General features: G+C 72.5%; 52 protein-coding genes (1 of these 52 only partly in view). 14 read left to right on the plus strand and 38 right to left on the minus strand.

Annotated elements, in window-relative coordinates; all coding sequences use genetic code 11:
- Window positions 1-1,463: polyketide synthase (locus STBA_RS04050; protein WP_143659623.1), on the minus strand; the 1,463-nt coding region annotated here is incomplete at its 3' end.
- A 306-nt stretch (window positions 1,464-1,769) separates the two neighbouring features.
- On the opposite strand from STBA_RS04050, the gene STBA_RS04055 reads away from it, so the two are divergent.
- Together STBA_RS04055 and STBA_RS04060 are read left to right on the plus strand one after the other, a co-directional pair.
- Window positions 1,770-3,428, plus strand: a complete 1,659-nt coding sequence (locus STBA_RS04055; protein WP_077057901.1) for an MFS transporter — start codon at window positions 1,770-1,772, stop codon at window positions 3,426-3,428.
- Between the two features lie 5 nt (window positions 3,429-3,433).
- A complete protein-coding gene (locus STBA_RS04060) occupies window positions 3,434-4,060 on the plus strand; it encodes a TetR family transcriptional regulator (protein ID WP_366510729.1) in 627 nt (208 codons plus the stop codon).
- 88 nt (window positions 4,061-4,148) lie between these two features.
- Here STBA_RS04060 and STBA_RS39220 read toward each other — a convergent pair whose 3' ends face one another.
- The 10 genes from STBA_RS39220 to modA form a co-directional block, all read right to left on the minus strand.
- Window positions 4,149-4,271, minus strand: coding sequence for a hypothetical protein (locus tag STBA_RS39220; RefSeq protein ID WP_290443699.1), 123 nt, complete (start codon window positions 4,269-4,271; stop codon window positions 4,149-4,151).
- A 35-nt stretch (window positions 4,272-4,306) separates the two neighbouring features.
- Entirely contained in the window at window positions 4,307-5,860 is a 1,554-nt protein-coding gene (locus STBA_RS04065; protein WP_077057903.1) for a long-chain-fatty-acid--CoA ligase, read from the minus strand.
- Complete coding sequence (locus tag STBA_RS04070) at window positions 5,857-7,269, minus strand: polyketide synthase dehydratase domain-containing protein (RefSeq protein WP_143659419.1); 1,413 nt, start codon at window positions 7,267-7,269, stop codon at window positions 5,857-5,859. Before STBA_RS04070 ends, STBA_RS04065 begins: the two co-directional genes overlap by 4 nt.
- Window positions 7,270-7,360: 91 nt before the next feature.
- The gene (locus STBA_RS04075) at window positions 7,361-7,894 is read right to left on the minus strand and encodes an FcoT family thioesterase (RefSeq protein WP_077057905.1); all 534 of its coding nucleotides are present in this window, start codon (window positions 7,892-7,894) and stop codon (window positions 7,361-7,363) included.
- Between the two features lie 42 nt (window positions 7,895-7,936).
- Window positions 7,937-8,797, minus strand: coding sequence for a TauD/TfdA family dioxygenase (locus tag STBA_RS04080; RefSeq protein WP_077057906.1), 861 nt, complete (start codon window positions 8,795-8,797; stop codon window positions 7,937-7,939).
- A gap of 436 nt (window positions 8,798-9,233) precedes the next feature.
- On the minus strand, window positions 9,234-12,101 hold the full coding sequence (locus tag STBA_RS04085; RefSeq protein ID WP_077057907.1) for a LuxR family transcriptional regulator: 2,868 nt from the start codon (window positions 12,099-12,101) through the stop codon (window positions 9,234-9,236).
- A gap of 719 nt (window positions 12,102-12,820) precedes the next feature.
- On the minus strand, window positions 12,821-13,036 hold the full coding sequence (locus STBA_RS04090) for a DUF5988 family protein (RefSeq protein ID WP_077057908.1): 216 nt from the start codon (window positions 13,034-13,036) through the stop codon (window positions 12,821-12,823).
- Between the two features lie 184 nt (window positions 13,037-13,220).
- Complete coding sequence (locus STBA_RS04095) at window positions 13,221-16,199, minus strand: LuxR family transcriptional regulator (RefSeq protein ID WP_216355909.1); 2,979 nt, start codon at window positions 16,197-16,199, stop codon at window positions 13,221-13,223.
- A 1,268-nt stretch (window positions 16,200-17,467) separates the two neighbouring features.
- Window positions 17,468-18,814: a crotonyl-CoA carboxylase/reductase gene (gene ccrA / locus STBA_RS04100; protein ID WP_077057910.1), complete on the minus strand. Its 1,347-nt coding sequence runs from the start codon at window positions 18,812-18,814 to the stop codon at window positions 17,468-17,470.
- Between the two features lie 117 nt (window positions 18,815-18,931).
- Window positions 18,932-19,726, minus strand: coding sequence for a molybdate ABC transporter substrate-binding protein (modA, locus tag STBA_RS04105; RefSeq protein ID WP_079251705.1), 795 nt, complete (start codon window positions 19,724-19,726; stop codon window positions 18,932-18,934).
- Between the two features lie 189 nt (window positions 19,727-19,915).
- Between modA and STBA_RS04110 the strand changes: the two genes are divergently transcribed.
- The 5 genes from STBA_RS04110 (at window position 19,916) to STBA_RS37030 (ending at window position 23,202) form a co-directional block, all read left to right on the plus strand.
- A complete protein-coding gene (locus STBA_RS04110; protein WP_077057911.1) occupies window positions 19,916-20,437 on the plus strand; it encodes a winged helix-turn-helix domain-containing protein in 522 nt (173 codons plus the stop codon).
- A gap of 27 nt (window positions 20,438-20,464) precedes the next feature.
- Window positions 20,465-21,286, plus strand: coding sequence for a M23 family metallopeptidase (locus STBA_RS04115; protein WP_077057912.1), 822 nt, complete (start codon window positions 20,465-20,467; stop codon window positions 21,284-21,286).
- A gap of 96 nt (window positions 21,287-21,382) precedes the next feature.
- A complete protein-coding gene (locus STBA_RS04120; protein ID WP_077057913.1) occupies window positions 21,383-21,937 on the plus strand; it encodes a SigE family RNA polymerase sigma factor in 555 nt (184 codons plus the stop codon).
- Window positions 21,930-22,523, plus strand: coding sequence for a hypothetical protein (locus tag STBA_RS04125; RefSeq protein ID WP_077057914.1), 594 nt, complete (start codon window positions 21,930-21,932; stop codon window positions 22,521-22,523). Before STBA_RS04120 ends, STBA_RS04125 begins: the two co-directional genes overlap by 8 nt.
- A 103-nt stretch (window positions 22,524-22,626) precedes the next feature.
- Window positions 22,627-23,202, plus strand: a complete 576-nt coding sequence (locus tag STBA_RS37030) for a hypothetical protein (RefSeq protein ID WP_077057915.1) — start codon at window positions 22,627-22,629, stop codon at window positions 23,200-23,202.
- Between the two features lie 36 nt (window positions 23,203-23,238).
- On the opposite strand, the gene STBA_RS04135 is transcribed toward STBA_RS37030, so the two are convergent.
- The 3 genes from STBA_RS04135 to STBA_RS04145 are packed head-to-tail and all read right to left on the minus strand — an operon-like array spanning window position 23,239 to window position 27,979.
- On the minus strand, window positions 23,239-24,465 hold the full coding sequence (locus tag STBA_RS04135; RefSeq protein ID WP_077057916.1) for an FAD-dependent oxidoreductase: 1,227 nt from the start codon (window positions 24,463-24,465) through the stop codon (window positions 23,239-23,241).
- A complete protein-coding gene (locus STBA_RS04140; protein WP_077057917.1) occupies window positions 24,462-25,859 on the minus strand; it encodes an FAD-dependent oxidoreductase in 1,398 nt (465 codons plus the stop codon). Before STBA_RS04140 ends, STBA_RS04135 begins: the two co-directional genes overlap by 4 nt.
- Window positions 25,856-27,979 (minus strand): molybdopterin oxidoreductase family protein, encoded by a 2,124-nt coding sequence (locus tag STBA_RS04145; RefSeq protein ID WP_077057918.1) that lies wholly within the window; start codon window positions 27,977-27,979, stop codon window positions 25,856-25,858. Before STBA_RS04145 ends, STBA_RS04140 begins: the two co-directional genes overlap by 4 nt.
- Before the next feature lie 361 nt (window positions 27,980-28,340).
- Here STBA_RS04145 and STBA_RS04150 point away from each other — a divergent pair, with 361 nt between their 5' ends.
- Window positions 28,341-29,723 (plus strand): FAD-dependent oxidoreductase, encoded by a 1,383-nt coding sequence (locus STBA_RS04150; RefSeq protein WP_079251706.1) that lies wholly within the window; start codon window positions 28,341-28,343, stop codon window positions 29,721-29,723.
- 72 nt (window positions 29,724-29,795) lie between these two features.
- Here the strand turns inward: STBA_RS04150 and STBA_RS04155 are convergent, their stop codons facing one another.
- From STBA_RS04155 to STBA_RS04240, 18 genes are all read right to left on the minus strand, one after another.
- Window positions 29,796-30,365 (minus strand): PPOX class F420-dependent oxidoreductase, encoded by a 570-nt coding sequence (locus tag STBA_RS04155; RefSeq protein ID WP_077057919.1) that lies wholly within the window; start codon window positions 30,363-30,365, stop codon window positions 29,796-29,798.
- 61 nt (window positions 30,366-30,426) lie between these two features.
- Entirely contained in the window at window positions 30,427-31,377 is a 951-nt protein-coding gene (locus STBA_RS04160) for a prenyltransferase (protein ID WP_077057920.1), read from the minus strand.
- Window positions 31,378-31,390: 13 nt separating this feature from the next.
- Window positions 31,391-32,920 (minus strand): class I adenylate-forming enzyme family protein, encoded by a 1,530-nt coding sequence (locus tag STBA_RS04165; RefSeq protein WP_077057921.1) that lies wholly within the window; start codon window positions 32,918-32,920, stop codon window positions 31,391-31,393.
- Window positions 32,917-33,642 (minus strand): methyltransferase domain-containing protein, encoded by a 726-nt coding sequence (locus STBA_RS04170; protein WP_077057922.1) that lies wholly within the window; start codon window positions 33,640-33,642, stop codon window positions 32,917-32,919. The genes STBA_RS04165 and STBA_RS04170 overlap by 4 nt, the downstream gene beginning before the upstream one ends.
- Window positions 33,643-35,145 carry an NAD(P)/FAD-dependent oxidoreductase gene (locus STBA_RS04175; RefSeq protein ID WP_077057923.1) on the minus strand — a complete coding sequence of 501 codons (1,503 nt, stop codon included), beginning with the start codon at window positions 35,143-35,145 and terminating at the stop codon, window positions 33,643-33,645. It lies immediately after the preceding gene.
- Window positions 35,146-35,172: 27 nt separating this feature from the next.
- Window positions 35,173-35,631, minus strand: coding sequence for an SRPBCC family protein (locus STBA_RS04180; protein WP_143659421.1), 459 nt, complete (start codon window positions 35,629-35,631; stop codon window positions 35,173-35,175).
- 46 nt (window positions 35,632-35,677) lie between these two features.
- Complete coding sequence (locus STBA_RS04185) at window positions 35,678-36,463, minus strand: maleylpyruvate isomerase family mycothiol-dependent enzyme (protein WP_079251707.1); 786 nt, start codon at window positions 36,461-36,463, stop codon at window positions 35,678-35,680.
- Entirely contained in the window at window positions 36,460-37,533 is a 1,074-nt protein-coding gene (locus STBA_RS04190) for a PEP-utilizing enzyme (RefSeq protein WP_171987635.1), read from the minus strand. The genes STBA_RS04185 and STBA_RS04190 overlap by 4 nt, the downstream gene beginning before the upstream one ends.
- Complete coding sequence (locus tag STBA_RS04195; RefSeq protein WP_079251709.1) at window positions 37,530-38,156, minus strand: hypothetical protein; 627 nt, start codon at window positions 38,154-38,156, stop codon at window positions 37,530-37,532. Before STBA_RS04195 ends, STBA_RS04190 begins: the two co-directional genes overlap by 4 nt.
- A 14-nt stretch (window positions 38,157-38,170) precedes the next feature.
- Window positions 38,171-38,446, minus strand: a complete 276-nt coding sequence (locus STBA_RS04200; protein WP_077057925.1) for a phosphopantetheine-binding protein — start codon at window positions 38,444-38,446, stop codon at window positions 38,171-38,173.
- On the minus strand, window positions 38,433-39,941 hold the full coding sequence (locus STBA_RS04205) for a PEP-utilizing enzyme (protein WP_077057926.1): 1,509 nt from the start codon (window positions 39,939-39,941) through the stop codon (window positions 38,433-38,435). Before STBA_RS04205 ends, STBA_RS04200 begins: the two co-directional genes overlap by 14 nt.
- The gene (locus STBA_RS04210) at window positions 39,938-40,924 is read right to left on the minus strand and encodes an SDR family oxidoreductase (protein WP_107484972.1); all 987 of its coding nucleotides are present in this window, start codon (window positions 40,922-40,924) and stop codon (window positions 39,938-39,940) included. Before STBA_RS04210 ends, STBA_RS04205 begins: the two co-directional genes overlap by 4 nt.
- Entirely contained in the window at window positions 40,921-42,039 is a 1,119-nt protein-coding gene (locus STBA_RS04215; RefSeq protein ID WP_077057928.1) for an SDR family oxidoreductase, read from the minus strand. The genes STBA_RS04210 and STBA_RS04215 overlap by 4 nt, the downstream gene beginning before the upstream one ends.
- Window positions 42,036-43,244: an acyl-CoA dehydrogenase family protein gene (locus STBA_RS04220; protein WP_253194517.1), complete on the minus strand. Its 1,209-nt coding sequence runs from the start codon at window positions 43,242-43,244 to the stop codon at window positions 42,036-42,038. Before STBA_RS04220 ends, STBA_RS04215 begins: the two co-directional genes overlap by 4 nt.
- A 5-nt stretch (window positions 43,245-43,249) precedes the next feature.
- The gene (locus STBA_RS04225; RefSeq protein WP_171987636.1) at window positions 43,250-44,896 is read right to left on the minus strand and encodes an AMP-binding protein; all 1,647 of its coding nucleotides are present in this window, start codon (window positions 44,894-44,896) and stop codon (window positions 43,250-43,252) included.
- A gap of 114 nt (window positions 44,897-45,010) precedes the next feature.
- Complete coding sequence (locus tag STBA_RS04230) at window positions 45,011-45,541, minus strand: SRPBCC family protein (RefSeq protein WP_077057930.1); 531 nt, start codon at window positions 45,539-45,541, stop codon at window positions 45,011-45,013.
- A 123-nt stretch (window positions 45,542-45,664) separates the two neighbouring features.
- Window positions 45,665-46,645, minus strand: a complete 981-nt coding sequence (locus STBA_RS04235) for a ParB N-terminal domain-containing protein (protein ID WP_077057931.1) — start codon at window positions 46,643-46,645, stop codon at window positions 45,665-45,667.
- Between the two features lie 474 nt (window positions 46,646-47,119).
- Window positions 47,120-47,533, minus strand: a complete 414-nt coding sequence (locus STBA_RS04240) for a cold shock domain-containing protein (RefSeq protein WP_171987637.1) — start codon at window positions 47,531-47,533, stop codon at window positions 47,120-47,122.
- A gap of 211 nt (window positions 47,534-47,744) precedes the next feature.
- Here STBA_RS04240 and STBA_RS04245 point away from each other — a divergent pair, with 211 nt between their 5' ends.
- Window positions 47,745-48,134, plus strand: a complete 390-nt coding sequence (locus tag STBA_RS04245) for a VOC family protein (protein WP_077063102.1) — start codon at window positions 47,745-47,747, stop codon at window positions 48,132-48,134.
- Between the two features lie 20 nt (window positions 48,135-48,154).
- Here the strand turns inward: STBA_RS04245 and STBA_RS04250 are convergent, their stop codons facing one another.
- The 5 genes from STBA_RS04250 to hppD all read right to left on the minus strand — a co-directional run bounded on the left by STBA_RS04250 (window position 48,155) and on the right by hppD (window position 53,082).
- Entirely contained in the window at window positions 48,155-48,967 is an 813-nt protein-coding gene (locus tag STBA_RS04250) for an alpha/beta hydrolase (RefSeq protein WP_077057932.1), read from the minus strand.
- Between the two features lie 101 nt (window positions 48,968-49,068).
- Window positions 49,069-49,935, minus strand: coding sequence for an EamA family transporter (locus STBA_RS04255; protein ID WP_077057933.1), 867 nt, complete (start codon window positions 49,933-49,935; stop codon window positions 49,069-49,071).
- Between the two features lie 12 nt (window positions 49,936-49,947).
- A complete protein-coding gene (locus tag STBA_RS04260) occupies window positions 49,948-50,481 on the minus strand; it encodes a MarR family transcriptional regulator (protein ID WP_077057934.1) in 534 nt (177 codons plus the stop codon).
- A gap of 51 nt (window positions 50,482-50,532) precedes the next feature.
- The gene (gene fahA / locus STBA_RS04265) at window positions 50,533-51,789 is read right to left on the minus strand and encodes a fumarylacetoacetase (RefSeq protein ID WP_077057935.1); all 1,257 of its coding nucleotides are present in this window, start codon (window positions 51,787-51,789) and stop codon (window positions 50,533-50,535) included.
- Window positions 51,790-51,912: 123 nt separating this feature from the next.
- Complete coding sequence (hppD, locus tag STBA_RS04270; protein ID WP_253195208.1) at window positions 51,913-53,082, minus strand: 4-hydroxyphenylpyruvate dioxygenase; 1,170 nt, start codon at window positions 53,080-53,082, stop codon at window positions 51,913-51,915.
- A 276-nt stretch (window positions 53,083-53,358) separates the two neighbouring features.
- Between hppD and STBA_RS04275 the strand changes: the two genes are divergently transcribed.
- The 4 genes from STBA_RS04275 to STBA_RS04285 all read left to right on the plus strand — a co-directional run bounded on the left by STBA_RS04275 (window position 53,359) and on the right by STBA_RS04285 (window position 56,003).
- Window positions 53,359-54,294, plus strand: a complete 936-nt coding sequence (locus STBA_RS04275) for a S1 family peptidase (RefSeq protein WP_077057937.1) — start codon at window positions 53,359-53,361, stop codon at window positions 54,292-54,294.
- A 114-nt stretch (window positions 54,295-54,408) separates the two neighbouring features.
- Window positions 54,409-54,648 (plus strand): hypothetical protein, encoded by a 240-nt coding sequence (locus STBA_RS04280; protein ID WP_077057938.1) that lies wholly within the window; start codon window positions 54,409-54,411, stop codon window positions 54,646-54,648.
- 125 nt (window positions 54,649-54,773) lie between these two features.
- Window positions 54,774-54,917 (plus strand): hypothetical protein, encoded by a 144-nt coding sequence (locus tag STBA_RS37550; protein WP_171987638.1) that lies wholly within the window; start codon window positions 54,774-54,776, stop codon window positions 54,915-54,917.
- A gap of 162 nt (window positions 54,918-55,079) precedes the next feature.
- Window positions 55,080-56,003, plus strand: coding sequence for an ADP-ribosylglycohydrolase family protein (locus STBA_RS04285; protein ID WP_077057939.1), 924 nt, complete (start codon window positions 55,080-55,082; stop codon window positions 56,001-56,003).
- Here the strand turns inward: STBA_RS04285 and STBA_RS04290 are convergent.
- Window positions 55,990-56,370 (minus strand): hypothetical protein, encoded by a 381-nt coding sequence (locus tag STBA_RS04290; RefSeq protein ID WP_253194519.1) that lies wholly within the window; start codon window positions 56,368-56,370, stop codon window positions 55,990-55,992. The genes STBA_RS04285 and STBA_RS04290 overlap by 14 nt on opposite strands.
- Before the next feature lie 689 nt (window positions 56,371-57,059).
- Between STBA_RS04290 and ligD the strand changes: the two genes are divergently transcribed.
- Window positions 57,060-57,250 carry the 5' portion of a non-homologous end-joining DNA ligase gene (ligD, locus tag STBA_RS04295; protein WP_077057941.1) on the plus strand. 817 nt of this gene lie beyond the right edge of the window, so 191 of the gene's 1,008 nt are visible here — the first part of the coding sequence; the start codon lies at window positions 57,060-57,062; the stop codon falls past the right edge of the window.

Below are 57,250 nucleotides of genomic sequence, written 5' to 3' on the forward strand. Positions count from 1 at the left end.
AAGGCCGAGAGCCGCATGGCCTGCTCGCGGAGGGCGCCGGGGTCGGCGCCCGAAAGCACCCAGGGGAGCGCGTCCGGTGCCGGGTCCCCGGTCGGCCGCTTCGGCGCCTCTTGCTTTTCGAGGCCCGCGACGACGACATGGCAGTTCGTGCCGCCCAGACCGAAGGAGGACACGCCTGCGATGGGCGCCTCGCCGGGCTCGGGCCAGGGCCGGAGTTCCGTCCCGACCCGCAGATTGAGGGCGTCAAGGGGTATTTCCGGGTTGGGAGTCGCGTAGTTGAGGCTCGGGGGAAGCTCACCATGGACGGTGCTCAGGATGACCTTGAGCAGGCCGACGATACCGGCAGCACTCTCCAGGTGACCGATGTTCGTCTTCACCGAGCCGACCCGCAGCGGCTCGTCGGCCGCCCGGGCGGCGCCGAGGACTTCACCGAGAGCAGCGGCCTCCACCGGGTCACCCACGGGGGTCCCGGTGCCGTGCAGTTCGACGTACTGCACCCGGTCGGGGCTCGTGCCGGCCCGCTCGTAGGCCAGGCGCAGCACTTCCTCCTGCGCCTCGCGCCGGGGAGCACCGAGGCTGTCGCCGCCGCCGTCGTTGTTGACGGCACTGCCACGGATCACGCAGTGCACCGGGTCGCCGGCCGCCTGGGCAAGCCGCAGCGGCTTGAGCACCAACACGGCGCCACCCTCCCCGCGGACGTAGCCGTCGGCCCTGGCGTCGAAGGTATGGCAACGCCCGCTCGGGGACAGCGCCCCCATGCCGTTGGAGGTGGCGGTGGAGCCCTGGCCGACGATCAGGTTGACGCCGCCGACGATCGCCGTGGTGGCTTCGCCACGCCGCAGGCTCTCGCAGGCCAGGTGCACCGCCACCAGGGACGAGGACTGCCCCGTGTCCACAGTGAGGCTGGGCCCGGTCAGGCCGAGCGCGTAGGAGACGCGGTTGGCCAGCATGGTGCGGCGGGTGCCGGTGAAGGTATGGGGGCCGACGGCATCGAGGCCGCCCAGGACGGAGAGTTCGGCGTAGTCGTCCCACATGGACGAGGCGAACACCGCTGTGCGGGTGCCCTTCAGGTCGGCCGGGACGATACCGGCGTGTTCGACGGCCTCCCAGGAAAGTTCCAGCATGAGGCGCTGCTGGGGGTCCATCGCCGCTGCCTCGCGGGGCGAGATCTTGAAGAACGCGGCGTCGAACGTGTCGATGCGCTCCAGGTATCCGGCCGGGGCGGGGCTGCCGGGCTCCTCCGCCCCGGCAGCGCTCAGGCGGCCGGCGGGAGGCGGGCCCACGGCGTCGGTGCCGTCGCGCAGCAGGCTCCAGAACTCCGCCGGGCCAGGCGCCCCGGGGAGGCGGCACGCGAGGCCGACGACGGCAATGGGTTCGTCCCCGAGTGACGCCGGCTCGCCCGGGACGGCGTCGGCATCGGAACGCCCGGGTTCCACGGACACCTTCGACTTCTGGACCGTCATGTTTCCTGACTCCCGCTGTGCCGTGCGTGGTTCACGCCCTTGCCACTCGTGGCGCGACGCTGGGATAGCCGTCCGATTCTGTGTCCCCAGGCCGCGTGGCGCCCCCGTGCCGCCCCCCGGACCCGACCCCAGTCGTTGCCCCGCCGGCACGCCGATCCGGCTGCGGCGGGACGCCCTCCGGGCCGGGGAACGGCCGGCCGGTTCCTGCGAGCCGACGGGGCATGAGCACGCCACAAAAGGGAATATTGACAGTCACAGTCGCTTGACTGTAGTTGTCTATTGACAGTGACTCCCGAAAGGTGTGGCATGAGCTCCTCCCAGGACGACCCCGTGCGGACGCGCGACGACCACTCACGCCGATGGTGGGCCTTGGGCGCCTTGGCGCTGGCCACGCTCGTCCTCGGCTTCGACACGACGATCCTGAACGTCGCGCTCCCCACCCTCGCGGGGGATCTCGGCGCCACCACCACCGAGCAGCAGTGGATCATCGACTCCTTCCTGATCGTCTTCGCGGCGACGATGCTGCCCGCGGGCATGCTCGGCGACAGGTACGGACGGCGCCGGATGCTCGTCATCGGACTGGGGGCCCTGCTGGTCGGCTCGCTGGTCGGCACCCTGGTGGACAGCGCCGAGATGCTGATCGTCGCCCGCACGATCATGGGCCTGGGCGCCGCGCTGGTCGTGCCGCTGGCCCTCTCCGTGGTGCCCACGCTGTTCACCCCGGCCGAACGGCCCAAGGCCATTGCCGTGCTGGCCGCCGCGCTGGCGGCCGGCCTGCCACTGGGGCCGCTCCTCGGCGGCTGGCTGCTCGACAACTTCTGGTGGGGCTCGGTCTTCTTGATCAACATCCCGATGGCCGCCGTCGGCATCGTGGCATGTCTGCTCCTCGTTCCCGAGTCGAAGGACTCGGCAGCCCCGCGGGTGGACCCCCTGAGCACCGTGCTGAGCGTCGCCGGCCTGGGCGCCCTCGTCTTCGGAATCATCGAGGGCGCCAGCCGCGGCTGGGACGACCCGCTGGTCATCGCCTGCCTGATCGGATCGGTCATACTGCTGACCGCCTTGGTGCTCCGGGAACGCAGGCAGGAACTCCCGACGTTCGACCTCGCTCTGCTGCGCAACCCCGGCTTCACCTGGAACGCTTTGAGCACCGTCATGGCGGCCCTGATCCTGACGGGTCTCCTTTTCGTCGTCCCCCAGTACCTGCAAGCCGTTCAAGGCGAAAGCGCGATGGCCACCGGCGTCCGGCTCATGCCCATGATGGGCGGCCTGCTGGTCGCGGCGCGCGCCGCCAGCATCCTGGTCAAGGCGATCGGCTCGCGCTCAACCATCGTGATCGGACTGCTGTTCCTGTCGCTGGCCGGGTTCATCGGCAGCACCACCGACGTGGGCTCCGGTTACGGACTTGCCGCCACCTGGCTGGTCATCACCGGCTTCGGCACCGGGCTGACGACGATCCCCGCCACGGATGCCACCTTGGCGCATCTGCCGCCCGGCAGGTCGGGCGTCGGTTCGGGACTGCTGATGACGGGACGGCAGATGGGCAGCGCGATGGGTGTCGCACTGCTTGGCAGCGTGCTGGCCCAGGTCTACCAGGGCGGCGTCAGCACCGACGGGCTGCCGGGGAACGCCGCCGAGGTGGTCGACGAGTCGGTGGTCGCCGCACACCTGGTGGCCGAGGAGGTGGGCGGACCGGTCGGCGCCGGCCTGGTCGAGTCGGCCAACGCGGCTTTCGTCGACGCCATGACCACAACGCTGCTGGTCTGCGCCTGCGGGGCACTGGTAATGGCACTGCTGGTGGCCTGGCTCATGCCCTCGCGGCCCCCGGAGCACGGTGACGACACGGACGACACGCCGGACGACGACGCGGGTGAGAGCGCGGACGGCACACCACGCGGTGACACGACCGCGACCGAGTCCGAGTCCGGGGCCGACCTGGCCGTCAACGAGCCGCGTCCCACAGAATGACCCCTATGAGTTCCAGACCCGCCCCATCCCCGACGTCCGCGCCTCAGGGTGCCCTGCGGGAACGCAAGCGAGTCCGTACCCGCAGGGCCATCCGCAAGGCCGCGTACGAACTGTTCGACCAGTACGGCTACGAGGCCACCCGCGTGGACCAGATCGCCGAGGTAGCCGAAGTCTCCGCGAGCACCGTGTTCCGGTACTTCCCCACCAAGGAAGACATCGTGCTCGCCGGCGAGGAGAATCCCGTCCTGGAGGCCGCCCTGCGTGCTCGCCCCGAGCACGAAACGCCGCTGGCCGCACTGCGTGGGGCGCTGCACGAGGCGATGCGCACCGAGTACGCCACTCCTGAGGCGAGAGACGAGGTCTTCCGGCGGATGAGACTGATCTCATCCGTACCGACGCTGCGCTCCCGCCTGCCCGAAACGATGGCACTCACCAGTGACTACCTCGCGCGGGCCCTGGCCGACCGCACCGGTCACCCACCGGACGGGCTGGAACTGCGGGTCTTCGTGGGCGCTGTGGTGGGGGGGTACCGGGAGGCGATGCTGTACTGGTCCGATCAGGGGATGCACGAAGACCTCAAAGACGTCATCGACCGCGCCCTTGATGTCCTGGAGAACGACCTCGCCGTCTGAACCGCGGCCGCGCCGCTCTCGTGTCTCCGCGGCGGAGACACGAGAGCGGCGGCGAGACGCATGCGGCGCGGCGGGCAGGCCACCCGGGTCACGGGGCTTCGGCGCCGAGCCCGGCGAACTCAGGGGCGGGCCCGAACGAGTACTCGGCCTGCTTCGGCATGGGAAGGTCGAGCAGGCCGGGTGAGCCCGGGTCGCGCGGCGACCGATCCATGACGTCCTTCCCCGCTTCGGTCGTCGAGGAAGGCGTTACTCGTCGCGCAGGTGGCGGCGCAGGACTTTGCCCGCGGCGTTGCGGGGGAGCTCGTCGAGAAACTCGTAGTCGGTGGGGGCCTTGTAGTCGGCCAGCCGATCCTTGAGGAACAGCCGCAGGTCGCGGGCCGTGAGCCGGGTGCCGGGACGGGAGACGACGCAGGCCCGGACGGCCTCGCCGCGCACCTCGTGGGCGATGCCGACGACGGCGGCGTCGGCCACATCGGGATGGGCGCGCAGGGCCTCCTCGACCTCGGCGGGGTAGACGTTCTCGCCGCCGACGAGAATGACGTCCTTGATGCGGTCGTGGAGGTAGACGTAGCCGTCCTCGTCGACGTGACCGGCGTCGCCGGTGTGCAGCCAGCCGTCGGCGAGGACCTGCCCGGTCTGGCCGGGCTGCTTCCAGTAGCCCGTCATCACCGCGGGGGTGTCGATCCACAGTTCCCCCACCTCCCCCGGCGGCAGCGGATTGCCACCACGGTCCACGGCCTGGACCGTGACGCCCGGGTAGGGGCGGCCGACGGCCTTCAAGCGCGGGTTGCCCGGCACGTGGTCGGCCGGGGGAAGGCAGACGGCGGACGCGCAGGTCTCGGTGAGGCCGTATATCTGGGCGAACTCGCAACCCAGCACTTCCAGGCACTGCTGAAGCAGCGGCTCCGGCATCGGGGAACCGCCGTAGACGACCTTGCGCAGCTCGGTGAACTTCTCGGCTCCCGCGCCGGGTTCTGACAGCAGGATCTGGAGCATGGACGGCACAACGAGGGTGGTGGTGATTCTGCTGTCGCAGAGCAGCTCCATGGCGTCGTCGAAGCCCTGCGAGAGAACGTTGGTGGCACCGGCCCGGAAGCCCTGGAGGAACCACCAGGGGCCGCCGATGTGGTGGCCGGGCAGCACGTTCAGACTGCGGTCCTCGGGCAGCCAGTCGAGCCAGTCCAGGTCGTGCCGGGCCAGCAGGTCGTTGATGGCCCAGAAGGTGCTCTGGGCCAGGACAACGCCCTTGGGCGCGCCCGTGGTGCCGCTGGTGTACATCTGCACCAGGGCGCCGCCGGGCCCGGGAGCCGTGGGCAGATCGGAGTCCGGGTGGCCGGTCTGCCAGTCGGCGAGTACGGGCGTATCCGCGGTGGCCTCGTCGAGGGCGACCACGATACGCAACGCCGACAGGCCGGGGCGGATGCCCTCCACGCCCCGCAGGTGGCCGGGGTCGGCGAAGAGGATTTCGGCACCGGAGTCGCCGAGCACGTGACCGATCTCCCCCGGCGTCAGGCGCGGGTCCACGGGCACCAGGACGGTGCCGGTCTTCGCGCAGGCCAGCAGCAGGTCGTAATAGTGCTCGCTGTCGTGTCCGAGGTAGGCGATGCGCATGCCGGGAACGGCGTCCGCGGCCAGCAGGGCGTGGGCCGTCCGGTTGCTGCGCAGGTGGAGTTCGCGGAAGGTCACGGTGCGGCCGGCGCATTCGACGGCCGGCTCGTCGGGCCGGTGGGCGGCGTGGTGGGCGGCGGTGGCCGCGAGGGTGGGCAGGCGACCGGTCGGGGCGGCGGCAACGCTGGTCATCGTTCGTCTTCCTGGGGAGTGGCCGGCCGACCTTCGACGAACTCGGCGAGGGCGCTCACGGACGGGTGGTCGAAGGTGGCGGCGGTGGACAGGGGGATACGGAAGCAGAGTTCGAGGGTGTTCTTCAGTTCCACGGCGGCCAGGGGGGCGGCCGTGCCTGTGCCGCGGCTGACCGCGGTGAACGTCTCCTCGGTCTCGTCGAGGATGTAGGCGGTGACGGGAACCGCGGAGAGGAGGCCCTCGGCGAGCTGGCCGGCCAGCTCGCCGAGGGTGTCGTGGGCCCATCGCAAAGCCTGCTCCTCGGACGCCCGGGAGCGGTCGAGGCAGGTCAGGACGGGGCGGGCGGCGTGGACCTCGTCCCGGCCGAGGGCACTGTCCCGGCCCAGGCCGACGAAGCGGGTACCGGGGGCCGGGGCCACGAGGGCGGCCTCGGTGAACTCGCGGGTGAAGCTCTCGATGACGGTGCCGGCAGCGCGCCCGCCGGTCGCCTCCCGCACCTGTTCGGCGAAGTCGAGGCCGGCAGCCTCGGTCAGGCGGGGGTCCGGTGGCAGGTACGAGCCGGGCGCGGCCTCCGGGCCGGCCAGTTCACCCAGGGCGAGCAGGCCGGGGTGCGCTTCGCTGACGCGCAGTCCGCGGAAGGACGGGCCGTAGTCGACGCCGAGGCCGGCGTGCGTCTCATCGGCCGTGCGCCTGGACAACGGGGCGGAGGCGGCGCGGGCCGCCTCCCGCAGGAGTTCCTCCACGGCGAGGTCGTTGTCCGTGCCGGGCAGGGCGGTGGGCCGGAGAACAGCGGTGACGTGGGTGCGTTCGATGGAGTCCGCGCCGGGCCCGCCGCCGGCGGTGTCAGAAGCGTCGTCGGCGCCGCCGGGCTCGTGCACCAGGCTGGTGATCCGGATGCCGACGTCGGCGGCCGGTTCGAGGCTGGTCTCGCCGTGGACCGCGTCCTGGAGGGCGAGCAGCATCTCGACATAGCCGGCGCCGGGGAAGACCATCTTGCCCATGACCTCGTGGTCGGTGAGGTAGTCCGGCCGGGTGGCGCTGACCGCGGACGCGAACGTCCGTGTGCCGCGTCCCCGTTCCTCCTCCGTGGTGATCTCCCCGCCGAGCAGGGGGTGGGCGTCCGCGGCCGGGGCGGGCAGCCAGTGCCCGCGCCGGTCGAACGCGTAGGTGGGCAGCGGGACACGGCGGCGTTCCCGTCCCGCGTGGTGGCCGGCCCGGTCGATGGGCACGCCCGCGGAGTACAACTGGGCCACGGTCTGGCGGGCGTCGGTGTCGTCGAGGCGCTGTTTGCCCATGCCGGTGAGGTCCCCGCTGCGCAGGAACTCGGCCAAGCCCTCGGGCGTGTTGTTGCCACCTGGCAGGCGCAGGCCGATGCCCACGGTGGCTACCGGTTCCTGAGGGGTGGACACGGTGGGGGACTCCTCCTCGGCCCGTGGTGCGCGAAGGTTGTACCGCCGCGTGGGCCGCTCGTCCTGCGGCACGAAAGGCACCCGGCCCGGGTCAGGCGGCCTCGGGCGCGGTGTTTTTCAGGGCCAGCCGGACCTTGCCGTGACAGGCGGCGGTCTCGGTTTCGCCATATCGGCACAGCGTGTCGATAATGATCAACTGACCGTTTCCCCCTTCGCGGTTCACGGCCCTGACGATATCGAGTTCACCCCAGAAACGCCGCCCGCGCATGGCATCGCGGAAAGAACTGGAGAAGTCGACGATGAACATGTCGGGCAGCTGACGGGCCCAGAAATCCTCCATCGTCCAGGAGTCGAACGCGCGCAGCACACGCTCCTTGAGGGACTTCGCCATGATGAAGTAGATCATCTGGTTGAAACAGATGTTGAACTCGACTGCGTTGAAGTGCCCTGTATCCTTGATGTAGCAGGACTCGGGTATGCGAAAGTCTCCGCGCAGTCGGATCAGCCCGCCTTTGTCCTGCGGATCCCCCTTGACCGTGACCGAAGTCTCCCGCAGGTAGCGGCAATGCGGTTTGTACACGGCGAGTACGCTATCCAGCAGGACTTTGTCGTGCCCGAATTCCACGGCGGCACCTTCCTGAGTGGGCGTCGGTGTCTGGTAGCGCGGTCAGCGGGTTCCGATCCCGGGATAGAACGCGTACTCGTCGTGCACGGTGACCCGGTGCGAGACGGCCGGCTCGTAGCTGACGGTGTGCAGGGCACGGTGCACGAGGGCCCGGTTGTCCCAGATCAGCAGATCGCCCTTCTCGAAGGTCTGCAGGTGGATGTTCTCGTGCTCGAAGGTCGTGTCCGCCTGGCCGCAGGCGGCGAAAAGGTCGTCGAGGAGCCCTTCGCGGGCCGGGCTCCCGTCGGCGTTCTCGATGCGGAAGGTGACGGCCTCGCTGATGTACAGCACCGTCTCGCCGGTGACGGGGTGGGTGAAGACAGTGGGGTGGGAGGCGGCCGGCGTCTCGCGTTCGATCTCGGCCATCACCTCGGAGATTGGCCGGTAGACGTCGGTCGGCCGGATCTTGAAATACCGCCGGACGCTATTCAGGGACCGGGTGTCGCTGATTTCCTTCTTGAGGTCGTCCGACAGGGCCTCGTAGGCCTTCGCCATGTCGATGAAGAAGGTTCCGCGGTTCTTCTGCGGCACCACCTGCGGGTAGATGAGTGTGAGGCCGAACGGACGCGGCATGAACGAGTAGTCGTGGTGCCAGAATTTCCCCGTCTGCGGCACGCCGACCTGTCCGGCGTCGGTCTTCACGTTGGAGGAGACGAATATCTCCGGGTGCTCGGGGTGGTGGTACATGGGCTGGTAGTAGGTTTCCACCTCGCCCAGCCGTCGGCCGAACTCGACGAACTCGGCGGACGACAGATGCTGGCCCTTCACCACCACGATCCGGTCGGAGTACACGAGCTGCTTCAGGGCCGTCAGATCCGCCGCCGGCGCATGCAGCGGGTCGAGGTCCTCAACGACCGTTCCCATCTTGCCTTCTTGTACGGAGATGGTCTTCATCGTCTGAATCACTCCCGCAGTCGGAGCCGATAGGATGGGAGCCTGGTGCACGCGGTCGCCCGTCGGCACACGGCTCATACCGGAGCCGACCGGGACGTGTCCCGCATCCCGTCGTCCCCTCAAGGTGACTCTCACACCGAACCGCGGCAATAGCTCTGGGGGGGCACCCCAGGCGCGGACACGGCCGAGCCCCAGAACCGGCCCTGGCAGGACAAGTCCGGGGGACGCCGTACTTGCGGTGGGACATGGGGCCGGGCACTCTGAACCGGCGGGGCAACCGGCCGCAGCTTGCCGCTCCACAGCCGCGGCGGTCGCGGCCTTCGGTATCCGGATCACCGCCCGGCCAGAAAGTGCACGTCACGACCCTTTCCGCCCCGCACACCCGTGCCCGCCCGGAGGCGGGCCGTCAACGAGTGGCCAGCTGACCGGCCAGTGCCCCGGGCAGCTCACCGCGGGAGGCGATGCCGAGCTTCCGGTAGGCCCGGTTCAGATGCCACTCGACCGTTTTGATGGTGACGAACAGCGCGTGCGCGATGTCCCGGTTACTCTTTCCCTTGGCCGCGAGTACGGCGACACGGCGTTCCTGCTCCGTGAGGCCGTCGACCCCCGTGGTCCTCGTGATCCTGACGCGTACGCCCATGGCGGCGAGTTCGGCCCTGGCCGTCTTGGCCAGGCCCCAGGCGCCGCAGCTCTGGGCCTGCTCCATCCCCCGGGTCAACTCGGCCCTTGCCTGCTCCAGGCGGCCGTCGTCGCGCAGAGCGGCGCCCAGGTCGATCGACGCCGCGGCCCGGTCGAGACGTGCCCCGGTGCTCTGGAGGGCCTCGACGGCCTTGTGGAAGTAACCGACAGCCTCCGGGCCGGCAGAGACGAGCCCGCGCACGCGGAGCGCGCCGGCAACGAGCCGTGGGGCGCCGAAGGCACGCGCCCGCGTCAGGCGCATGTCGGCGAGTGCCCGCGCCTGCTCGACGCGTCCCGCCCTGGCCAGGACGAGTGCCGACTCGTTCGCGAGGCTGAGCGCCGGGGTGTGCAGGTCCTGCTCCTCAAGGAGCCTGCCTCCCTCGCCCAGGACGGCGACAGCGGCCTCTGTCTTGCCCTGCGCCGCGTACAGCCGTCCCTTGGCCAGGGCGAGGGGCAATTGGAAGAGCAGGGAGCGTGCGCCCTCGTCCCCGTCGCACTTGTCGAGCAGCAGACGGGCTTCGCCCAGGTCCTGCCGGGTGATCAGGACTTCGGCCAGGGCCGCGGCGGCCAGGACTGCCGGGCCCCCGGCACCCGCGCCCCCGAGCCGGTCGAGGGCCCGCCGTGCATCGCTCTCCGCGTCGGCGAGCTGGCCGGCCGCCGCCCGGACCCAGGCCCGCAGGCAGTACCCCGTATCGGCGGCCAGCATGGCGCCCTGCTTCAGCGCGCCGTCCACCAGGATGGTGAGCAGGCGGTCGGCGTCGCCCAGGCGGTCGCACTGCACCAGGACGAAAGCGGTCAGGCACCAGGGATGCGCTGCGGCGTCGTGGACGGGCAGGGTGCTGCCGTCGGCGAAACTCTCCTTGAGTATCTCCTCCACCGGGTCCATCACGGCATGGACAGGCTCCCCGCGGCGGAGTGCCTCGGCGGCGCGCTCCGCACTGAGGAGGTGGCCAAGACTGGGGTGCACGGACGGTGCCGCCTCCAGTTGCCTGAGCTGGCGGCGAGCGATGGGACGGAGATCGGGGATCTGCTCCGCGACGGACAGCAGCGCCGCGTCGAGCAGCGCCGTATGCTCCTCGTCCTGGCCGTGGCCGGCTTCCGCTCGCAACGTCTGGAGCAGGGCGACGGCTTCCTCGTTGCGGGAGAAAGCCGTGAGTGCGGCGACCAGGTCGAGCCCGACCTTGCCACGGACAGCGGCCTCGTCGATCAGCTCCACGGCCTGGAACAGGTGATCCAGACCTTTCGGGTCGAGACGCCGGAGTTCGGCCCTGCCGAGGTCGACGAGTACGCGGGGCAGGGCGTCCGGGGGCGGTGGCTCGGCAAGGGCGCGGGTCAGGTAGGTCACCGCGCCCGCGTCCCGCTCCTCGGCAACGGCCTTCCGAGCGGCCTCCCACAGTATGCGGACGGTTTCGGGGTCACCGGCGGCCGGAGCGCGCAGGAGGTGAGCGGCGATGTCGTCCACGGGCGCATCGATGGCGATGAGCGCCTTGGCCGCACGCACGTGCGCCACGTTTCGGGCGCTTGCGGTGAGATTGCGGTACACGGCGGCACGGACGATCGTGTGGACGAAGCGCGGTGGCATGTCGGGACGCAGCAGACCCGCGTCAGCGAGCGCCCCCTGCGCCTCGGGGACTTCCCACTGGTCAAGGCCAGCGGCCTCGATGGCGGGCTTGAGACCGGCCTCGTTGCCCAGCACGGCCATGGCCTCGATCAGACGGGCGGCATTCGGTGGCAACCGGTCCAGCTGGCGCAGCACCAGACGCACGACCTTCGGCGGTGCCAGCTCGGCGATATCGGAAGGGCGGAAGTCCGGTTGTTCCCGTTCGGCGGCTGCCAGTTCGCCGGTCAGTTCGGAGAGCAGGAAGGGCAAGCCGCCGGTGGCCGCGTGGCAGGCATGGGCGTAACGGGCCGCCACCGTGCCGCCGAGTGCCGACGTCAGGTGGTCGCGGACACCAGCTTCGGTGAGCGCCTGGGGCCTGAGGAGCTGCGCCATCGGACTGACCGTGATCGCGCGCGTGATCTCGCTCCGCGGGTCGCTGGTGGCCGGATCGGTCGTGATGGCCAGCAGGATGGGGCAGTGGTCGATGCGCGCAGCGAGGTAGTGCAGGAAGCGGAGTGAGAGCCAGTCGGCGGCTTCCACGTCATCGATCAGGAGCGCCAGGGGCGTCACTTCGGCGATGTGGACGCACATCCAGTAGAGGCCGTAGAGGTAGGAGTAGCGGTTCCCGGTTCCGTCGTCTCCTTCGAACGCCTGCGCCGCGCCGTACTCGAAAAGAGGGGCGGCGAGCTTGGCGGGCCCGCTCAGCACACGGTTCCGTTCCTGCCGACCGACCGAACAGAGCCAGTCCTCGAACAGCTGACGCAGGACGCCGTAGGAAAACTCGCTTTCGAACTCCGTGCCGCGAGCCTGAAGGACGGTGAACTCCGCGCTGCGCGCCCGGTCGCGCAGGGCTGTAAGCAGGGCGGTCTTACCGAGCCCCGGGGCGCCCTCGACAATCAGTATTTGGCCATTACCGCTTCGGCAGCTCTCGATGGCCGCGTCAATCGCGCCCAGTTCCCGGTCACGTTCAAACAGTAAAGCGCTTCGCACGCGCATGGCGAATCCCCCGATTTCAGCACATTCACTTCCCCATCGCCCGAGGGCCGCTCATGTTCGGACCGGCCCCCTGAGGGTCAACCCTGACGCCTGTGGCGCAACGCCGTCCCTCGGCCTGCCTCACACAATCGGTTCGTCCCCTCTCCACTCACTCATGCGCGCATTCCGCACCCGCGCGCTGGTGCGCCGGCCTGGTCGGGGCCAACTCACCTTATGGAATCGCAACAACCGCCACGCGCACGGAACGCGCCCCGGGACGGGACGTCCGACGAGCGGCGAGCGCTCGAAGGCGGACACCGGTGGGCGACAGCAGAGCGGTCCGTTCGACGACGCAGCTGAAGGCCAACGGCATCACGCGCCCGGGTGTTCGACGGCCAGAGCACCTCCGGACATCATCTTGGCAGGGATGGGCGTCGCATCACGCTCGGCTTCGTTCACCTGCACAATCCATTCACTAGCCGGCTCGAACGGTTTCACCTAGCCACACCGGAGTTGACGGCAACCCCGGGCCGCCCCTGGTCAATCACGTCCGCACCTCCGATTCTTGGGAACGGAAGCAGCGGACATCCCAGTGCCCACCCCTGGCCCCTACCCCAGACATAGGGGGAGTCATCACCCCTGCACCCCGGGGTACCGTCCCCGATGGGCGTACATTTCACGCCAAGACGGAACGGGGCCTACCCCATGGCATCTGCACCGGCCCGGGGCACCGCCCTGTCTCACTCGGCCACGTAGGTGCGTCGGCTCCACTCGTAAACCGTCAGCGTGGCGCCCTCGTGCTCGACCGTCTCCCGGGTGGGCAGGAAGTGCTCATACGCGTTCCCGAGCGACACCTTGACGGGCTGCTCGACGTCTCCGACGTAACAGGTGCGCTTCTGCTCCGGCACCTCGACCGGGCCGCCGCGCAGAAGGACATTGGGCTCCAGCTGCAACATATGGCTCACACTCCGTCTCTTGTCGAAGCGAGGGCGACTTCCGACTGTTCTCGCTTCGTGCAGTGAGGATCAACTCCGGTGGGCAGGCATGTGCGGTACGCGGACCGGCGTGGGCTGCTTTCCCTGCCCGGCCCCTGAGGAGTGGCGGGCGGTCGCGGACGCCATGTCCGCGGACCGGTGCCGGTCAACGCTGCCGCACTCCGCCGTCACGGTCATTCTGCGCCGCCCGGGTCGCGGACCGCTCGGGGCACCCCCTGGCCACTCCCCCAGTCATCGCGGGAAGCCGGGAGCCGGTCCCTGCGAGTTCGAGGCCCTCGGCCGTGATCCTGCCCAGTTCGTTCCTGGAGGCGATGCCCAGCTTCCGGTAGACCTGGCTGAGGTGCCATTCGACCGTCTTGACGGTGACGAAGAGGATGCGGGCGATCTCGTGATTCCGTTTGCCCTCGGCGGCCAGGGCGGACACGCGCTGTTCCCTGGGCGTGAGAGAAGGCGTACCCGCCCGGAGAGTGCTGCGCACCCGCACGCCCATCGCGGCCAGTTCGCGCCGTATCCGCGTGACGAGCACGGTGGTGCCCGCGGCCTCCGCGATCTCCTGGGCGGCCCACAGCCGGCGCCTTGCGCGGGTCGGCTGCCCGGCCGCGTACAGGGCCGCGCCGAGTTGCGCGAGGGAGGTGCACCGCCTGACGGCGGCAGGTGAGCCATCGAGCAGCCGAACGGACTCCTCCAGGGCGACGACGGCCTCGTCACCCCGCACGGTGCCGGCGTAGGCGCTCAGCGCCTCGGCCACAACGTAGGGTACTCCGAACTTCCGGGCGGCGGCGAGGTGGTCGAGCGCGAGACGGCGCGCCTCCTCCTTCTGCCCGAGTGCGTGCAAACGTCTCACGATGCCGGGCGCCGGGCTGAAGGCGGAGGCGCCGCTGCCGGTCTCCCTGAGCAGTTCGAGCATGCGCCGGCAGTCCTGCACGTCGTCCCCACCGTCCTCCCTGGCGCTGTGCAGGTGTCCGCGGGCGATCATCAGAGGGAGGGATCTGAACCCTCCCGGCCGCGAGTCCTCCCAGCCTCCGTGCTTGGCGAACTCGTGTTCCGCCGCGTCCGGCTGGTTGCGCAGTAGGAGCAGTTCCGTGAGTGCGAGAACGGCGAACGGCCGACCGAGGTTCCGCTCATCGCAGGCACCGGAGCGCTCCAGGGCGGCAGTGGCGTCGTTCTCCGCCTCGGACAGAAGCCCGCGGCTCAGGTTGACGCAGGAACGCAAGGCCCGGAGATTGTCCGAGTCGGCGTCGGACGGCTCGGCCTGCTGAATAGCGTTGTCGAGCAGCTTTCCGGCCTCGGGCAATCTTCCGCAGGCGAAGAGGCAGAAGGCCAGGAACCAGGGCACACGGGCGCCGAGGCCGCCTTCGCGAATGGAGATGTCGTGGCTGAGCGCCTGCTCGACCAGGCCGATGACCTCATCGCCCGGCTCGCCGCCGAGGAGTGCCCGGGTCGCGCGCAGCGCAAGATACTGAGCCGTGCTCAGGGGACCTTCAGCGCCGCCGCTGCGGGCCGTGCCACCGAGTTCCCTGCTGATCTCCGCGGCGATCTCCTCCGTTCCGGGCGCGCAGGGCCCGAGCCAGCCGCGTTCCGCGTGCAGGCGTCGGGCGAGGGAGGGATGGCTGGTGCGCACCTCGCCGTAGGCATCGCGGTACACCTCGGCCGCTTCTTCGCAGCGGGCGTCGGAGGCGAGCGCGGCGCCGAGGTGGAGAGCGATGGACGCACGCTCGAAGGACTCCGTGCTCAGCTCCAGAGCCTGCCGCAGGTGACGGGCTGCATGCGGATGCCCGGTCCGGTGCTCTGCTTCGCCCCGCACCGCGAGCAGCGCCGGCAGCATGCTCACCGGTACGTCCTCCCGGGCCGCACGGCGCGCCAGGGACAGGGCGTACACGGGATCGCCCTTGCCGAGGGCAGTGCGGCCCGCGGCGACGAGTACGTCCGCCGCGCGGCCGTCCGTTGCGGGCGGAAGGTGCAGCAGGTGCTCGGCGATCCGCTCCGGCGGCGCATCCTCCTCGAAGAGGCTCTGGGCCGCCGCGTAATGGGCGCGGTAGCGGAACGAGTGGGGCATGTGACGGTAGATGGCGTTGCGCACGATCGGGGCGGTGAAGCGCAGGGGGGCTTCCTGGGCGATGACGCCGGCCTCCCGCAGCGCGTCCACGGCGTCGGCGGCGTCGGAAATCTCGACCCCTGCAACCTCGGCGAGTTGGGCGACACTGTCGGCGCTGCCGAGAACGGCGAGCGCGTGCACGCAGGACGTCGAGGCGCGCACCGGCCGGCGAGGCGAGTGCTGGGACCAGCGCTGGACCACACGGGCCACGGTGCGCGGGCCGATGCCTGCGATGTGGGCGGGGCCCGGGGTCCGTCCGGCCTGGCGGGCACTGGCGAGTTCACTCACAAGTTCGCGCAGGAAAAAGGGGTTTCCCGTGGTCGCGACGCAGGCGGCGCGCACTGCCTCGTGGCTGAGCTGACCTGGCAGGGCGGACGCGAGATAGGCCCGTACTCCGTCCTCGCTCAAGGGCCGCAGCGTGAAGGCACACAGGACTGCCGGGCCGAGGAACGCCTGAACCGTTCCCGGCGCCGCGCCGTGCTCACCACCGCCGGTCGCGGGAAGGGAGGTGGTCGCGCAGCAGAGGATGGGGCGCTCGAGCAGGTGCCGTCCGAGGTGTCTGAGGAAGCGCATGGAAGCGGAGTCCGCCAGGTGCACGTCGTCGAGCAGGAGCACCAGCGGACGCTCGTCGGCGAGATTGGTCAGCAGGTCGAGCAGCGCGTGATGTACATGCTCCTCCTGCCGAGCGTCGGACTCTCCGGGGGGAAGCCCTTCGTGATGGTCCAGGAGCGGCACCGCCATGGCCGCGGGCCCGGACAGCATCACCTCGCGCTCGGCGGGGCCGACCATGGCCAGCCAGTGCTCCAGCATCTGCCGCACCAGACCGTAGCGATGACCGGACTCGAACTCGGTACCTCGTGCCTGGAGAACGGTGGAACTGACGCCGAGTGCCCCCTTCCTGAGCGCCCTCAGCAGCGAACTCTTCCCCGAACCGAGCCCTCCTTCGACGAGGACGAAAGCCCCGTCGCCGTCGTGACAGGAAGCAAGCAATGCTTCGAGGGAACGCAGCTCCTCACCGCGCTCGATCAACGAAGAACTGTCGAGGAGGACGGTCGGTCTGGTCCGCGTGAGCATGTAGATGCCCTTCCCCTCAGAACTGACTGAATAATTAAACCCAAGGCGACCCCTATTCCACACGAGGGTACGCTGGAATACGAGTTACCGGGAACATTCAGGGCAGCGAACAAGCGGGACGAGGAGAAAAGGCCCGACAATATATCGGACACCGGGGAGCCCCTCCCCGATCACCCCGTTAACAGCGAGTACATCGCCCCGAAATAAGCGCATCACCTGCCGTTGGGATGGCAACGGCGTGGGATGGCAAGGTCAAGGCAACGATAGCTCAAGCTGCATCGGCATGGAAGCGCGTTCAACTGCCCCCCACGCAGCCGGATCACCCACACCGCCGGAAGGCGCTGCGGGCGCCGCGAGGGCGCGGCGGCCCGGCTTTTCCCTTATCGTCTTTTCCCCCGGGGATGCCGCGCGGGCGGACGGGTCCCCTCGACCCGACTGTCCCGATGAAGCGCCCTGACCCGACAGTTCCTGCGTTGGGCGCCGAGTCGGCCCCGGTGGCACGGGCCGCCGCGCACGAGCCGGCACCGCGTCCACGCCGGGACCGCACCGCGGCCCGGCCAGGCGGAGCCCTGCGCGGTACGAGACCGCACTCGCGCGCGCATACATCTCCTGCGCCCCGCCAGACCAGTCAGAGTAACACCTCCGAAACAATGTTGAATTCACTGCCCGGCCGTTGCGTCCGATGACGTCACGCGCGGCCACCCATGACTCCGCGTACGTCTCAGCGCCCTCCGCAGTGCTTGATTAGCGCGTCAGCGTCCGGCTCACCGCACCACATGGGCTCTGTCTCACAGGCATCCGGTGCGGCGCCTTGTACATTTCCGGCCTGTTTGCCCGCCCTGGCGCGCGCCGCTCCCCTCTGGCCGAACGACCCGGCATGACGGGCAAAGGTGAGTTTCACCGGTGTGTGCCGCAGGCTACAACCGTGAAGCGCGCACCGCGGGCCGGACTTGTGGACCTGCTGCACCCAAAGCCTCCACGGGTACAGCCATCCGCCGATGCGGTGCTCGGCAGAAAAAGTGGCACGGCGATGTTGAGCAGGCCGTGCCGCGTGAACGGGAAAAACTCCAGTACACTCATCCACTGCCGCCGACACAGCTTGTAACGATTTTCTCCCCAAGGGCGGAGAATTCCGGCGCGGTGACCATGGGCGCCCCCGTTCCCGGGCAGGTCGGAACGTGTCCGCGTGACCCGCCCCGCGCAGCTGCCACGGGACCATCCGGTCAGACAGGGCCCGGGGTGAGGCCGCGCAGCGGGTTCAGCCGGTCCTCGCCGATCCTGGCGCGCGTGGCGGGGTCGGTCACGCCGAGCCCCGTTTCCGGGGCCATGCAGAGCACGGCGACCTTGCCGACGTGCCGGTTCGTCTGCACCTGGCGGGTGGCCTCGGCGGCCTCGGCCAGCGGGTACACCGCGGACATGGTCGGCACGACGCGTCCCGACTCGATCAGCCGTGAACACTCCACCTGCTCCTGGAGGTTGGCGGCGTGGCTGCCGATCACGCGCTTCAGCTTCATCCACAGGTACCGGTTGTCGTACACGTGGTGGTAGCCGGTGCTCGACCCGCAGGTCACCACGACGCCGCCGCGGCTGACGACGAAGACCGAGATGCCGAACGTCGCCCGCCCCACGTGCTCGAAGACGATGTTCGCGTCACGGCCGACGCGTTCGCGGATGAGGCGGCCGAGCCGCTTGCCCGCGGCGATGACCTCGTCCGGGTCGCCGGACGGATCGTCCGCGAGGCCGAACTCCTCGCGGTTGATGACGACGTCGCAGCCGAGGCGGCGCACCACCTCCGCCTTGCGCTCCGAGCCGACGATCCCGACCGGGATGCCGCCGCCGTTCTTCACGAACTGGACGGCGTAGCCGCCGAGTCCGCCGGCCGCGCCCCAGATCAGCACGACATCGCCCTGCTTGAGCCGGGCGCCCCGCTCGCCCACCAGCATCCGGTAGGCGGTGCCCGCGCACAGCGGGTTGCAGGCGGCCTCCTCCCACGTCAGGTGCGGGGGCTTGGGGATGAGCTGGCTGGCGCGGACCACCGTGTACTCGGCGAGGCCGCCGAAGTTCGTCTCGAAACCCCACGCGCGCTGCTCCGCGCCGAGCATGCCGTCGGCGTGCGTCGCCGGCTCCTGGTCGTCGACGTGCACCGGGCTGATGGTCACATGGTCGCCGGCCCGCCAGCGGCGCACACCCGAGCCGACCCGGACGATCACCCCGGCCCCGTCGGAGCCGACGACCTGGTACGGCAGGTCGTGGCGGCGGGCCCAACCGCCGGTTTTCGCGTACTGCTTGAGGAAGCGGAACGTCGGTATCGGCTCGAACATCGCCGACCACACGGTGTTGTAGTTGATCGCGCTGGCCATGACCGCGACCACGACCTCGTCCGGCGCCGGCTCCGGCATCGGCACCCGGCCGACCCGCAGCGACTTGCGCACGTCCTTGTCCTCCACACCGCGGAACGTGTCGACGTCCTCCACGCGCAAGTGTGCCGCGGTGTAGTCGCCCGGGAGAGCGGCGCGCTCGATCTCCTCGGCCGGCGCGCCGTTCAGCAGTGCCTCGGTCAGCTGGCTCATCGTCACCACTCTCTTCTCCGCGCCGTTCCTGGGCCGGCGCGGGCGGGATGTGCCGGCGGCGGACGCCGGTGTGACGGCACTATAAAAGGTGCGGGGCCCGGTCGAGGGCCGCCCGGGTCAGGGCAGCAGGAAACCGGCGTCCGCCAGGATGCCCCGGGCCTCCGCCGCGCCGAGCCAGCCGACGAAGTCGGCCGCGGCCCCGGGCTGTCCGCTGCCGGCCAGGGTGGCGGCCGGATAGGCGGCGACCGCATTCTGCCCCGCCGGTACGGGCACGGTGCGCACGGCTTCCCCGGCCGCGGCGGCGTCGGTGACGTAGACCAGTCCCGCGTCGGCCTCGCCGAGCCGCACCTTGCTGAGGACCGCCCGGACGTTCGGCTCCTGGGAGTCGGGAACGGCATCGACGCCCGCCGCGTCGAGGACCTGCCGGCCGTACCGGCCGGCGGGCACCTCGGGCGCGGCCAGGACCAGGCGCAGCCCGGGGTCGGCGAGGTCGGCGAGCCCTTCGACGCCGCCCGGATCGTCCGGCGGGGTGACGATGGTCAGCGCGTTGCGCGCGATGACGGCGCTCTCCCCGGTGTGGTCCGCGACAGACTCCATGGTCGCGGTGTCCGCCGTCACCAGGACGTCGGCCGGGATGCCCTGCTCGACCTGGGCGGCCAGCTCCTGGGAGCCGGCGAAGGAGAACTCGACCTCGACGTCCGGGTGTTCCTCCTCGTACGCCGCCCCAGCGGCCTCGAAGACGTCGGTGAGCGAGGCCGCGGCGAGGACCCGCAGCGAAGCGCTCCCCCCGCCGTCGTCCGCGCCGCCGGCCGAGCAGGCCGCCACGGGGACGAGCAGCGCCGCGCAGGCCGACGCGGCGGCGGCGAGGCGCGCCGGGCGGCGGGACCGGATGGGGTGGCGGCTTCGGGGCATCTGTCTCGCGTCCTGTCACGGTCGGGACCCGGGAACGGCGCGGCTGATCCGCATGTGCGGGTCGTTCTCCACGATGCTATGGCATCTGCGCGCTCGTGAACCCAGGCACCTCGCATCTGCCGCTCATCTTGGTCGGACGCCCAACAGCGAGTTTTCACTATTACGTAATTACGTATACGCTACGCCGATATGGAGCTGGAAGAGCGCGTCGCCGAGCTGGAGCGCCGGGTCGCCGCACTGGAGACCGAGGGCGCCGCCGGGGCCGCCCGGGGGCACGCGGAGCCGGTGGCAGCCGATTTCTGGGCCCTCGAAGGGCTCAAGGCCCGGCTGGCCGGGACGGGCGCCGAGGCCGCCGACGGCGCGGTGCTGTTCACCGGGGCCGTGCGCATCCCCGCGGGCGGTCGGTACGAATGGCAGTACGGACTGCCCACCGGGGACGTGCTCGACGCGGACTGGACGCAGGCCGCCGAACGGTTCGCCGCCCTGGGGCACCCGGTGCGGATGCGCCTGGTGAGGGAGATCCTCGGCGGCCGGGACACGGTCGCGGAGCTGGCCCGCCTGGACGGACTCGGCACCACCGGGCAGATCTATCACCACCTGAGGCAGCTGACGGCCGCGGGCTGGCTGCACGCCGCGGCCCGCGGACGGTACGAAGTGCCGCCGGTGCGGGTCGTCCCCCTGCTGGTCGCCCTCACCGCCACCCGCTCGTGACCCGTCACCGAAGGAAAGGACACTCCCGTGCGCCGAACGGCCAGAGTCGTCGCCGTGCTGTACCGCGCCTGCTGGGCCGCGTTCTTCGGGCAGCTCGTCGTCTCTTTCTTCGTCGACTTCACCATGCTGTGGGGATGGCTGCTCATCGCCGCGGCCATCGCGCTGGCCCTGGTGGCGGGCCGCCTGGCGCGCCCGGTGGGGGCGCCGGCGCCCGCCGTCGAGGTCGAGCCGCCGGTCGAGGGCCGCTGGTCGGCGCTCAACAGCCCGGCCGACAAGGTGCCGAGCCACGGCACCCACGGCTACGGGCAGACGTTCGCCATCGACATCGTGGCGGACCCGGAGGACCGGCCGCGGCCCTCGTTCGGCTGGACGCCGCTCCTGCGGCGCAACCGCGACTTCCCCGCGTTCGGCCGCCCCGTGTTCGCCGCGGCCGACGCGCGCGTCGTGCACGCCGAGGACCACCGGCGCGACCACCTCAGCCGCTCGTCCTGGCCCGCGCTCCTCTACCTCTTCGGCGAGGCCCTGGTCCGGGAGACGGGCGGGCCGGGCCACATCGTCGGCAACCACGTCGTACTCGACCTCGGTGACGGCGTGTTCGCCCTGTACGCCCACCTCGAACGCGGCTCTCTCACGGTGCGCGCGGGCGACCGGGTCCGTGCGGGTCAGCAGCTGGCGCGCTGCGGGAACTCGGGCAACTCCTCGGAGCCGCACGTCCACTTCCAGCTGATGGACGGGCCCGACCTGCGCACCGCGCGAGGCGTCCCGTTCAGCTGGCGGAACGTGGGCGTGCCCGGGAACGGCGAGCACTTCACCGCGACGGCCGCCGCCCGGGACCGACGCGGCCCGTGACGGGGGCGACGGCGTCGGGGCCCGCGTGCGCGCGAGTGGCCGACTCCTTGTGCCGCGAGGGAGCCAAGTGGCACCGTGCAGCGGAACAGGAGAGGCATGCGACCACCAGAAGAACAGCGCGGCGGCCGGGCTGCGGACGAGCAGGCGTTCGACGCCTTCTACACCGCGAGCGTCGGCCGGCTCATCGGTCAGCTGTATGCGATGACAGGCGACTTCGCCGAGGCGCAGGATGTGGTCCAGGAAGCCTTCGTCCGGGCCTGGGAACGCCGCGACGAGCTGGACCTGAACGCCGCTCCCGAGGCGTGGGTGCGCACGGTGGCCTGGCGGCTGGCGGTCAGCCGGTGGCGGCGGGTGCGCACCGCGCTCGCCTTCGCCCGACGGCAGGGCCCGCCGGCCACGGTGCCGCCACCGGAACCGCACCACGTGCTGCTGGTTCAGGCGCTGCGGCAGATCCCCGAGGCTCAACGACGGGCCGTGGTGCTCCACCATCTCTGTGACCTGACGGTCGAGCAGGTGGCCGCCGAGGCCGACTGCCCGGTCGGCACGGTCAAGGCGCAGCTGAGCCGGGGGCGGGCAGCGCTGGCACGGCTGCTGGCCGATACCGAGCTGGACCCGCGGACTGCCCGCGGGTGGGAGGTGCGTCATGGCTGACGGAACTGAGCCGGAAGGTTACCTCGCCGGCCTCGCCGACCTCGCCGAGTCGGGTCGGCGGCACGCGGAACCGCTTGCCGCGGAGCGGATCAGGGCGCGCGGTGAGCGGCGCCTGCGCCGCAGGCGGACCGCCCTGGCGTCCGGCGGCGCGCTGCTGGCCGCGAGTCTGGCCCTGGGGGGACTGTCACTGACCCGCGCCGCCCAGGGGCCGGAGCCACCCGCCGTTCCCCCGACGCCGACCGCTTCGCCGTTCGTGCCGCCGACGCCCGCTCCGGGTGAGGAGTACGCCAGCGAGCTGGGCTATGTGTACGGGGCGGTGCTGAGGGGGGACACGGTGCAGGTCACCGTCGAGCGGATCCGTGCCGTGCGAGGGACCGTGGCACCCGTCGGTCCGGTGCACACGCTGACGCTGCCGCGGGGGACGCTGGTCGAAACCAGGCAGCTGGCCGACGGGAACCCCGCGGACGTACGGCTGGACCGGCTGGTGAGCCGGCTGGCCGACGGGCCGCGGTGGGTGTTCGTCATCGACTACGACAGTGAGGGCCGGGTGCACTCGCTGCGGGAGGCGTACTGGCTCTCCGAGTGAGTCCCCACGGCGAAGAAACGGGATCGGGATGCAACCCGAGGGGTGGGGTGGCGCGTAGAGCCCATGTATCCGGAACACACCCGATCCTGGGGGACCTTTGACCATGTACTTCGCACGCCGCCGGGCCGCCGTACGCTGCCTCACCGCGCTCGCCCTCAGCCTTGCGGCCCTGACCGGGTGCAGCGGCGAGGGCGACGGGCAGGCGGCAGCCACCGCACCCGCGACGTCGGCGCCGCCTTCCGCCCCGGCCGACGAGACGGCCCCGACCACCGCGCCGGACGATACCTCGGAGCCGGACGACACCTCCGAGCCGACCGATGCGGCCCCCTGGGCAGGGGCCAAGCAGTTCGTGCAGATCGACGACGCCTGGACGAGCGACGGACGGACGTACCTGTCGGTGCGGCCCGCCCAGAAGGAGGCGCACGTCACCGACCACTCCGAGGCCTGGGTGGTCGTCCCGGGCGAGGGGCCCTACACCGAGGTGCCGGTGGCCGAGGACGCCCAGGTGCTGCTGGCGGTCCCGCTCGGCGACGAATCCCGGGCCTCGTCGTACTCCCAGGCCGAGTTCGTCAGCCGGCTGACGGCCCAGCCGTCCTCGGCCCGCTCGCGCGTCGGGTACGACCTGAGCTTCGACGGAGAGGGACGGGTGACCAGGCTGGAGTCGCTGTACACGTCCTGAATGCTCAGCGGCCTCGTCCGGGACCGGCGGTCCGCCCTACGGGCCGCCGCTCGCCAGCAGCTCCTCGGGGGCGGCGGTCAGCTCCCGGCCGACGGCCGAGCGCAGCACGGGGAACGCGCCCGCGTCGCCCGCGAGGACACCGCCGAGCAGCACCCGCGCGTCCTGGCTCAGCACGAGCTTGGCGTAGGTGTCCGCCGCGTGGTCGGTGTACGCCAGCTCCAGCGCGCCCGGGGTGCGGGCGTGCGCGTCGCCGAAGCTCGCGACGTCCACGCCGAGCAGCTTCAGCCGCGCGGCCGTGTCCGCGCCCGGGAACGGCTCCGAGGCGGCGCCGAGCAGCTGCGCCGCCACCGTCTCCGCCATGCGGTGGGCGGGCGCGGCCAGCCCGTGGCAGTGGCCCTCGACGGCCGCGCACTCCCCCACCGCCCAGATGAACGGGTCGGCGGTGCGGCAGTGCCGGTCCACCAGGAAGCCGCCCCGCGGACCGCGCGCGAGCCCGGCCGGCTCCGCCAGGTCGTCGCGGGGGCGGATGCCCGCGGAGAAGATCACCAGATCGGCGTCGACGACCGTGCCGTCGGCGAGGTGAACGGCCCGCACGCGCCCGTCGGGACCGGCCGCCACGGAGCGCAGCGCGACGCCGCAGTGCGCGTGCAGGCCGCGCCTGGCGACCAGCCGCGCCAGGACCCGGCCGCCGCCCTCGTCCATCTGGAGCGGCATCAGCCGCTCGGCCAGCTCCACGACGTGCGAACGGAGCCCGAGCAGCCGCAGCGCGTTCGCGGCCTCAAGGCCGAGCAGCCCGCCGCCGATGACCGCGCCGGGGCGGCCCGCCACCGCTTCCGCGCGAATCCGTTCGAGGTCGTCCACGGTGCGGTAGACGTGGCAGCCGGGCAGGTCGTGTCCCGGGACGGGCGGCACGAACGGCCGCGAACCGGTGGCAAGCACCAGGGCGTCGTACCGGACTTGGGTGCCGTCCGCGCAGGTCACGGTGCGCGCGGCCCGGTCGAGTGCGGTGACGCGGGTGGCCGTCCGCAGGTCGACCAGCGGGTCGGTCAGGAAGCCGGCCCGGACGAGGGCCAGCCGTTCCGCGCCCGCGCCGGGGCCCGTGCCCTCCAGCCAGGCCGACAGGGCGGTCCTGTTGTAGGCCGGGCGCGGCTCCTCGCCCAGCACGACGATGCGCCAGGCGCCCGCCGGGTCCCCCGCGCGGACCTGTTCGGCAAGGCGGTGACCGGCCATGCCGTGGCCGACGACGACGAGCGCACGGGTCATCCGGCACCGCCCGCCCCGGCCGGAGTGGCGGCTGCCAGCAGGCGGCGCACCGGTTCCAGGCACGTTCCGCAGCCGGTGGTCGCCCGCGTGGCGCGGGCGAGCGCGGCGGTGTCGCGGGCGCCGGCCGCGACGGCGTCCAGGAGCGTGCGGCCGGTGACGTTGTTGCAGGCGCAGACCACCGCGTCCGCCGACGCCGCAGGCGCCGGGCGCGTCGCGGGGCGGGCGCCGAGCAGCAGGGCGAGCCGGTCGGACGGCACCGGCGCACCGGAGTCGTGCAGCTGGCCGACGGCGGCGATGGCCCGGGGCAGGCCGAGCAGGACGGCGGAGGCGATGCGGTCCTCGCGCAGGTGCAGCCGGGCGTACCGGCGCCCGGCGGGGTCGGAGAAGGTGACGGTGTGCCCGCCGTCCGCGGCCCCGCCCGCCTCCGGCGGGGGCGCGACGCACAGCAGGTCGACATCCGCGGACCGCAGGCGCACGGCCGTTCCGCGGGGCGTGTGGCGGGCGTCGTGCCCGGTGAGCACTCGGGCCAGCACGTCGGCCTGCTCCCAGGCGGCGGACAGGACCCCGGGCACCTGCCCGGCGTGTTCGGCGCAGTCGCCGATCGCGTGTATCCGCGGGTCGTTCGTGGTCAGCCGGTCGTCGACCACGACGCCGGTGCGCACGGCGAGCCCGCACCCGCGGGCCGGTCCGGTCACGGGCGCGACGCCGGTGCACAGCAGCAGCGCGTCCGTCGGCAGCGGCGGCCCCTCGCGCAGCAGCAGCTTGCCCGGCACGTACTCGGCGGCCCCGACACCCAGGTGCAGCGTCACGCCCAGGTCGGTCATGCGGTCGGCGAGCATGCGGCCGGCGGCCGGGTCCAGCAGGTGCCCCGCCAGGTGGGCGTGCGGGTGGACGAGGGCGACGGCGTGACCCGCGGCGCGCAGGGCGAGGGCCGTCTCGACGCCGAGGACGCCCCCGCCGAGCACGACGACGCGCCCGGACGGCAGGGCCGCCGTATCGGCGAGGGTGCGCACCGTCCGCACACCGCGGGCGAGTTGGCCGCCCGGGGCGCGCAGGCCCGGCACCGCGGGGATCACGGGCGCGGCCCCGGTGGCCAGCACGAGCGTGTCGTAGGCGTGATCCGCGCCGTCCGAGGCAAGCACCACGCGCCGTCGCCGGTCGATGCCGGTGGCGGTGGTCCCGGGCAGGACGCGGGTGCCCGCCGGGTGCGGCGGCAGCAGGACGGCTTCGGGCGGCAGGCCGCCCGCGAGCACCGAGGGCAGCAGCACCCGCTGGTAGGCGGGGTGCGGCTCGGCGCCGAGCACGGTCACCCGCCCGCGGTGGCCGTGGTGGTGCAGCCGCTCCGTCAGGCGGTGGGCGGCCGGGCCGTTGCCGACCACGAGGACGCGGGTCACGGCGCGTCCCCCGCGACTTCGTCCGGGGCGGGCTCGACGCGGACGGTGCTGACCTTGAACTCGGGCATCCTGCTGCGCGGGTCCAGGGCGGTGCCGGTGATGAGGTTGGCCCGTCCGGCGCCGGGAAAGTGGAACGGCAGGAACACGGTGTCCGTCCGCATGCTGCCCACCAGGCGCACGCGGGCCAGCATGCTGCCGCGCGGCGAGCTGACGCGGGCGAGCGCGCCCTCGCCGAGGCCGGCGCGGGCGGCCGTGTCGGGGTGCATCTCGGCGAACGCCTCCGGGGCCGCCTCGTGCAGCTCGGGGACGCGGCGGGTCTGGGCGCCCGACTGGTAGTGCGCCAGCACCCGCCCGGTCGTCGCGTACAACGGGTAGGCGCCGCCCGGGGTTTCCGCGGACTCGCGGTGCTCGACCTCGGCGAAGCGGGCCCGGCCGTCGGGGTGCGCGAACCGTTCGAGGAACAGCCGCGGCGTGCCCGGGTGCGGGCGGCCGGGGCGGTCCTGGTCCGCCTCGTCGGGGCAGGGCCAGTACAGGGCCTCGCCGGCGTCGAGCCGCTCGTAGGTGATGCCGGAGTAGTCGGCCGGGCCGCCGCGGGAGGCGCGCCGCAGCTCCTCGAAGACGCGGCGGGGCTCGGTGGGGTACCGGTGGCCGGGCTCGCCCAGGCGGACGGCGAGTTCGTGCAGCACGTGCAGGTCGCTGCGGGCCCCGCCGGGCGGCGGCCGCAGCCGGCGGCGGCGCAGGACCCGGCCCTCCAGGCTGGTCATGGTGCCCTCCTCCTCGGCCCACTGGGTGGTGGGCAGCACGACGTCGGCGAGGCGGGCGGTCTCCGAGGGCACGAAGTCGGCGACGACCAGCAGGTCGAGCGCGGACAGCCGCGCGGTGACGTGGCCCGCGTGCGGCGCGGAGACCACCGGGTTGGACCCGAAGACCAGCAGGGCCCTGGGGCCTTCCGGCCGGCCGAGCGCGTCGAGGAGTTCGTAGGCGCTGCGGCCGGGGCCCGGCAGGGTGTCGGGGGGCACGCCCCACACCCCGGCGACGTGCCGCCGCGCCGCGGGGTCGGTGATCAGGCGGTAGCCGGGGAGCTGGTCGGCCTTCTGCCCGTGCTCCCGGCCGCCCTGCCCGTTGCCCTGCCCGGTGAGACAGCCGTAGCCGCCGGCCGGGCTGCCGGGCAGGCCGAGGGCCAGGGCGAGGTTGATGAACGCCGCGACGGTGTCGGCCCCCTTGCTGTGCTGTTCCGCGCCGCGGCCGGTCAGCACGTAGGCGCTCCGCGCGCCGCCGAGGAGGCGTATCGCGGCCCGCTGGTCGGCGGCGGGCACGCCGGTGACGCGCTCGACGCGCTCCGGCCACCAGGCCATGGCGCGGCGCCGGGCCGCGTCGAAGCCGGTGGTGCGCCGCCCGATGTGGTCCTCGTCGCAGTGCCCTTCGGTGACGGCCAGGTGCAACAGGCCGAGGGCGAGGGCCAGATCGGTGCCGGGGGCGGGCTGGAGGTGCAGAGCGGCGCGGCGCGCGGTCGCGGTGCGGCGGGGGTCGATGACCACCAGGGCGGGGCGTTCCAGGTGCCGCATCAGGGGCGGCATCGTCTCGGCGGGGTTCGCGCCGGCCAGCAGGACCACGTCGGCGGCGGCGAGGTCGGTGACGGGGAACGGCAGCCCGCGGTCGGTGCCGAACGCGGCGAGTCCCGCGGCGGCGGCCGAGGACATGCAGAACCTGCCGTTGTAGTCGATCTGGCTGGTGCCGAGCGCGAGGCGGGCGAACTTGCCGAGCAGGTACGCCTTTTCGTTGGTCAGCCCGCCGCCGCCGAAGACAGCCGCGGCGTCGGCGCCGTGGGCGGCGCGGATGGCGCGCAGCCGGGTGGCGACGGTGTCGAGCGCGGTGTCCCAGTCCGCGGGGGCGAGCGTGCCGCCGGGGCCGCGCACCAGCGGGGTGCGCAGCCGGTCCCGCGCGTCGAGCAGCGCGGGCGCGGTCCAGCCCTTCTGGCACAGGCCCCCGGCGTTGACGGGGAAGGCGGAGGGACGGACGGCGACGGCGCCGCTGCGGTCCGTGAGCCGGGTGCCGCACTGGAGGGCGCAGTAGGGGCAGTGGGTCGACACGGTCCTGACGGCCGGGTCTTCGTCAGCCATGGGCGTACTCCTGACGCACGTCGCCACGTTGGGCAGGACCGGGTCGCGCCGAGCGCTCCGCGAGGGGACCGACGGTCAGTCATCCTACGGGCCCGCGGCGGCGCGGCGGCGGCCGGAGGCGGGCACGTTCCGGCTCGTTTCCACGCCGTTCGCTTTCGCACAGTATCGGGGCGGCGGGCGGGGTGACGCCGTCCCCCGCACTTCCGGCCGTCCGACGGCTGACGCGGCCCCTGCCCCACGGACCGCCCGTGCGCGAGCAAAGGAATTCGGATATCCCGCGCGCAGAAAGGAGTTGTCATCCGGCCGCATCCACGTGCGGCGACCCTATTCTGGACGGAGCGGAATTCATCGGGAGGTCTTCGTGTTCGAGTCAGCTGCCCGTGTGTTCGCCCGGATCAGTACGGACGAGCCGATCACGAAAACCGAGGTCCTCATGGGCCGGGCCGTCGTGCTCGGCGGGAGCATGGCCGGACTGCTGGCGGCCCGCGTGCTGTCGGACCACGCGGAGAGCGTACTCATCATCGAGCGTGACGAGTTGCCCGCCGCCGCGGCCCCGCGTTCCGGCACTCCGCACGACGGCCAATTGCACACGCTGATGCACGGCGGGCGGATGCAATTGGAGCGTTTCTTTCCGGGATTCGCCGAGCAGGCACAGGCGGAGGGCGCCATCCTCTCCTCGCCGTTCAACATCAGGGCGTACGCCGACGGGACGCCGAAGGTGAGCGACGGGCAGATGGGGCTCATATCGAGCAGCAGGCCGTTCCTCGAGTCCCAGGTACGCAGGCGCACCCTGGCGCTGCCGAACGTCAAGGTACTCAACGGCCGGGCCCGCGGCCTGGTGTTCCGGGGGAACGCGGTCGCCGGTGTGCGGTGCGTCGCGGGCCAGGACGAGTGGACCGAGGACGCCGACTTCGTGGTGGACGCCACGGGACGGGCCAGCAAGCTCGGCGAGTGGCTGGAGTCGGGCGGCTGGGAGCGTCCCCCGATGCAGCGCATGGCCATCGGTGTCGACTACGCCACCGGCTACTTCAGCCGCCCGGAGGACGATCCGGAGCTGGCCGCGGCCATCGCCTACCGCACGCCGAGCGCGACGCCGCCCCGGGTGGCCACCGGCGCGATCAACGCCATCGAGGGCAATCGCTGGCTCGTGACGCTCGCCTCCTACGGGAAGCAGCCGCCGATCAAGGAGCTGGACGAGTTCCGCGAGCTGGCCGCCAAGGACCTGCCGCCCGTCTTCGGGCAGGCCGTGCGGAACGAGCCGGCTTCCGCCATCGTCACCTACCACCAGGCGGAGAGCCGGCGGCGCGGCTACCACGTGCTGAAGCGCTTCCCGGCCCGCCTGATCAGCGTCGGCGACGCGGTCGCCTCGTTCAACCCGATCTACGGACAGGGCATGTCCTCGGCGGCGCTGCACGCCTCCGCCCTGTCGGAGTACCTGCGCGGAAAGCCCGATCTGAACGTGCCGGCCCGGGCGTTCCTCCACATGCAGCGGGTCGTCGTGGACGCGGCCTGGCAGATCTCCACCTCCGCCGACCTGGCACGGCACGACATCGACGGGCCCTACCCGCGCGGCCACGCGTTGTCGAAGTGGCTGGTCGGGCAGATCGTCGACGCCTCGATGACCGACCGGCGAACCGCGGTGCGCTTCAACTCGGTGACGTACATGCGCAGTCACCCGCGTTCGCTGGTGACGCCCGGCACGCTGCTGCGGGCGATGCGGGTCAACCGCAGGGCGGCCGCCTGAGCCGTCACGGCCGAATGCCCCCTCTCCCGCGGCGGGAGAGGGGGCATTCGGCCGTGCGAGCGGCGGCGCCGCTCACTGCCTGGGCTGCTCGGCGGGCTCCTCCGCGGCCTTCTCCTCCGCGGCCTGCCCTGCCGCCTCGGCGTCCCGGCCGGCCTCGCGTTCGAGCGCGGCGGTCGGGGTGATCTCGATGTAGGCGGCGTCCTCGTAGACGGTGGCGACGGTGCGGTCGTACACCTTCCGGCCGGCGCCGTAGGCGTCAATGATGATCTTGGCGGCGGCCTCCTTCTCCTCGTCGGGCAGGATGCGGGCCGTGCAGTGGATGACGGGCCCCTTGGGCTTGCCCCTGATCGTCGAGGGTGCGAACAGCACGTTCGGGTTGTTGCGTATGCGCCGCACCTTCCACGAGTCGCAGCCCGTGCGCAGGTAGGCCCGCCCGTCCTTGAGGCCGAACCACATGGCCGAGGGCACCCCCTCGCCGTTGCGCTTGTAGGTGACGAGCAAGGCGAACTTGCCCCGCATTCCCCCGAGGTGATCGGGGGCGTTCGGCGAAGCCTTGACCTTCCAGGTCACCGGGTGCCGCCACGAGTCGTACATGCGCAGAACTCGCTGTTCCCACCATTGCTTGCTGAAGATCCGCAGCATCGGCTGCTCCCTCGTGTTCCAGTGCCCCGGTGTGTACGGGGCGTCAACAGCCTGAATCCGGTCAGGCGAGCAGGAAGGCCACGGCCAGGCCCACGCAGCCCAGGTCCACTCCGCTCAACCCGATGAAACGAGCTTTTCGCCAGTCCTCCTTGCCGACACCGTAGTAGAGCTGAACGGCGTGCAGCACGACCACGGGAACGGTCGCGAGACCCAGCGCCGTATCGAATCGCGTCGTCGTGAACAGCAGGGTCAGCAGGGTGACACTGCCGAGGAAAAGCAGCACGAGAACGCCCTTGAACACGGCAGGCGGCAGGAAAACTGCCAGGGTCTGGCGGGACACTTCCGCGTCACCGCGCCGGTCGGACGCGTTCCCGTAGTTCACGATCAGCAGGAACCACAGACCCACCAGGGCGCTGGTGTACCAGATTTCCGCATTGAGCGATCCGGCCACCAGCCAGTACGGCAGCAGGGCGATGCATCCGATGATGAAGAGAATCGTCGTCTCAAGGCCGAAAGGCCGGTAACTCAGCTTCATTCCGACCGAATACTGGACCGAGCAGACCTGGGCCACCAGCATGACGGCCACGGCGGCGAACGGCGACCCGCCGTCCAGGGTGAGGACGGCGACGAGCCCGGACGCCACCGCGACAGCAAACATCACAATGGCGAACCTGACGGCCTCGGCCTCCGTCAGTACGCCGGTCAGCAGCGGCTTCCGCGACATCGTTCTCGCGGGCCGCCCGGCGTAGTTGCGGGCGTCGCTGCCGTCGCGGTACCCGCCGAGGTCGTCGGCCGCGCCGCCCGCCCACTGCGTCGTCAGCACCATGACGAGCAGCAGGGCGAGTGCGGCGGCCGTGTCGCGCCCGACGTGGCCGTCCAGGCGCAGGAGCAGCAGGGCGAGGACCCAGCCGTAGGCGTGGTGGTAGACGCGGGCCTTGCCGAGCTGGAGGTAGGCAAGGACCTTCCCACCGCCGGGGGCCGTGGTGGTGCCGGGTGCGGCAGTTGCGGTCATGCGGCTGGCTCCCTCAGGGGGCGGTGGAAAGAGTCCGGTCGGTGATCGACCGCTTCAGCTGGTCCCGCTTGATCTTTCCTGTGATGGTCCGCGGGAACTCGCTGTCGGGGATGATGAGCGGGTCGGCCATCTTCGCCAGCGGGCGGGACGCCTTCTCCCAGTCGCGCTTCCTGAACTCGGTGCCGGGGCGCACGGACAGCACGGGCTGGAGCTGCCCGTCCACCTCGAGCACCACCATCTCCAGGAACTCGGGGAACTTCTCGAGCAGCACGTCCTCGATGCCGATGCCGCTGAGGGCGCCGGACACCTTGTCGACCTGCCGGTCGATCAGCGTGATGTTCCCGAACCGGGACTTCGCGCCCCAGTCGCCGGTGTCCCACCAGTCGTTCTTCCCGACGCCGTCGGCCGTGAGGTCGGGCCGGTTGATGTAGCCGGAGAACACGCCCGGCGTGCGCACCACGATGCGCCCGGGCGTCCCGGCGGGCACCGCCTTGCCCGACTCGTCCGAGATCCGCACCTTGCAGAACGGGAAGCGCGGCCCCGCGTGATGTCCCCGCAACAGCTTCGAACGCCGCAGCCGGCGCAGCTTCGGCGACGTCTTCAGGTGGCTGCGGATGGCGACCGGGCCCGTCTCGTTCTGCCCGTAGACCTCCACGCACACGGCGAACTTCCGGTCGGAGCCCTTCAGCAGCGCGCGGACGGTGTCCGGGTGGATGACGTCGAACCCGGCGCCGAAGAAGCGCACCGACCTGAACGCGCCGCCCGGCGAGAGGTGCTGCCAGGCGCGGAACGTGTTGGGGTGCGTCTCCAGGTAGGTCGGGCGGTGCCGCTTCAGCATGCGCTCGACGTTCTCCGGGGAGTGGTCGTCCAGCAGCAGCAGCGGCGCCTTGCGCATGAGGGCCGCGTAGATGCCGACGACGGTCCTGCCGTGCACCGGCGAGATGGCGAACGCGATGTGTCCGCGCAGCCGGGAGACGAAGTGGATGACCGCCTGCACCTTGGAGTTGAACTCGATGCTGCGGCTTGAGCACTCGGCGAGCTTGGGCACGCCGGTGGTGCCGGAGGTGTGCACGACGACGTAGGCGTCCTCGGAGGCGACCTCCTTGCCGCGGGAGAACCGTTCGTGCGCGGGCAGTTCGGCCGCGATCTCCCGCCAGTCGAGCTGGTCGAGGCCGGGGAAGGCGTCCGTGCTCTCCGCCAGGCGGTCGTCGCTGGTGAGGATCGCCGTGACGTCGGGCACGTCCTTCACCATGGCGGCGACGGTGGGCCCGTCGAGCGTCGGACTGATGAGGATGGGCACGGCGTCGAGCGCGGTCATGGCCGCATAGGCGACGATGGTGTCGGTCGCCGACTCCAGCCGGACGATGCACCGCTTCCCCGGCCCGAGGCCACGCGCGCGCAGCGCGGTCGCCGTGCGGGCGGCGGCGTCGGCGATGTCCGCCGGCGGGATCTTCTCGTCCCGCGCGGTGACGATGATCGGCTCGTGGTCGACGATCCACGGTGCGGCGTCACGGGGGAGCGCCAGCAGCTTGTCGAATATCAAGGGTGGCCTCTTCTCGACTCGATGGGGTGCGGGGAGGTGTCCTGGAGCGGGACGACTTCGAGCAGGTCGTAGGACACCGGGCCCTCGGGTTCTTGCACGACGGCGGATCTGACGCCGGTGAGGCGCTGGCCCTCCTTTTCGGCCAGCTCCTCCAGATCGGCGCGGGCGGCCCTGCTGCTGAGCGCGATCAGCACCCGGCCGCCGGGCGCCACATGGTTTCTCGCCTCGGCGAAGTACCGCCGGTGTGCGTCGTATCCGGGGTCGACGTACGCCAGTTCGTGAATGTGCTTGATTTCCAGATCCTGCGGCACCCAGACGTTGTTGGAATGCCAGTAGATGACGTCGAAGCGCGGTGCCGCCGTGAGGGACGCGAAAAGGTCGCTCTGCACGCAGGTCACCGCGTCGGCGACACCGAAACGTTCGGCGTTGAGTGCGGTGTTCGTGACGGCTGCCGGGTTCAGATCGGTGGCCCAGACAGTGCGGCATCCGGCGCGGCCCGCGTTGACCGCGATGAGCCCGGTGCCGGAGCCGATTTCGAGGAAGGAGCCGCCGACGGGAAATTCGAGCAGGTCCAGCTGGGCCAGGCTGGAGTTGTGGTGCGCGGGCGAGAACACCCCCTTGAGGATCGTCCAGGTTTCACCGCGGATGTCGACGTCCGTCTGCTCGTGGCCGTTGGCCCGGCTGGCTTCGCTTCGCCTCAGCGCCTGCGTGTAGTCATACATTTACTTCTCCGCGGAAGTGGTCGCATAGTTCTCGATGTCGAAGCGGGCCAGCTCACTCCGCAGCCGCCGGATCGACCACGGCCAGGTGACGAAGTTGTTTCCCTCGTCGTCCAGGTAGAAGCTGCGGCATCCGCCGTTGTTGTGGACGCTCGACGTGAGGCTGCGCTGCACCGCGTCGTTGAACGCGCGAAAGGGCTCGGGCCGGATCTCCGATGCGTCGATACCGCGGGCCTCGGCGGCCGTGATGGCCTCGGTGACGTAGTCGAGCTGGGCTTCCGCGAGCGCGAGCAGCGAGTGGTAGGTCACGATGTTCGGGCCGAGCAGAAGGTAGGCGTTGGGGCAGCCGGGAACGGTCGTCGCCCGGTACGCCTCCGGTCGCGCCGCGTCCCACGTCTCGGACAGCGGGCGGCCGTCGCGGCCCCTGATCCTGGCGGCGACCGGCGGGCGGCGCAGTTCGAAGCCGGAGCCGAAGACGATGACGTCGGCCTCCGTGCGGTCGCCGCCGGCCGAGACCAGCCTGCTGCCCTCCACCGCCGCGAGGGCGTGCGGGATCAGCCGCACGTTGGCGCGGGTCAGGGCGGGCAGGTAGGTGCTGGACAGCAGCAGGCGCTTGCAGCCGACGGTGAAGCCGGGCGTGAGCCGGGCGCGCAGCGCCGGGTCGCGGACCTGGCGCCGCAGGACCAGGCGGCCGACCGGGTTCAGCAGGCGCGCGGTGCCCGCGCGGCGCATCACCAGCGCGAGGACGCGCAGCGCGGCGCCGCATACGCCGCCGAACAGGCGCCGGGCGGCCGGGACCCGGCGGAACAGCCGCCGGACGGCGGCGGGTACCGGGAAGTCAGGGCGCGGCAGGACCCAGGAGGCGGTGCGCTGGAAGACGTCGAGGTGCCCCACGACCGGCTGGATCTCCGGAACGATCTGGACGGCGGAGCAGCCGGTACCGACGACGGCGACGCGTTTCCCGGTGAGGTCGACGCCGTGGTTCCAGCGGGCCGAGTGGAACACCTCGCCGGGGAAGCCTTCCAGGCCGGGAACGGCGGGGATACGGGGCTCGTGCAGGAGGCCGGTGGCGAAGACGACGTGCCGCGCGGCGAACCGGCCGCGGTTCGTGCGCAGCAGCCAGCGGCGGCGCTCCTGGGACCAGGCGGCCTCCGTCAGCTCGGTGCGCAGGCGCAGGGCGTCGCCGAGGCCGGACGCCGCCACGGTGTCCTCGATGTAGGCGAGCAGCTCGGCCTGGCCGGCGAAAAGCCGGCTCCAGCCGGGGTTGGGGCGGAAGGAGAACTCGTAGACGGATGAGGGAATGTCCACCGCGCACCCCGGATAGGTGTTCTCCCGCCAGGTGCCGCCGACCCGGTCGGCCTTCTCCAGCACGAGGACGTCCGTGATGCCCGCACGGCGCAGTTTGACCGCGGCGGCTATTCCGGAGAGGCCGGCCCCGATCACGACGACATGCGCCTGCCGCTCGCCGGCTTCGGCGGTGCGCGGGGCGCTCGTCGAGACCGTCATGGGTCCCCCTTCGTCATCGGTCCTTCGTCAACGCCGGTCTTTTTCCAGGGTTTCCTGGGTCAGCCGGAGCTCGCGCTCGACCGATTGCGGAAGGGTGCGCCGCAGCACGGGCTCCAGGATCAGACGCAGCACGGGGTTGAAGGCGAAGGAGATCATGCGGGTTGCCCTGATGCCGCCTTCGACCGCCTCACAGGAAAAGCTCGCCTCGAAGTGCGCCATACGGTGATTGAGCTTGTTGAGCGGCCTCGGCGCGAGCCGGATGTCGATGCGTTTTCCCGGCGTGAGCCGCATCTGGGCGACCGCTTTGGGCTGCGGCAGCGGAAGACCCGGCATGCGGGGCTGGAACTTGAACTCGGTGAGCGTTTCCTCCCTGTTCGCCCATGCGATCGAGCCGATCTTGTCGTCGACGTCGATGTACCGCTCGACGTCCATGACGAAATTGAGAAACAAGTCGGGCGTGCACGCGATGACGCGTTCCTTTTCCACCCTCACCATGCTGACAGATTACCGCCTTTCACCGGTCGGGGCCGGATCACAGATAAGCCCTTGCGTGCTGGAGGGCGAGTTCCGCGAGTTCTCCTTCCGGCCGGAGTTCCGGGGGCGGCCCGCCGCGCGTGCGCCGGGTCGCGACGCGGCACCACGCGAGCAGCGGCCCGCGCAGCACGTCGGTCGCGTCCTCGTCGCCGAACGCGTGCCGGGTGCCGTCCGCGGCGGTGAGGTCGAGCCGCAGCGACCGGCCCGCGGGCCAGCGGACCCGGCCGCGCGCGAGCGCCCAGCGCAGCGTGGCGAGGCCGAGCGCGGCGACGTGGTGCAGCCGCGCGGTCTCGGCCACGGGCAGGCCGAGCGCGTCGCGGACGTCGAGGCCGTGGGCCCAGTGCTCCATCAGCCGCGCGGTGGCGAACGTGCGGGCCGGCATGCCGAATCCCCAGGCGACGCGGTCCTCGGGGGCCAGGCCGGCCAGCAGTCCCCTGGTCCGTTCGGCGGCCGGGTGCCACCAGCCGGCCAGTTCGGCGGGCGTCATGCCGTCGCCGCGGCGGCAGCCTGCGGCCGTGAAGTCCTCCGCGCTCGCGTGCGGCGACACGGCCTCGGCGAACGCGCGGGGACCGCCCGTCAGGGTGTCCGCCGCGACCTCCTCGGTGTCCGCGAGGTGCGCGACCTGGTCCCGGACCGACCAGCCCGCCGCGGCGGAGGGCCGTGCCCAGTCCGCCGCGCCGAGCGAGGCGAGCAGATCGGCGAAGTCCCGCTGCTCCGCGGCGAGACCGGCCAGCTCCGCCGTCCCGCGCATCGCCGTCGCGGCCGCGTTCCCCGTTCCGGTCATGGCATCGACACCGTGCCCGCGCTGCCGTCGACGACGAGCGTGCCGCCCGCGGCGAGTCTGGCGAGCGCGTCGGCGCCCACGCCGGTGACGCAGGGCACGCCGAGTTCCCTGGCGACGATGGCGGCGTGGCACAGCATGCCGCCCTCGGCGGTGACCAGGGCCGCGGCCTCGGCCATCAGCGGTACCCAGTCCGGGTCGGTCTGCTCGGTCAGCAGCACCGTGCCCGGTTCCCACTGCGGGTCGTCGACCTCCCGCACCCACAGGGCCCGGCCGGTGGCGCGGCCCGAGGAGGCGGGGGTGCCGTGCACGGTCCGCCCCTCCTCCCCCGGCCCCTGCGCGCGGTGCGGCACGGCGTCCACCAGCTCACTGGTCATCGGACGGAACTGGAGCCACACCAGTCCGGTGTCGAGCACGGCGAACTCCAGATCGGCGGGCACGCCCAGGGTCTGCTGCACCGCCAGGCACGCCGCGCCGACCGGCCGGCCCCCGGCCTCGAGCTCGCCCAGGCCCCAGCCGCCGACGCGGCCGGCCGCCGTCCACTCCTCCCAGGAGGGCGTGACGGCGCCGGACACCAGGGCGTCGCCGCTGCCGGCGGCCCACTCCAGGCGGCCCTTGCCCAGGCCGCGCCCCAGCCACAGCCCGCTGCGCAGCGGGGTGCGGAACGGTTGCAGCAGCACGGCCATCCCGACCCCAAGGCCGCTGCCTGCGTGGGTGCGTTCCCGGTAGGCGGCGACCCTGTCGCTGTCCGCGGAGGCGCGGACGGCGGCGATGGCGTCGGCCAGATCGTCGACGGGCACGTCGAGTTCGCTGCGGAACAGACCGGCGTAGGACAGGGCAGCACCGTCCTCGACGGTGGCGGAACTGCGCACGGCCCAGCGGGGCGCGACGCCGGCCAGCGCCTTCAGTTCGGCCCCGGCCGGGTCCGCGCCGACGGGCACCACCCAGGTGTCGGGGACCGTCAGCCCGGCCCGCAGCAGCGCGGCGAGCCCGACGGCCTTGCCGCCGAGCGCCGCGCGCCGGTCCGTGTCCACCGCGCCGGTCAGGCGCAGCAGCCCTCCGCCGGTGCTCACCGCGCCGTCCCCGCCCGTTCCTCGTCCTCGCGCTGGATCTTCATGGAGACCAGCAGGTCGCGGTGCAGCTCCATCCAGACGTCGTGGTACGAGTCGCACATGACGCCGGTGAACGCCTTCTGCTCACCGTTGCGCAGCCGGGCCAGCGCGTCGGCGAGCGCGTCCCCGTAGCGCTGGAAGCGGGAACGGACCTCCGCGAGGCGGCCGATGATGGCGACGGCCTCCTCGTGCTGGGCCTCCAGCTCCTTCAGCAGCGCCTCGTCGTAGGCGGCGTCGGTGTGGTCGTTGGGCACGCCGTCGCGCACCTGCCAGCGCGTACAGGTGTCCTTGAAACGGCCGTTGAGCGGCACGAAGTGCTCGTAGCCGGGCCGCAGCAGATCGCGGTCGTGGGCGGGCACGTCCTCGTCCATCAGCTCGCCGTGGCGGGCGCGGCCCTTGGGGGTGACGCGCCACAGGCCGCGGCGCTCCATGTGCGTGGCGAGCCCTTCGGTGCGCAGCGCCTCCAGCTCCCGCAGGACCTCGTCGGTGCCGCGGCCGGTGATCTCGGCGAGGGGCGCGGACTGCGCCATGCCCTTGACGACCAGGGCGTGCAGTACGTCGAAGGAAACGGTGTCGGGCAGCACGGGATCTCCCGGGGTCACGAGGTCTTGGCGGAGCGCAGCTCGTCGAGGAGCCCGACGAGGTCGCCGACGGTCTGGAGCTTGGCGGCCCTGGGGTTGTCGACGAGGGAGACGCCGAAGCGTTCCTCCAGCGCCAGCAGGATCTCCAGGGTGGCGAGCGAGTCGACCTCCAGGTCCTGGATGATGCGGTCCGTGGGACGGAGGTCGCGGTTGACGCGCTTGACAGTTGCGTAGACCTCCTCCAGGGCGGTGAGGGTCTCGGTGGGGGCGCTGGTGCTCTCAGGACTGGTCAAGGATGTTCACCTCTCCGGTACTGCCGTTGATGGACACGGCGGTGCCCGCAGGCAGCGACGCCGCGCCGGGGTATCCCACGACGCACGGGATTCCGTACTCGCGGGCGAGGATCGCGATGTGCGACAGGTCGCTGCCGCGCTCGCTGAGCACGCCTTCTGCAAAGGGCAGCAGCGGAGCGATGTCCGCGTCGGCCGAGGAGCAGACGATGACGACGGGCTCGTCCGGCAGTTCGCCGTCCGGTGTCATGGCGACGCCGACGCCGATGCCGGGGGCGACGCCCCGGTGCGTCTGAGGGGACTCGCTCAGCCAGGGGCGGATCGTTCCGTCGCCGTCGCTGAGGTCCAGGTGCTCCGGCATCGGGGTCCCGAGCGCGACGCGGCAGGCCGCGATGCGCGGCAGGGCGCGGGCGGCCAGGCCCGGGTCCGTGGCCAGGTCGGTGAACTCGCGGATCGTCAGGTACGGCCAGTGGCCGGGGTCGACGCCGAGCGAGCCGGCCAGCTCGGGGAGCAGGCGCCGGTAGATGTGCAGGGTCCGCATGGCGAGGGACTTGGAGTGCTCCCGCCCGGCCATCACCTCGCCGACGGCGACGGCGAGCGAACGGACGGTGCGGCTGCGCCAGGGGGACAGCATCCCGGCCAGGGCCTCGGACGGCTCGATCGGCGCGACGGCCGCCTGCGTACCGGAGTTGGCGGCCAGCTTGTGCCGCACGGCATAGTCCTGCCAGGGGTCGCTCGAATCCGCGACCTCGTAGAAGGAGGAGTCCAGGAAGTCACCGGGGCCGAAGGGGTCCATGGTGGCCGCCGCGGTGTGCAGCCGGTCCCAGACGAGCTCCCGCGGGCGGGTCAGCCAGTGCGCGATCTCGTCGCCGTGGCGGGCGAGCCGGCCGTAGACGCGCTGCTGGAGCGCGCGGATGGGCACGCACCCCGAGGTGGTGAGGATGTGGACGGCCCACGCCTCCTCCAGCACGGGCTTGGCGTCGCGCAGCACGCTGAACAGGGCGATCGGGCTGTTCGCGGTCGTCGCGGCACGCAGCGCCCACTCCAGTTCCGCGACGCGCTCCTCCAGGGCCCGCAGGCGGGGCCCGATATCGCGCAGTTCGCGCAGCAGCCTGGTGGCTGCCGACAGCCGGCGGGTGCGCCCGGAGCGCAGCGCGGTGATCTCCGCCGGGGAGTCGATGCCCTCGAAGTAGGCGTCGGTGACGTCGTTCGCGCTCAGTCCGGGGATACCGCGCGAGAGGTGGCAGTACGCCGCGAGATTGTGGTAGGGGCGGCAGCCGAAGTAGCCGACGAAGACGTAGTGCGAGCCCTCGGTCCAGGCGGGGCGGCCCCACAGGCGCTGCGCGAGCTTGCGCGTGCCGCGTTCCATGGGGTCGCCCACCAGCGACCATGACATCGGGGACAGCCGCTGAGGGGCGACCTCGCCGAAGTTGCCCGCGGAGTAGATGCGGAAGTACGGGTGGAGGTCGGTGTCCACCGACACGGTCTTCTCCTTCATACCCCGATCTCCCTTTCCGCGCGGCCGAGCAGGGCACGTCCGGTCGCCGCCAGGTAGTCGGCTTCCGGCACGGGCCACGGCCCGGGAATGTCATCGAGCACGCCCGGGTCCAGGTCGAACCAGGGCTCGGCGTAATCGGCCAGTTCCCGCGGGGTGCCGACGCGTTCGCCGATGAAACGCGTGAACCGGCCCAGCGGCCTGGCCTCGACGATCTTGGGAACGACGCCCCAGGGCCGGCACACCTCGGTGAACACCTCGCCGAGGGTGGGCCTGGCCGGGTCGAACCAGGTCCAGGTGCTGCGGCCGATCGGCGCGGAGAGCGCCTTCCACACGAGGTCCGCCGCGGAGGTGACGTCGGTGACCCAGCAGGGGAAGTCGCCACGGCTCGCGAGGTGCACCGGGTAGCCGGCGAGCAGGTGCGGGAACACCTTGGGCAGGCCGTGCTCGGTGTCCGGCCGTCCGCCGCGCGGGTCGGGCCCGAGCACGGGACCGAACCTGACGATGCCGATGGGCAGGTCCTGCTGCGAGTCGCGGACGTGCCGCTCGGCGCAGTACTTGCCGTACTCGTACCAGTTGCGGAAGCGCTGGCCGGTGTACAGCTCGCGGTTGGTGACGCGGCCCTGGGCGCGGCCGAGCGCCAGCAGGGAGGACACGTGCACGGCCTGCCGGAGTGCGGGCAGGCCGCGCAGGAACGTCAGCACGGACCGCATGCCGGAGCTGTGGGTCTCCAGCGCCTCGCCGGGCCCGGAGGTCCAGGACACGGAACCGAAGCACAGCACGACGTGCGTGGTCTCCTCGCGCACCCGGGCCAGTTCCCGCGCGGGAAGGCCGAGGCGCGGCATGCGGATGTCCCCGCGGACTGCCTCGCCCGCGATGGCCCGCCCGCTGCGGGAGAGCACCCGGACCTCCGCGCCGGAGGCGGCGCACGCCTGCGCCACGGCGGCGCCCAGGTAGCCGGAGCCGCCCAGTATCAACACGTTCATGCGAGGAACCTCGACAATCCGCTGTCGGCGGGCGCCACTGGACGCTGCGGCGCCGGGAGGTCGAACAGCAGGCGGGCGAGCAGCTCGGTGGAGGGCGCGGGCAGCGGCCCGTCCAGCAGCTCCGCCAGGCGCCCGCGCTCCATCACGCGGTCGAGCCCGATGTAGCGCAGTCCGATGATGCTGTTGCGCCACGCCTGGCTCAGGGGGAGGAAACGTTCCGCGTTGGCCGAGACCCACAGCACCTGCTCCGCGGTGGCGGGCATCGGCCGTACCCACTTGCCGAACGACAGCGGCGACAGGGCGCGCGCCACCTCGAGCAGTCCGCGGATCGTCGGGGCCCGTTCGCCCGCGGCGACGTGGGTGACCACGGGCTCGGTCCGCGGACCGCCGCGCAGCATGCCGGTGACGGCGTCCAGCAGGGCACCGGCCGCCATGTCGCGCGGCAGCACGTCGACCTTCGCGCCGCGCATGGCGGGCAGCAGCCTGCCCGGCAGGTCGTCCCAGCGCTCGGCCAGCAGGTACAGGGAGTTGCGCTTGAGGGTGGCGCCGGTGCGGGAGTCGCCCAGCAGCGCGGCGACCCGGCTGATCAGCACGTCCGGGTCGCCCGCCCGGTGCTGCTTGGCCAGTTCGCGCTCGGCCAGCCACTTGCTCTGCTCGTAGGCGGTGCGGTGGCGGTCGGCGGCCAGCTGCTCCTCGGCGATGCGGCCGATGACGCCGCCCGCCACGAAGATGGAGGAGGCGTAGGTGTAGAGGACGCGGCGGCCCGACCTGCGCTGGAGTTCGCGCGCGACGTCGAGGCCGTTGCGGGCGCCGAGCACGTTGACGGCGTACAGATCGCGCCCGCTGCCCGCCCAGTTGGTGTTGCCCGCGAGGTTGACGACGGCGTCGACGGACTCCGCCAGCTCGTCCAGGTCACGTTCGGACAGGCCCCACGCGGGTTCGCGTACGTCGCCGGTGACCCGGGCGGCGGCGAGGGCGGGGAACGCCCGGTCGAAGGGCATCAGCCCGGGCCGGTCGGGGCGCACCACCGGAACGATCCCGACCCCGCGTTCGGCGGCGGCCTCGGCGACGGCCGTGCCCAGTTGCCCGGTGATGCCGGTCAGCAGCAGCTTCATCCCAGCTCGACATTCTCGTCATAGGCGGCGAAGTCGGGGACCAGCCCGCTGGCCACCAGCTCCCACATCATTTCGTCGGAACCACCGCCGAGACGGGCCAGCCGCGAGTCGCGCCACATGCGTGACAGCGGCGTCTCGTCGTCGAGGTAGCCAGGACCGCCGAACATGTGCATGCACTCGCTCATGACTTCTTCGACGAACCGCGCGGCGGTGGTCTTCATCGCGGCGATCTCCCGCGTGCCGCAGGCCCCGGGGACCGCGACGCCCTGGGCGGCGGCGTACACCGAATAGCGCAGCACCACCAGCCGGGAGGTCAGCTCGGCCAGGCGCAGCCGCAGCGCCTGGTGCTCCATCAGCGGCTTGCCGAACTGCTTGCGGCGGTGCAGGTGCGCGGTGGTCAGCCCGATGGCGCGGGCGGCGCCGCCGACCGTCTGCCCGGCGATGGAGAGCCGCTCGTGGTTGAGGCCCCAGATGGCGGCGAGGAGCCCCGCGCCAGGACGGCCGACCAGTGCCTCGCCGGGGACCCGGGCGTCGACCACCATCCAGGTCGTGTCGAGCGCCGCAGTACCCGCCTTGCTGAGCTTTTTCTTCGGGGTGAGCCCCGACCGGGGCACGGCGACCAGGCCGAGGCGGCCCGCGACCGGCCCCTCGCCCTCGTCGATGCGGCACAGCAGGAGCGCGAAATCGCAGACGAGCCCGAGGGACAGGTACTTCTTCTCGCCGGTGACGTGCCAGCCGCCCGGCACCTTGCGGGCAACGGTGCGCACGCCGTTCAGATCGGAGCCGCCGGTGGGCTCCGAGGCCCCGAGGCAGCCGACGAGGCGCCCGTCGAGCGCGCCTTCCAGGTACTCGCGCAGCAGCGGGCCTTCGGCGTAGCGGGTGAGGATGGAGAGCACCGTCTCGCAGTGCAGGCTGAGACCGACGGACAGGCTCGCCCAGCCGAGACGCCCGCTCTCCTCGGCGATGACGACGCCGAGGCCGGGGTCGCCGTGCGGCGCGGTCTCCCAGCGTCTGCGGAACAGCCCGCTGCCGCCGAGCTCGGCCAGCGCGGCGCGCGGGAAGCGGCCCTCGGTCTCCGCGGCCCTCGCCAGCGGTTCGAAGGTCTGCGTCAGCAGGCCCGCGACCTCCTTGCGGGCCTCCTCCACACGCGCGCCGAACGGCCCGTCCGCGAACAGCCCTGGGGCCGGGGATTGGGGTGCGGCCACGAAACTCACGAGTCCTTACGCTCCTTCAGTTCGCCGGCGGCATAGGACAGCCACAGGGCCCTCCGGCGCGGCTTGCGGCTCGATGTGAGGGGGATGGCCCCCCGCTTGACGTACATGACCCGGGCGCTCGCCGCGTCGCCGGTGAACGACCTGATGACGGACAGCGCTTCGTCGAGGCGTTCGCCCAGGGGGCGTTCGGTGACGACGAGCACGGTGGGCGTGCCCGCGGTGATACCGGCGACGACGGTGGCGTGGTTGCGCGAGATGGCGCCCGAGGCGACCAGCTCAAGTTCGATGTCCTCGACGAACACGGTCTGCCCGTTGATCTTCACGCTGTCGCCGAGGCGGCCGACGACGTACAGCTCGCCGTCCAGGAGGAAGCCGGCGTCGCCGGTGTGCAGCTTCCCGTCGCCGAGCTTGGCCCGGTCCTCCGGGGTGGCGTCGACGTAGCCCTCGGCCACGGAGGGGCCCTCGACGTAGATCTCGCCCAGCACCCCCTCCGGCTGCGGCGCGCCCTCCTCGTCGAGGATGTCGACCCGCACGCCGTCCATGGGGCGGCCGCAGCTGACCTGCCACAACCAGGGCTCGGAAACGGGCTCGGCCCCCAGCTCCACCACGCTGCCGACGTCGAGCTTCTCCCCCAAGCGCCGTTCGAGGCCGCTGGCGCGCACCAGCCGGGGCACCTGCTGCCGGCCGACGCCGGTCACGGCGAGGGTGCCCTCGGCCAGGCCGTAGGCGGGCATCAGCGCGTGGATGTCGAAACCGTGGGGCTGAAGCAGGGCGACGAAGCGGGCCAGCACCGCCGGGTCGATGCGCTCGGCGCCGCTGACGACGGCGCGCAGGCCGGCGAAGTCAAGCCCGTCCAGGTGCTCGGGCCGGGTGCGGGCGAGGACCCGCTCGAATCCGAAGTTGGGCATGCACATGCTGGTGTACGGGTGACGGCCGTATTCGGCCAGCCAGCCGGTGGAGTCCCGGATGAACTGCTCGGGCCGCATCAGGGCGTGCTCGACCTGAACGGTCAGTCCGCCGAGCAGCCCGCCCACCAGGCCCATGTCGTGGTACAGCGGCAGCCAGGTGACGGCGCCGTGGCTTTCGAGGCCCATCCAGCTCTGGATCATGCGGAGGTTGGCGGCCATGTTGGCCACGGATATCCGCAGGCCGCGGGGCGCGCCGCGGGAGCCCGAGGTGAACTGGAGGACGGCCAGCTCGCCGTTCGCGCGCGGCGCCGCGTCCTCCCGGTCGGCGTGCACCGGCGCCACGACGCGCGTGGCGGTGCCGAGTTCGGCGACGCTCTCGCGCACGACGTCCTGGTACCTGGGGTCGGCGACGGCGAGCTTCGGGCGGATGCGGGCGGCGATGGCCCGCAGCTGGTTCTGGTAGCCCTCCCCCGCCCGCAGCGCCTGCGGCAGCGGCAGCACCGACGGCGTGGCGCCGATCGCGAGCAGGCCGAAGAACTGGGACACGAAGTCGGGCCCGGCCGGGAGCACGAGCGGCACCACGTCCCCCGGGCGCACGCCCTCGTCGGCGAGCGCGGCCCCGGCGCGCAGCGTCTGCGCCGCCAACTCCCGGTAGGTGAGCCGCTGCCAGGTGCCGTCGTCCTGGCGGAACCGCACACCCCGCCGCTCCGACGGGTCGTCGAGCCAGCCGATCACATGTTCATGGTCGACCGCATTCCCCTGCGACAATTGAGCTTTCCCTTCACGCGATCGGCTAGGTGCGGGAGGCTGCGCGGTGTGGTCCGCGGCCTTCCGGTGCGTATCCGTCCATCAGGAGGTGGATTCCAGCACGGTCTTGATCCGGGCGATCGACCGGCGCATGTCCCCGTCGAGCTTGCCGGACCAGTCCGCGAGAAACTGCTGTTTCTCGTCGCCGCTCAGCTTGGCCAGGATTTCACGCATGCCTTCCGTGAGATCACTCATACGGAACGCGTGGGTCAACACGCTCCCCCCGGCCGCCGCCTCGATCAGGAACGACCATACACTTCCCTGCGGACACCCGGAACTGTCCCGCATCGCCCAGCTGAATACGCGGGGGGCTTCCGACGCAACGACCTCACATTGAGTGGTCCATTCTCCGCGCACGACGGGGGCCCAGGAAACCACGTCGGCCGCCCGGTGGTTGCGCGCCGTGAATACCGACCCGAGGGCCGCGGGCGCGCCCTCCGTCCACTCACCGCCCAGGCATTCGGGACTCCATTCGCCGCTCCTCGTCAGGTCGCTGACGTAGGCGAACACGGTGTCCGGGGCGGCTGGCACCCACGTGCCGACGGAAATGTCGAAAACTGTTTCTGAGGTCATGAAGGATCACCAATCACGCGGCACGGATACGAAACGAGTGAACACCCCGTCCGGAATCCGCCCACCGAGAAAGCACAACAATGCTCCGGCCTTTCAGGCGCCGTACCGTCAACCTGCGTACCGTCAACCTGGTTTCTGTCTGCCGCGCCTCTGGTCGAGTTCCACGGCGAAGTCCTCCCATGCCCTGCTGCATTCACGAGCGGCCGACACAATGATCTCCACGCAGTGCGGCGGCACATTGTCGCTGATACGGTGCCATTCCTGGGGCCCCACGGTGCAGGCGTCGAGCAGCCGCAGCAGGGTGCGGCCCGATTCGGAAAAGCGCAGCGAAGGGTCCTTGCGCAGATTGCGAATCCGCACCGAGAGTTCCGGCCCTTCGTCCTCCTCCTCGGCACGCGCCTGCGGCCGCAGGGGTGTTGCCGCGGGCGCCACCGCGACGCGGCGGCCCGCCGGGACGGGCGCCTCGCCGCGCTGGATGCGGGCGCGCACGTCCCGGACCGTCGCCGGACAGACACCCGCCTCCCTGGCGATCTCCCGCAGCGGGGTGTCCGGTCGGTCGGCCAGCATCCGGCCGGCCTGGATGCGCCCGGCGGAGGCGTCCACGGGACGCACCCGGCCGTCACGGCCCCGCCGGGTGGCCGACTGGGGAATTTCCCCACTCGACCGGCGCCGGATCGAGCCGATGGTCTTGTGGGACAGTCCGGTGACCGAGGCGATCGCCCGGTCCGACCAGTCGGCGTGGGAGGCGATGATACGTTTGGCAGCGGCCGTCCTGTCGGCACGGGTCAGCGGCAGTCCGTGCGTGACGTTCACCTCCACGGCGAGGAGGAACGCCTCGTCGTCGTCGCAGTCCAGCAGCACCGCCTCGATGCTGTCCTCGCCCCTGAGCGCGGCCGCGTGCACCCGGTGCGTGCCGTCGATGACGCGCATGGTGCGGCGGTTGACGAGGATCGGCGGCAGCTCGGCGGCCGACTCGGCCAGGAGACGGATGTGTTCCGCGTCGGTGCCCGACCGCCGGGGCGAATCAGACGTCGTCAGTTCGCTCAGCGACACCCTTTCCGCGGACCCGGCTCCGGTGGCCCCGGCCGTCGACGAACCTCTCATGTGCGTTTCCACCCCTGGCGCTCTAGTGCTCCACTGCTCCAGCGCTTCACTGCTCCGTCGGTGGTGCGGGAGGTTTCGCGTCCGACGGCTGCCGGCCCGGAGTCGAAGCGTGCGGACCCCACGCTATGAAGTGCCCCCGAGCGCGGGAAACCCCTCAAGGACCCCTAGGCCAGCTCGGCCCCGGGGCAGGCGCCGCACGAGGGGGTGGCCGAGGGGCCCCGGAGGGGCGAACGTGCTGGTCGGAGCGGGGGCGGGGGCGCTGGGTGCCCGCCGGGAGCGGCTCCGCGGGCAGCCGGCGGCGGGGCCGCGGCCCCCTGCCACAGGGGTGCCGCGCCCGGGCGGGCGCACCGCGTCACCGGGGCGGGCACCGGCGGCGCGCGGCAGTCCGCGTGCGGCGCGCGGCGGCGCAGAATACGAAAACCCCGCTCCGGCGGCCGGGAGGCCCGTCGCCGGAACGGGGTCATGCGGGCTTGGTCAGGAGTCGACCCAGCCGTGCGAATGCGCCACCTGGATCAGCCGCTGCCTGATCTGGAGCACCTGCTCCGCCGTGGCGGTCGGCGCGGCGTGCAGCAGCGCCTCGGTGATCTCCTCGACGAACTCACGGACCGAAAGCACGTCGCACAGCTCCTCGTTGGGCGAGACGCCCGAGGAGCTTCTGACCGGCGCGGACATCGGCCGTTCCGCACCCTCCTGGAGCTGGACGTGGCTGGCCTTCAGGCCGCGGTCCCCCTCCTCCACCTCGAATTGCACCACCATGCCGGGCCCCAGCAGGCGCTTGTCGAACTCGAGATCGTTGACGTGGATGAACACGTCCTCGCCACCCGTGTCGGGTGCGACGAACCCATAGCCCTTGAGCTCGTCGAACCGTACGACCTTTCCCGTAACCATCAACACATCCAATCCCAGCCACACATGCACGTACTCCCACCGGGACCCGTTCCCGGAGAGCGGCGACCGCGGGGCCGCCGTGCTGCTTCCGGGCGGCGGGCCCAAGCCCTCCGATCCCGGTCCTTGCAAGATACCCACCGCCGCGGCCTCCGGGAAACTGGGGGTCGCCCACCCGTGCGCCGCGCCCGCGACCCGCGTTACGTTCGCGGGCATGACCACGGAACGCACCCGCCCGCGCCTCGGTCCGCCGACCCCCGTCCTCGACGCCCCGGACGCCCGCGAACTGGCCGGCTTCTACCGGTCGTTGCTCGGCTGGGAGGTGACCCAGGACGAGCCGGACTGGGTGCAACTCGCCGCCCCGCAGGGCGGCGCCCGGCTGTCCTTCCAGACCGAGCCGGTCTACGAGCGGCCCGCCTGGCCCGCCGTCCGCGGGCGGCAGCAGATGATGCTGCACCTCGACATCGAGGTCGACGACCTCGACGCGGCGGTGGAGTTCGCGACCGGCGCGGGCGCGGCGCTCGCCGGGTTCCAGCCGCAGGAGGACGTGCGGGTGCTGCTCGATCCCGCGGGGCACCCGTTCTGCTTCTGGGTGCGGGACTGACACCGCGGCGCGCGGGGCCCTCAGGCTCCTTCGGCCGCCAGCCAGGTGCGCAGCAGCGTCAGGAACTCCGCCGGCTGCTCCAGCGACGGCAGGTGGGCGGCGTCGGGCCAGTCGACGCGGCGGGCCCCGGGGATGCCCGCGGCCACCCGCCGGGCCGCGTCGTGAATGGCCAGGAGGTCGAGTGCGCCGAGGAGAACGAGGACGGGAACGCGGATCTCGGCGAGCCGGTCGAGGGCGGGCGGCTCGGGCTCCGCCTCCGCCACGTCGTCCCAGCCGGCCGTCACCTCGAACGCGCGCCGCTGCATCCGGTGCACCAGGTCGCGGACCTCGGGCGCGACCGCGTCGGCCTCCCGGTGCGGGCCGACGGCCCACCAGGTCACGTTCGCCTCGGCGGCGGCGTCCAGGTCGCCCCGGTCCAGCGCGGCGTCCTCCGCCTCGATGAACGCGCGCAGGTCCGGTGTGACGCCGGGGATGAGCGAGCCGCCGGGCGCGACGAGCAGCAGGGAGCGCACCCGCTCCCGGCCCGCGAGCGCGGCCTCGACGGCCACGCCGGCGCCGAAGGAGGCACCGACGAGGTGACAGTCGGCGATGCCGAGTTCGGCCAGGGTGTCGAGCACGTCGTCCGCCGGGGAGAGCGCGCCCCGCGGCCGGGTCACGGAGGCGCCGAAGCCGCGGAGGTCGAGCCTGACGGCGTCGCGCTCCGCGGTGAGCGCGGGCCAGAGAGGCTCCCACATCCGGCGGTCCGCGACGCCCGCGTGCAGCAGCACGACGGGCGGCTCGCCGCGGGGACCCGCCCGGTCGTAGGCGATGTCTGCGGAGGTGTACGTCGTCACTGCCTGGGGCTCCTCACGGCTGCCGGATTGCGGACCGAGGCAAACACAGGGCGGTCCCCGGCCTCAACCGCATTTCCGGCCCGCCCTTGGCGCCGGGGACGTCAGCCGAGCGCCAGCAGGGTGATGGCGGCCGCGGCCCCGGTGAGGCCGATGGCCTGGAGGGCGGTGACGCGTTCGTGCAGGGCCGTCAGCCCGAGCAGCACCGGCACCGCGGGATAGAGGGACGACAGCACGATGGCCACGACGGCGAGTTGCTGCTGAACGGCCAGGGAGTACAGGACCAGGGCACCGGCCGCGGTCGTCCCGGTGGCGGCCGCGCCCGCGGCGAGCGGCCACGTCAGCGGCGCCCAGGAGCGGCGGGCGCGGCCGGCGAGGGCGAGCGGGGCGACGGCCGCCACGGCGGCGGCCCGGCCCGCGGCGACCGGCCAGATACCGGCTTCCGGCGCGGCCTGGGCGAGGGCCAGGTACTGCACGGCGATGCCGACTCCGGCGAGCAGGGCGTCGGTGGTCGCCGCCGGGGCGTCACGGGCGGCGCCGCCCGTTCCGCTGCCGCCGCCCCTGCCGTTGCGCGAGACCAGCCAGAGGGCGGGCACGGTCACCGCGATACCGCCCCAGGCGGGCAGGGAGGGCCGGTCGCCGAGGAGGGCCACGCCGGTGATGACGGGCAGGGCGACGCCGCTCACGGCGCTGACGGGCACGACCACGCTCATCGCGCCGCGGCCGAGTCCGCGGAAGAGGAACGCCATGGCCAGGCCGGTGCCGACGCCGGACAACGCGCCCCAGGCGAGGTCGCTGGCGGTGGGCGAGCGGTCCGGCCACAGCGGTGCGGCGGCGAGGGTCGCCAGGAGCCCGCCGACCTGCCCGAGGAGGGCGACGACCGCGAAGTGGGCGCGGCGGGCCAGCAGCCCGCCGCCGAAGTCGGCGATGCCGTAGGCCAGCGCGGAGCCGAGCGCGAGGAGCGGTCCCATCGGCCGGTCCCGTCAGCCGGTCCCGGTGTCCGGCGCGGCGCGGGCGGCCCGGCCGACGGGGCAGGCGGCGCCGTGCGTGCAGGCGCGGCGGTCGCACATGCGGCACATCAGGTCCGCGTCGCCGACGCGGTCGTGCAGCCGGGTCAGCAGTTTGCCCAGCAGCCGGGTCAGCTCCGCCCGTTCTGCCGGGTCGAGGACGGCGACCAGGTCGGTCAGGAGCTCGGCGCGGGCGTCGAGCAGGGCGCGGGCGGCGCGGGCGCCTTCGGCGGTGAGCGTGACGGGCACCGAGCGCCCGGCGCCCTTGCGGCGCCGCACCAGCCCGTCGGACGCCAGGGAGTCGATGAGCCGGGCGGCGGCCGACTGGGTCAGGCCGACGTGGCGGCCGAGGCCCGTGCTGCCGAGGCCGGGGAACGTCGAAAGGACCACGAGGGCCGCCGCGCCGCTGGGGCTGATGCCGGCGGCACGGGCGGCGCCGGTCAGCGCCGTGTCCGCGACGGTGAGCGCGGTTGCCCCGAGGAGGTTCGCCGTACGCCGCAATTCATGCATGACTCATGCATAACACAGACGCACGGCGGGGTCACGGCGGGGGCGCGTCGGTCAGGAGGGCGAGGGCACCGCCGGGGCGATGCGCCCGCGCACCTCGCCGAGCCCGATCCGGGTGCCGCCGGGCCCGGGGGCGTCGGCGGTGATGACCACCTCGTCCCCGTCCTCGAGGAACGCCCGGGTGCTGCCGTCCGGCAGGGTCAGCGGGCTGCCCCCGTTGGCCGTCAGCTCGATGAGGGAGCCGCGTTCCCCCGGGCCGGGACCGCTGACGGTGCCGGAGGCCAGCAGATCGCCGGTGCGCAGCGACGCGCCGTTGACGGTGAGGTGGGCGAGCTGCTGGGCGGCGGTCCAGTACATCGCGGCGAACGGCGGCGCGGAGACGGGGTGGCCGTTGAGCGTGACGCGGAGGGTGAGGTCGAGGCCCCAGGGCTCGGCGGCCGGGTCCGCGGTGTCGTCCAGGTACGGCAGGGGCCTCGGGTCGCGCGGCGGCGGCGCGGTGCGGGCGTGGCCGAGGGCGGCGAGCGGCACGACCCACGGCGAGACGGAGGTGGCGAAGGACTTGCCGAGGAACGGGCCCAGCGGCACGTACTCCCACGCCTGGATGTCGCGGGCGGACCAGTCGTTGACGAGGCAGACGCCGAAGAGGTGGCGGCCCGCGCCGGCGAGCGGCACCGGGCGGCCGGGTGTGGACGGGGTGCCGACGACGAAGCCGACCTCGGCCTCGATGTCGAGCCGGGCGGAGGCGGCGAGGACGACGTCCCCCTCGGGGGTGCGGCGCTGGCCTGTGGGGCGGACGACGGGCGTGCCGGAGGGCACCACGGTGCCCGCGCGGCCGTGGTAACCGATCGGCAGGTGCTTCCAGTTGGGGGTGAGCGGGTCGCCGTCGGGGCGGAACATGCGGCCGAGCGCGGTGGCGTGGTGCTCGCTGGCGTAGAAGTCGACGTAGTCGGCGACGGTGAACGGCAGGTGCAGGTCCACGGAGCCCGCGGGCCGGAGCAGCGGCTCGACGGCCGTGCGGTGGCGCTCGTCGCCGAGCCAGTCCGTGACGGCCGCGCGGACGCGGGCCCAGGTATCGGGGCCCGCCGCGAGCAGCGGGTCGAGGGTGCCGGCGGCGAACAGCGCCGCGTCGCCGGGCAGCAGCGCCTCGGCGGCGGCCGTGAGGTCGAGGACCTGGTCGCCGATGGCGACGCCGACGCGGCGGGCGGGAGTGTCCTGGGTGGTGAAGCTGCCGTAGGGCAGGGTGTGGATGCCGAAGGGGTGGGCCGGGTCGAGGCCGAGCCAGGTGGTGCCGTGGCGGGCGGCGGCGGTCATGGGCGGCCTTCCGGTCGGGGGCGGGGAACGGGTGCGCCACCGCGCCGGAGGTGCCGCTCGCGCGGAGCGGCACCGCGGGCGCGGTCGGTCGAACGGTCGGGGGTCGATCGGTCGGTCGGTCGGTCAGAAGTTGCCGCGCTTGGCCTGTTCGCGCTCGATGGCTTCGAACAGCGCCTTGAAGTTGCCCTTGCCGAAGCCGAGCGAACCGTGGCGCTCGATGAACTCGAAGAAGACCGTGGGCCGGTCGCCCACCGGCTTGGTGAAGATCTGGAGCAGGTAGCCGTCCTCGTCGCGGTCCACGAGGATGCCGCGGCTGCGCAGTTCCTCGATGGGCACCCGGACCTCGCCGATGCGGGCGCGCAGTTCGGGGTCGGAGTAGTACGAGTCGGGGGTACTGAGGAACTCGACGCCCCTGGCGCGCAGCACGTCGACGGTGGTGAGGATGTCGCCGGTGGCCAGCGCCAGGTGCTGGGCGCCCGGACCCTGGTAGAAGTCGAGGAACTCGTCGATCTGCGACCGCTTCTTCCCCGCGGCCGGCTCGTTGAGGGGGAACTTGACGCGGTGGTTGCCGCTGGCGACCACCTTGCTCATGAGGGCGGAGTACTCGGTGGCGATGTCCTCGCCGACGAACTCGGCCATGTTCGTGAAGCCCATGACCCGGTTGTAGAAGTCCACCCACTCGTCCATACGGCCGAGTTCGACGTTGCCGACGACGTGGTCCAGGGCCTGGAACACGCGCTTCGGCTCGCCGTCCGGCTGCCGGTAGCCGGAGGTCCGGGCGACGTAACCGGGCAGGTAGGGGCCGTCGTAGCGGGAGCGGTCGACCAGGCTGTGGCGGGTGTCGCCGTAGGCGGCGATGGCCGCGACGCGGACGGTGCCGTGCTCGTCGGAGACGTCGTGCGGCTCCTCGAGCACCGTGGCCCCCTGGGCGCGGGCGTGGGTGATGCACCGGTCGACGTCCGGCACTTCGAGCGCGATGTCGACGATGCCGTCGCCGTGGCGGCGGTGGTGGTCGAGCAGCGGGCCGGCCGGATCGGTGCCGCCCTTGAGGACGAAGCGCACCGCGCCGGAGCGCAGGACGTAGGCGTGGTGGTCGCGGTTGCCGGTTTCCGGGCCCGAGTAGGCGACCAGCTCCATGCCGAAGACCACCTGGTAGAACAGCGCGGCCTGGGTGGCGTTGCCGACCGACCAGACCACCGCGTCCCAGCCGGAGACGGGGAACGGGTCGGCTGCGGCGTCGTACTCCACCAGACCGAGGAGCCGGTGGAGCTGTGCGGGATCGAGGTCGGCCAGCCGTTCCTGGCTGGTGAGGGTGAGATCGGTGTCCACGATCGGCTTCCTCGCTTCCGTGCGACATCGGTGCTGTACAACAAGGACACCTGATCACGAATGCCCTGCGCAAGCAGGGCACTCCACACTGGACCGACTGTCCAGATTGCCGCGCTGAACGGGAGAATCACTGGACATTGTGTGCAGGGACCTTGCGGGGCCGCTCCGCCAGGTGGCCGAAAGGCGGGCTTGGCAAGGCGGCGGGCACCGGAGAGACTCCGTTCTCACCTTGTCAGGCACATGCCCACCCAGGAGGACCCCGTGCCCCTGTCCCCCACCACCCCTCGCAGACGCCCGGCCCGCCGGGGCCGCCTCGGCGCCGCCGCGGCGGGCCTGCTCGCCCTCGCCGCCGTCCTGCTGCCCGGTGCGGCCCACGCCGCCCCGCCGCCCGCCTTCGCGGCCGACCGGCTCGCCCTCGCCGCCGACGCGGTGCGCGCGGCCGACGTCCGCGGCACCGCGTGGGCCGCCGACCCGGCGGCGGGCACCGTGCGCGTCGCGGCCGACGAGACCGTGACCGCCGAGGATCTGGCCGGTATCCGGCGGGCCGCGGGCCCGCTCGCCGCCGCGCTGGACATCGAACGCGTCCCCGGCCGGCTCGAACCGCGGCTCCAGGGCGGCGAACCCGTCTACGCCACCGGCGGCTGGCGCTGCACCGCCGGATTCAACGCCAGGTCGGGCGGTACCGACTTCTTCGTGACCGCCGGTCACTGCACCGACGGTTACCCGGACTGGTACGCCGATCCCGGACTCACCGTTCTCATCGGCTCCACGGCGGGCAGCACCTTCCCCGGCAGCGACTACGGCCTGGTCCAGTACACCAACCCCGACATCCCGCGGCCCGGCACCGTCAACTGCAACGGCCGGTCCATCGACATCACGGGCGCGACCGGCGGCACCGTCGGCGGCCCGGTGCACGTCGCGGCCCCCAGCGGCTGCCGGTCCGGAAGCATCACCGGGCTCAACTACACGGTCAATTACGGCAACGGCGTGATCATCAGCGGTCTGGGCCGCATCAACATCTGCGCGGAACCGGGCGACAGCGGCGCCCCCGTCTTCACCGGTTCGCTGGCCATCGGCGTGATCTCGGGCGGCAGCGGCAACTGCGCCACCGGCGGCACCACCTACTACCAGCCCATCGGCGAAGTCCTCAACGCCTACGGACTGGTCCTCACCTGACGCCCGGCCGCACGGCGTTCATCTGCTGTTGGCCCGCAGGGCCGGCCGCGGGACTACCGGCGCCGGGCGGCCCGGCATACGATCCCACCGCTGCCGGGACATGGGGGTCGAGGAATGAACGCACGCGCAGGGCTCGGGGCGGCCGTGGCGGCGGGGGCGGTACTGGTGCTGACGGCCTGTTCCCAGTCCGACCGCACCGAGATCGCCACCTTCACCGACGAACACGGCCGGGCCTGTACGGCGGCCGTGGTGATCGACTCGGAGGACGGCGACCGCGAGGTGCAGAGCCTGGACTGCGACTACCCGCCGGAGGGCACGGGCCCGGGCCGTTCCGGCTACACCGAGCTGCCCTGAGCGGCGGCCCTGGCCGGACCTGACCTGGCCTGGCGGGCGGCAGGACGGGCGCGCCGGCGCGGATCTGCCGCGGGGCGCGCCGCGGGCGAGACCGGCAGAGCACGTCAGCCGAACGAGTAGCCCGCGTGTCCGATCGTCCCGTCGCTCGCCAGGCGCAGGCCCCCCGGCAGCACCGGGCCCGTGCGGCGCACGTCGTGCGGAAGCTGCCCGCGTACCCGCGGTTCGGACTCGGCGTGCCCGAGGAGCGGCTGCCGGTCTCGCGGTACTGACGGCGCGCGCCTCGGGCGAGGCCAGCGGGCCGGCAAGGCCGCGTGGCACGGCAGGTCGAGCAGGCGCGGGAGGGGCGGTACGACGCCCCCTGAGCCGTCCCGCGGGCGGCCTTCGCGCGAACCGGTGGCCGCGGCCCGCCGGTGCGGGCAGCATGGGGCGGCATGAGGAACAGCCGGGCAGCGGCCCGGGACAGCCTGCACGGACTCGCCCTGGGCGACGCCTTCGGGGAGCGGTGGTTCCCGCTGCGGCGCGGACCTGACCAGGCGCGCGCCGCCATCCACGCGCGCCGCACGCCGCAGGAGCCGACGTGGCCCTGGACCGACGACACCGCCATGGCGCTCGGCGTCTTCCGGGCGCTGCGTGCCGACGGCGAGATCAGACCCGACCGGCTGGCCCGGGTCTTCGCCGACGGCTACCTGGCGGAGCCGGCGCGGGGCTACGGCTACGGCATGCACGAGCTGCTGCCCCGGCTGGCCGACGACCCCACGGCCTGGCGCACCGAGACCACGCGGCTCTTCGGCGGCGAGGGCAGCCTGGGCAACGGCGCCGCGATGCGTGCGGCGCCGCTAGGGGCGTGGTTCCGCGCGGACGAGGAACGGGCCGCCGCGCAGGCCGGGCTGGCCGCACGGGTGACGCACGGTCATCCCGAGGGCGTGGCGGGCGCGGTCGCCGTGGCCGTGGCCGCCGCCCGCGCCGCCGCGGGCGGCGCCGCGCCCGGGGCGGCGGCGTTCCTGCGGGCGGTCGCCGGGCGCACGCCGCCGGGGGCGGTGCGCGGGGGGCTCGAACGGGCCGCGGAGCTGCCGGCGGACGTCTCGCCGCAGGAGGCGGCCGACGTGCTCGGCAACGGACGGCGCGCCACGGCCGCCGACACCGTGCCGTTCGCGCTGTGGTCGGCCGCACGGCACCCCGGCAGCCTGACGGACGCGCTGTGGTGCACGGCGGAGGGGCTCGGCGACGTGGACACCACGTGCGCGATCACCGGCGGCGTGGTCGCGGCCCGCACCGGGCTCGACGGGGTGCCCGCGGCGTGGCTCGCGCGCCGCGAGCCACTGCCCGCGTGGGTGGATGCCGTCAGCCCGGACTGAGGCCCGTGGCCAGCGGCGACACGGAGGTCACGGGCGAGACGCCCGCCAGCCGGCAGACCGCGATGTAGAGCAGCAGCGGATGGGTGTAGGGTCCCGCGTCCTCGGGCCAGTGGATCAGCTGCGGCACCGGCCGGACCGTCATCGCCGAGGAGTCCCTGACCGCGGGCCCCGGCAGGCAGGCGCCCGCCCAGTAGCGGGCGGTGGGCGGCCAGTCGAGCCCGACCTGGGACTCGGAGGGAACGACCCACCACCAGCGCCGGCCGGCGGCGAAGACCGCCCCGGCGCGCGGCAGGCTGGTCATGATGCGGCGGCCGTGGTCCTCCGAGACGCCGACGGCGTCCCCGGCCAGGCCGTCCGGCGTGGTCACCGGGAGGTGGAGTGGGGCGGGGCGGGCGGCGGGCACCGCCGCGCCGCCGCGACAGGCATGGGCACGTGGTCGGTGGTCCATGGGCGCGCCCGCGCTAACGGCGCCGGGACGCGAATGACCGGGCCCCGCAGCCGACGCCGGGCGGCACCGCCAGGCCCCACAGCGTGCTGATGGCCCGCGCGCGCCGACCCGGATGAACGGAGACCGCAGGCGCCGCTCCCCTCCTGCTGTCGGCGGGAACATGACACCAGGTCAGGCCCCGCCGCTCCGGCCGCGCGCACGCGCGCGCGGCACCGGCGGCTCTCCTCCGCCCCGGCGGCCGGACGGTCGCGCCGGGATGCCCGCGCCGGGGCGGTCGCGCCGCGGCGAGCGAGCCGGGCACCGCGGGCGCCGCGGCGCCCCCCGGACGTCGCGGCTGGACAGTCCCCCGGTAAGGCGCGGTGGCGGAAAGAGCCATGCTGTCGCCTTTCGTCTGCCGATGTCCCGCGCGTCCCCCTTTGCCCAGGTGAGGCGCGTCCACTTCACTATGGCACTGCCAAGTTCAGGTCGCAATAGGTAACTTGAAAATTGCAGATCGCCAGATGCGGAGTGGTGATGTGCGCCGGCACACAGCGCGGGGACACGCGCCCACATCTGCCGTTCCGGTTACCGTCCGTGGCGATTACGCGCACACCGCGTGTACTTGGCACATGACCGACATCCCCGGCGCCGTGCCGCCGATACTGGCCGTCGACGGCGAACTGCCCACCGGTGCCTGGGCCTACGAGTACAAGTGGGACGGCTACCGCTGCTGCCTGCGCGCCGCGCCCGACGGCACCACGCGCCTCACGAGCCGTAACGGCAACGACCTCACGGCCACCTACCCCGAGCTGGCCGGCGT

Source organism: Streptomyces sp. MP131-18, from assembly GCF_001984575.1.
Classification (GTDB): domain Bacteria; phylum Actinomycetota; class Actinomycetes; order Streptomycetales; family Streptomycetaceae; genus Streptomyces; species Streptomyces johnsoniae.

Bases quoted from the DNA above. Each gene is read 5' to 3' on its own strand.
- STBA_RS04055 (WP_077057901.1), top strand. From the start codon at position 1,770: ATGAGCTCCTCCCAGGACGACCCCGTGCGGACGCGCGACGACCACTCA.
- STBA_RS04060 (WP_366510729.1), top strand. From the start codon at position 3,434: ATGAGTTCCAGACCCGCCCCATCCCCGACGTCCGCGCCTCAGGGTGCC.
- STBA_RS39220 (WP_290443699.1), bottom strand. From the start codon at position 4,271: ATGGATCGGTCGCCGCGCGACCCGGGCTCACCCGGCCTGCTCGACCTT.
- STBA_RS04065 (WP_077057903.1), bottom strand. From the start codon at position 5,860: ATGACCAGCGTTGCCGCCGCCCCGACCGGTCGCCTGCCCACCCTCGCG.
- STBA_RS04080 (WP_077057906.1), bottom strand. From the start codon at position 8,797: ATGGGAACGGTCGTTGAGGACCTCGACCCGCTGCATGCGCCGGCGGCG.
- STBA_RS04085 (WP_077057907.1), bottom strand. From the start codon at position 12,101: ATGCGCGTGCGAAGCGCTTTACTGTTTGAACGTGACCGGGAACTGGGC.
- STBA_RS04090 (WP_077057908.1), bottom strand. From the start codon at position 13,036: ATGTTGCAGCTGGAGCCCAATGTCCTTCTGCGCGGCGGCCCGGTCGAG.
- ccrA (WP_077057910.1), bottom strand. From the start codon at position 18,814: ATGAGCCAGCTGACCGAGGCACTGCTGAACGGCGCGCCGGCCGAGGAG.
- modA (WP_079251705.1), bottom strand. From the start codon at position 19,726: ATGCCCCGAAGCCGCCACCCCATCCGGTCCCGCCGCCCGGCGCGCCTC.
- STBA_RS04110 (WP_077057911.1), top strand. From the start codon at position 19,916: ATGGAGCTGGAAGAGCGCGTCGCCGAGCTGGAGCGCCGGGTCGCCGCA.
- STBA_RS04120 (WP_077057913.1), top strand. From the start codon at position 21,383: ATGCGACCACCAGAAGAACAGCGCGGCGGCCGGGCTGCGGACGAGCAG.
- STBA_RS04125 (WP_077057914.1), top strand. From the start codon at position 21,930: ATGGCTGACGGAACTGAGCCGGAAGGTTACCTCGCCGGCCTCGCCGAC.
- STBA_RS37030 (WP_077057915.1), top strand. From the start codon at position 22,627: ATGTACTTCGCACGCCGCCGGGCCGCCGTACGCTGCCTCACCGCGCTC.
- STBA_RS04135 (WP_077057916.1), bottom strand. From the start codon at position 24,465: ATGACCCGTGCGCTCGTCGTCGTCGGCCACGGCATGGCCGGTCACCGC.
- STBA_RS04145 (WP_077057918.1), bottom strand. From the start codon at position 27,979: ATGGCTGACGAAGACCCGGCCGTCAGGACCGTGTCGACCCACTGCCCC.
- STBA_RS04155 (WP_077057919.1), bottom strand. From the start codon at position 30,365: ATGCTGCGGATCTTCAGCAAGCAATGGTGGGAACAGCGAGTTCTGCGC.
- STBA_RS04160 (WP_077057920.1), bottom strand. From the start codon at position 31,377: ATGACCGCAACTGCCGCACCCGGCACCACCACGGCCCCCGGCGGTGGG.
- STBA_RS04170 (WP_077057922.1), bottom strand. From the start codon at position 33,642: ATGTATGACTACACGCAGGCGCTGAGGCGAAGCGAAGCCAGCCGGGCC.
- STBA_RS04175 (WP_077057923.1), bottom strand. From the start codon at position 35,145: ATGACGGTCTCGACGAGCGCCCCGCGCACCGCCGAAGCCGGCGAGCGG.
- STBA_RS04185 (WP_079251707.1), bottom strand. From the start codon at position 36,463: ATGACCGGAACGGGGAACGCGGCCGCGACGGCGATGCGCGGGACGGCG.
- STBA_RS04205 (WP_077057926.1), bottom strand. From the start codon at position 39,941: ATGAAGGAGAAGACCGTGTCGGTGGACACCGACCTCCACCCGTACTTC.
- STBA_RS04210 (WP_107484972.1), bottom strand. From the start codon at position 40,924: ATGAACGTGTTGATACTGGGCGGCTCCGGCTACCTGGGCGCCGCCGTG.
- STBA_RS04215 (WP_077057928.1), bottom strand. From the start codon at position 42,039: ATGAAGCTGCTGCTGACCGGCATCACCGGGCAACTGGGCACGGCCGTC.
- STBA_RS04230 (WP_077057930.1), bottom strand. From the start codon at position 45,541: ATGACCTCAGAAACAGTTTTCGACATTTCCGTCGGCACGTGGGTGCCA.
- STBA_RS04235 (WP_077057931.1), bottom strand. From the start codon at position 46,645: ATGAGAGGTTCGTCGACGGCCGGGGCCACCGGAGCCGGGTCCGCGGAA.
- STBA_RS04240 (WP_171987637.1), bottom strand. From the start codon at position 47,533: ATGGTTACGGGAAAGGTCGTACGGTTCGACGAGCTCAAGGGCTATGGG.
- STBA_RS04245 (WP_077063102.1), top strand. From the start codon at position 47,745: ATGACCACGGAACGCACCCGCCCGCGCCTCGGTCCGCCGACCCCCGTC.
- STBA_RS04255 (WP_077057933.1), bottom strand. From the start codon at position 49,935: ATGGGACCGCTCCTCGCGCTCGGCTCCGCGCTGGCCTACGGCATCGCC.
- STBA_RS04260 (WP_077057934.1), bottom strand. From the start codon at position 50,481: ATGCATGAATTGCGGCGTACGGCGAACCTCCTCGGGGCAACCGCGCTC.
- fahA (WP_077057935.1), bottom strand. From the start codon at position 51,789: ATGACCGCCGCCGCCCGCCACGGCACCACCTGGCTCGGCCTCGACCCG.
- STBA_RS04275 (WP_077057937.1), top strand. From the start codon at position 53,359: ATGCCCACCCAGGAGGACCCCGTGCCCCTGTCCCCCACCACCCCTCGC.
- STBA_RS04280 (WP_077057938.1), top strand. From the start codon at position 54,409: ATGAACGCACGCGCAGGGCTCGGGGCGGCCGTGGCGGCGGGGGCGGTA.
- STBA_RS04285 (WP_077057939.1), top strand. From the start codon at position 55,080: ATGAGGAACAGCCGGGCAGCGGCCCGGGACAGCCTGCACGGACTCGCC.